This window comes from Alteribacter populi (assembly GCF_002352765.1).
Classification (GTDB): domain Bacteria; phylum Bacillota; class Bacilli; order Bacillales; family Salisediminibacteriaceae; genus Alteribacter; species Alteribacter populi.
The window spans coordinates 2,860,398-2,918,068 of sequence record NZ_KZ293963.1; the positions used below are offsets into that span (position 1 = coordinate 2,860,398).

The 57,671-nt window shown below is 38.4% G+C and carries 49 protein-coding genes and 1 pseudogene (2 of these 50 cut by a window edge); 14 read left to right on the plus strand and 36 right to left on the minus strand.

What is annotated here, in order from left to right:
• The 6 genes from leuB to CDZ94_RS13540 form a co-directional block, all read left to right on the plus strand.
• Positions 1 to 26: the 3' end of a 3-isopropylmalate dehydrogenase gene (gene leuB / locus CDZ94_RS13515; protein WP_096437894.1), read on the plus strand. Its footprint begins 1,081 nt before the window's first position; 26 of the gene's 1,107 nt are visible here — the last part of the coding sequence; its start codon lies off the left edge, out of view; its stop codon occupies positions 24 to 26.
• 24 nt (positions 27 to 50) lie between these two features.
• The gene (leuC, locus tag CDZ94_RS13520; RefSeq protein ID WP_096437896.1) at positions 51 to 1,472 is read left to right on the plus strand and encodes a 3-isopropylmalate dehydratase large subunit; all 1,422 of its coding nucleotides are present in this window, start codon (positions 51 to 53) and stop codon (positions 1,470 to 1,472) included.
• Between the two features lie 16 nt (positions 1,473 to 1,488).
• Entirely contained in the window at positions 1,489 to 2,070 is a 582-nt protein-coding gene (leuD, locus tag CDZ94_RS13525; RefSeq protein WP_096437898.1) for a 3-isopropylmalate dehydratase small subunit, read from the plus strand.
• A gap of 43 nt (positions 2,071 to 2,113) precedes the next feature.
• Positions 2,114 to 3,067 carry a threonine ammonia-lyase gene (gene ilvA, locus CDZ94_RS13530; protein ID WP_096440853.1) on the plus strand — a complete coding sequence of 318 codons (954 nt, stop codon included), beginning with the start codon at positions 2,114 to 2,116 and terminating at the stop codon, positions 3,065 to 3,067.
• 193 nt (positions 3,068 to 3,260) lie between these two features.
• The gene (locus CDZ94_RS13535; protein ID WP_096437900.1) at positions 3,261 to 3,773 is read left to right on the plus strand and encodes a hypothetical protein; all 513 of its coding nucleotides are present in this window, start codon (positions 3,261 to 3,263) and stop codon (positions 3,771 to 3,773) included.
• 222 nt (positions 3,774 to 3,995) lie between these two features.
• Positions 3,996 to 4,454, plus strand: a complete 459-nt coding sequence (locus CDZ94_RS13540; RefSeq protein WP_096437902.1) for a DinB family protein — start codon at positions 3,996 to 3,998, stop codon at positions 4,452 to 4,454.
• Positions 4,455 to 4,547: 93 nt separating this feature from the next.
• Here the strand turns inward: CDZ94_RS13540 and CDZ94_RS13545 are convergent, their stop codons facing one another.
• Positions 4,548 to 5,252 carry a DsbA family oxidoreductase gene (locus CDZ94_RS13545; RefSeq protein ID WP_096437904.1) on the minus strand — a complete coding sequence of 235 codons (705 nt, stop codon included), beginning with the start codon at positions 5,250 to 5,252 and terminating at the stop codon, positions 4,548 to 4,550.
• A gap of 166 nt (positions 5,253 to 5,418) precedes the next feature.
• On the opposite strand from CDZ94_RS13545, the gene CDZ94_RS13550 reads away from it, so the two are divergent.
• Positions 5,419 to 6,171, plus strand: a complete 753-nt coding sequence (locus tag CDZ94_RS13550) for an IucA/IucC family C-terminal-domain containing protein (protein WP_096437906.1) — start codon at positions 5,419 to 5,421, stop codon at positions 6,169 to 6,171.
• A 68-nt stretch (positions 6,172 to 6,239) separates the two neighbouring features.
• Here the strand turns inward: CDZ94_RS13550 and CDZ94_RS13555 are convergent, their stop codons facing one another.
• Together CDZ94_RS13555 and CDZ94_RS13560 are read right to left on the minus strand one after the other, a co-directional pair.
• On the minus strand, positions 6,240 to 7,850 hold the full coding sequence (locus tag CDZ94_RS13555) for a hypothetical protein (RefSeq protein WP_096437908.1): 1,611 nt from the start codon (positions 7,848 to 7,850) through the stop codon (positions 6,240 to 6,242).
• Between the two features lie 4 nt (positions 7,851 to 7,854).
• Complete coding sequence (locus CDZ94_RS13560; RefSeq protein WP_425352540.1) at positions 7,855 to 8,652, minus strand: ABC transporter ATP-binding protein; 798 nt, start codon at positions 8,650 to 8,652, stop codon at positions 7,855 to 7,857.
• Positions 8,653 to 8,966: 314 nt separating this feature from the next.
• On the opposite strand from CDZ94_RS13560, the gene CDZ94_RS13565 reads away from it, so the two are divergent.
• Complete coding sequence (locus tag CDZ94_RS13565) at positions 8,967 to 10,208, plus strand: dicarboxylate/amino acid:cation symporter (RefSeq protein ID WP_096437910.1); 1,242 nt, start codon at positions 8,967 to 8,969, stop codon at positions 10,206 to 10,208.
• 238 nt (positions 10,209 to 10,446) lie between these two features.
• On the opposite strand, the gene CDZ94_RS21405 is transcribed toward CDZ94_RS13565, so the two are convergent.
• The 21 genes and pseudogenes from CDZ94_RS21405 to CDZ94_RS13665 all read right to left on the minus strand — a co-directional run bounded on the left by CDZ94_RS21405 (position 10,447) and on the right by CDZ94_RS13665 (position 36,822).
• Positions 10,447 to 10,602 (minus strand): hypothetical protein, encoded by a 156-nt coding sequence (locus CDZ94_RS21405; protein ID WP_157812077.1) that lies wholly within the window; start codon positions 10,600 to 10,602, stop codon positions 10,447 to 10,449.
• A gap of 73 nt (positions 10,603 to 10,675) precedes the next feature.
• Positions 10,676 to 11,416 carry a LytR/AlgR family response regulator transcription factor gene (locus tag CDZ94_RS13570; RefSeq protein WP_096437912.1) on the minus strand — a complete coding sequence of 247 codons (741 nt, stop codon included), beginning with the start codon at positions 11,414 to 11,416 and terminating at the stop codon, positions 10,676 to 10,678.
• A 12-nt stretch (positions 11,417 to 11,428) separates the two neighbouring features.
• Positions 11,429 to 12,727: a sensor histidine kinase gene (locus tag CDZ94_RS13575; protein WP_096437914.1), complete on the minus strand. Its 1,299-nt coding sequence runs from the start codon at positions 12,725 to 12,727 to the stop codon at positions 11,429 to 11,431.
• 94 nt (positions 12,728 to 12,821) lie between these two features.
• On the minus strand, positions 12,822 to 12,980 hold the full coding sequence (locus CDZ94_RS13580) for a cyclic lactone autoinducer peptide (protein WP_198546721.1): 159 nt from the start codon (positions 12,978 to 12,980) through the stop codon (positions 12,822 to 12,824).
• On the minus strand, positions 12,980 to 13,579 hold the full coding sequence (locus tag CDZ94_RS13585; protein ID WP_096437918.1) for an accessory gene regulator B family protein: 600 nt from the start codon (positions 13,577 to 13,579) through the stop codon (positions 12,980 to 12,982). Before CDZ94_RS13585 ends, CDZ94_RS13580 begins: the two co-directional genes overlap by 1 nt.
• Before the next feature lie 128 nt (positions 13,580 to 13,707).
• On the minus strand, positions 13,708 to 14,583 hold the full coding sequence (locus tag CDZ94_RS13590) for a hypothetical protein (protein ID WP_096437920.1): 876 nt from the start codon (positions 14,581 to 14,583) through the stop codon (positions 13,708 to 13,710).
• A gap of 11 nt (positions 14,584 to 14,594) precedes the next feature.
• On the minus strand, positions 14,595 to 15,326 hold the full coding sequence (locus tag CDZ94_RS13595) for a nitroreductase family protein (RefSeq protein WP_096437922.1): 732 nt from the start codon (positions 15,324 to 15,326) through the stop codon (positions 14,595 to 14,597).
• Positions 15,327 to 15,329: 3 nt separating this feature from the next.
• Entirely contained in the window at positions 15,330 to 16,199 is an 870-nt protein-coding gene (locus CDZ94_RS13600) for a thiopeptide-type bacteriocin biosynthesis protein (protein WP_096437924.1), read from the minus strand.
• Between the two features lie 12 nt (positions 16,200 to 16,211).
• On the minus strand, positions 16,212 to 17,402 hold the full coding sequence (locus CDZ94_RS13605; protein WP_096437926.1) for a nitroreductase family protein: 1,191 nt from the start codon (positions 17,400 to 17,402) through the stop codon (positions 16,212 to 16,214).
• 9 nt (positions 17,403 to 17,411) lie between these two features.
• Positions 17,412 to 19,121, minus strand: coding sequence for a YcaO-like family protein (locus CDZ94_RS13610; protein WP_245415740.1), 1,710 nt, complete (start codon positions 19,119 to 19,121; stop codon positions 17,412 to 17,414).
• Positions 19,122 to 19,124: 3 nt separating this feature from the next.
• Positions 19,125 to 20,579, minus strand: coding sequence for a hypothetical protein (locus tag CDZ94_RS13615; protein ID WP_096437928.1), 1,455 nt, complete (start codon positions 20,577 to 20,579; stop codon positions 19,125 to 19,127).
• Position 20,580: 1 nt separating this feature from the next.
• Positions 20,581 to 21,324 (minus strand): ABC transporter permease, encoded by a 744-nt coding sequence (locus CDZ94_RS13620; protein WP_096437930.1) that lies wholly within the window; start codon positions 21,322 to 21,324, stop codon positions 20,581 to 20,583.
• 20 nt (positions 21,325 to 21,344) lie between these two features.
• The gene (locus tag CDZ94_RS13625) at positions 21,345 to 22,064 is read right to left on the minus strand and encodes an ABC transporter ATP-binding protein (RefSeq protein ID WP_096437932.1); all 720 of its coding nucleotides are present in this window, start codon (positions 22,062 to 22,064) and stop codon (positions 21,345 to 21,347) included.
• A 25-nt stretch (positions 22,065 to 22,089) separates the two neighbouring features.
• Positions 22,090 to 24,600 (minus strand): lanthionine biosynthesis protein, encoded by a 2,511-nt coding sequence (locus CDZ94_RS13630; RefSeq protein ID WP_157911761.1) that lies wholly within the window; start codon positions 24,598 to 24,600, stop codon positions 22,090 to 22,092.
• Positions 24,590 to 25,606: a hypothetical protein gene (locus tag CDZ94_RS13635; protein ID WP_096437936.1), complete on the minus strand. Its 1,017-nt coding sequence runs from the start codon at positions 25,604 to 25,606 to the stop codon at positions 24,590 to 24,592. Before CDZ94_RS13635 ends, CDZ94_RS13630 begins: the two co-directional genes overlap by 11 nt.
• 40 nt (positions 25,607 to 25,646) lie before the next feature.
• Complete coding sequence (locus tag CDZ94_RS13640) at positions 25,647 to 25,823, minus strand: thiazolylpeptide-type bacteriocin (RefSeq protein WP_096437938.1); 177 nt, start codon at positions 25,821 to 25,823, stop codon at positions 25,647 to 25,649.
• Between the two features lie 262 nt (positions 25,824 to 26,085).
• Positions 26,086 to 26,628 (minus strand): DUF7010 family protein, encoded by a 543-nt coding sequence (locus CDZ94_RS13645; protein WP_096437940.1) that lies wholly within the window; start codon positions 26,626 to 26,628, stop codon positions 26,086 to 26,088.
• A 542-nt stretch (positions 26,629 to 27,170) separates the two neighbouring features.
• Positions 27,171 to 28,658: a glutamate synthase subunit beta gene (locus CDZ94_RS13650; RefSeq protein ID WP_096437942.1), complete on the minus strand. Its 1,488-nt coding sequence runs from the start codon at positions 28,656 to 28,658 to the stop codon at positions 27,171 to 27,173.
• Positions 28,659 to 28,679: 21 nt separating this feature from the next.
• The gene (gene gltB / locus CDZ94_RS13655; RefSeq protein WP_096437944.1) at positions 28,680 to 33,272 is read right to left on the minus strand and encodes a glutamate synthase large subunit; all 4,593 of its coding nucleotides are present in this window, start codon (positions 33,270 to 33,272) and stop codon (positions 28,680 to 28,682) included.
• 908 nt (positions 33,273 to 34,180) lie between these two features.
• Positions 34,181 to 35,695: a methyl-accepting chemotaxis protein gene (locus tag CDZ94_RS13660; RefSeq protein ID WP_096437946.1), complete on the minus strand. Its 1,515-nt coding sequence runs from the start codon at positions 35,693 to 35,695 to the stop codon at positions 34,181 to 34,183.
• Positions 35,696 to 36,194: 499 nt separating this feature from the next.
• Positions 36,195 to 36,822: pseudogene (locus tag CDZ94_RS13665) on the minus strand (pentapeptide repeat-containing protein).
• 678 nt (positions 36,823 to 37,500) lie between these two features.
• Here CDZ94_RS13665 and CDZ94_RS13670 point away from each other — a divergent pair.
• From CDZ94_RS13670 to CDZ94_RS13685, 4 genes are all read left to right on the plus strand, one after another.
• On the plus strand, positions 37,501 to 38,286 hold the full coding sequence (locus tag CDZ94_RS13670; protein ID WP_096437948.1) for a nitrilase-related carbon-nitrogen hydrolase: 786 nt from the start codon (positions 37,501 to 37,503) through the stop codon (positions 38,284 to 38,286).
• Between the two features lie 365 nt (positions 38,287 to 38,651).
• Positions 38,652 to 39,383 (plus strand): transporter substrate-binding domain-containing protein, encoded by a 732-nt coding sequence (locus CDZ94_RS13675; protein WP_096440859.1) that lies wholly within the window; start codon positions 38,652 to 38,654, stop codon positions 39,381 to 39,383.
• Between the two features lie 388 nt (positions 39,384 to 39,771).
• Positions 39,772 to 40,431, plus strand: a complete 660-nt coding sequence (locus CDZ94_RS13680; protein ID WP_096437950.1) for an amino acid ABC transporter permease — start codon at positions 39,772 to 39,774, stop codon at positions 40,429 to 40,431.
• Positions 40,431 to 41,153 carry an amino acid ABC transporter ATP-binding protein gene (locus tag CDZ94_RS13685; RefSeq protein ID WP_096437952.1) on the plus strand — a complete coding sequence of 241 codons (723 nt, stop codon included), beginning with the start codon at positions 40,431 to 40,433 and terminating at the stop codon, positions 41,151 to 41,153. The genes CDZ94_RS13680 and CDZ94_RS13685 overlap by 1 nt, the downstream gene beginning before the upstream one ends.
• A gap of 132 nt (positions 41,154 to 41,285) precedes the next feature.
• Here the strand turns inward: CDZ94_RS13685 and CDZ94_RS13690 are convergent, their stop codons facing one another.
• From CDZ94_RS13690 to CDZ94_RS13700, 3 genes are all read right to left on the minus strand, one after another.
• Entirely contained in the window at positions 41,286 to 41,534 is a 249-nt protein-coding gene (locus tag CDZ94_RS13690) for a glutaredoxin family protein (RefSeq protein ID WP_096437954.1), read from the minus strand.
• Positions 41,535 to 42,057: 523 nt separating this feature from the next.
• Positions 42,058 to 43,617: a malate:quinone oxidoreductase gene (locus CDZ94_RS13695; RefSeq protein ID WP_280951886.1), complete on the minus strand. Its 1,560-nt coding sequence runs from the start codon at positions 43,615 to 43,617 to the stop codon at positions 42,058 to 42,060.
• A 308-nt stretch (positions 43,618 to 43,925) separates the two neighbouring features.
• Entirely contained in the window at positions 43,926 to 44,573 is a 648-nt protein-coding gene (locus CDZ94_RS13700) for a DNA alkylation repair protein (RefSeq protein WP_245415741.1), read from the minus strand.
• Positions 44,574 to 44,761: 188 nt separating this feature from the next.
• On the opposite strand from CDZ94_RS13700, the gene CDZ94_RS13705 reads away from it, so the two are divergent.
• Together CDZ94_RS13705 and CDZ94_RS13710 are read left to right on the plus strand one after the other, a co-directional pair.
• On the plus strand, positions 44,762 to 46,366 hold the full coding sequence (locus CDZ94_RS13705) for a cell division protein ZapB (protein ID WP_096437958.1): 1,605 nt from the start codon (positions 44,762 to 44,764) through the stop codon (positions 46,364 to 46,366).
• A 371-nt stretch (positions 46,367 to 46,737) separates the two neighbouring features.
• On the plus strand, positions 46,738 to 47,598 hold the full coding sequence (locus CDZ94_RS13710; RefSeq protein ID WP_096437960.1) for a hypothetical protein: 861 nt from the start codon (positions 46,738 to 46,740) through the stop codon (positions 47,596 to 47,598).
• Between the two features lie 216 nt (positions 47,599 to 47,814).
• Here the strand turns inward: CDZ94_RS13710 and rlmH are convergent, their stop codons facing one another.
• The 9 genes from rlmH to CDZ94_RS13755 all read right to left on the minus strand — a co-directional run.
• Positions 47,815 to 48,294, minus strand: coding sequence for a 23S rRNA (pseudouridine(1915)-N(3))-methyltransferase RlmH (gene rlmH, locus CDZ94_RS13715; RefSeq protein WP_096437962.1), 480 nt, complete (start codon positions 48,292 to 48,294; stop codon positions 47,815 to 47,817).
• A gap of 69 nt (positions 48,295 to 48,363) precedes the next feature.
• Complete coding sequence (locus tag CDZ94_RS13720) at positions 48,364 to 48,525, minus strand: CxxH/CxxC protein (protein WP_321196062.1); 162 nt, start codon at positions 48,523 to 48,525, stop codon at positions 48,364 to 48,366.
• Between the two features lie 405 nt (positions 48,526 to 48,930).
• Positions 48,931 to 50,151 carry a S1C family serine protease gene (locus CDZ94_RS13725; protein WP_096437966.1) on the minus strand — a complete coding sequence of 407 codons (1,221 nt, stop codon included), beginning with the start codon at positions 50,149 to 50,151 and terminating at the stop codon, positions 48,931 to 48,933.
• Positions 50,152 to 50,887: 736 nt separating this feature from the next.
• On the minus strand, positions 50,888 to 51,688 hold the full coding sequence (locus CDZ94_RS13730) for an MBL fold metallo-hydrolase (protein ID WP_096437968.1): 801 nt from the start codon (positions 51,686 to 51,688) through the stop codon (positions 50,888 to 50,890).
• Between the two features lie 27 nt (positions 51,689 to 51,715).
• Entirely contained in the window at positions 51,716 to 52,495 is a 780-nt protein-coding gene (locus CDZ94_RS13735) for a two-component system regulatory protein YycI (protein WP_096437970.1), read from the minus strand.
• On the minus strand, positions 52,476 to 53,861 hold the full coding sequence (locus CDZ94_RS13740) for a YycH family regulatory protein (protein WP_096437972.1): 1,386 nt from the start codon (positions 53,859 to 53,861) through the stop codon (positions 52,476 to 52,478). The genes CDZ94_RS13735 and CDZ94_RS13740 overlap by 20 nt, the downstream gene beginning before the upstream one ends.
• Positions 53,861 to 55,681 (minus strand): cell wall metabolism sensor histidine kinase WalK, encoded by a 1,821-nt coding sequence (gene walK, locus CDZ94_RS13745; RefSeq protein ID WP_096437974.1) that lies wholly within the window; start codon positions 55,679 to 55,681, stop codon positions 53,861 to 53,863. Before walK ends, CDZ94_RS13740 begins: the two co-directional genes overlap by 1 nt.
• Before the next feature lie 4 nt (positions 55,682 to 55,685).
• Complete coding sequence (gene yycF, locus CDZ94_RS13750; RefSeq protein ID WP_096437976.1) at positions 55,686 to 56,393, minus strand: response regulator YycF; 708 nt, start codon at positions 56,391 to 56,393, stop codon at positions 55,686 to 55,688.
• A gap of 377 nt (positions 56,394 to 56,770) precedes the next feature.
• Positions 56,771 to 57,671 carry the 3' portion of a peptidoglycan DD-metalloendopeptidase family protein gene (locus tag CDZ94_RS13755; protein WP_096437978.1) on the minus strand. 572 nt of this gene lie beyond the right edge of the window, so only the last 901 of its 1,473 coding nucleotides appear in the window; the start codon falls outside the window, past its right edge; it ends in the stop codon at positions 56,771 to 56,773.

Consider the following 57,671-nt stretch of genomic DNA (forward strand, 5'->3'; position numbering starts at 1 on the left):
AAAGTATTATGAGTTGCTACGCCTAATGCTCAAAAGTAAGGAGTGACACGATGAAAAAACCAAAAACGATTGTTGAAAAGATCTGGGAACAGCATATTGTACATCAGGAAGATGAAAAACCTGATCTGCTATATATTGACTTACACCTCATTCACGAGGTCACTTCTCCCCAGGCATTTGAAGGGTTGAGACTAAAAAAACGGAATGTTCGGCGGCCAGACCGCACCTATGCAACAATGGATCACAACGTCCCGACAAAAAACCAATTGGTCATTAACGATCCCGTCTCAAAAAAGCAAATGGAAACATTGCAGCAAAACTGTGAAGAGTTTGGCATTCCACTTGCTGACATTACCCATCCTGACCAAGGCATTGTCCACGTTATTGGCCCTGAACTTGGTCTTACACAGCCAGGTAAAACGATTGTATGTGGAGATAGCCATACTTCTACCCACGGAGCTTTTGGTGCGTTAGCGTTTGGTATCGGCACTAGTGAAGTAGAACACGTTTTAGCTACACAAACGCTGTGGCAAGCACCTCCAAAAACACTCAATGTGAAAGTAAACGGAAAGCTGGGTACTGGTGTAACTGCAAAAGATTTAATTTTGTCTATTATCGGAAAACACGGCGTCCGTTTCGGCACAGGTTATGTGATTGAATATACAGGCGATGCCATTCGCTCTTTATCTATGGAAGAGCGGATGACTGTATGTAACATGTCGATTGAAGCCGGTGCAAGGGCAGGGTTAATCACACCCGATGAAACGACCTTCGAATATTTAAGAGGGAAACGCCATGTCCCTCAAGGACTCGCTTTCGATGAAGCAGTGGAAAAATGGTCGTCTCTTTCTACAGATGAAGGAGCAACTTATGATGCCACTGTTGAAATTGATGCATCTAAAGTCGAACCACAAGTGACATGGGGAACGAATCCAGGAATGTGTATTCCAATCAACGAAGCGGTTCCTGATCCAACTAAGGCCGAAAACCCTTCAAAACAGGATGAAATCAGCCGTGCTCTCGAGTACATGGGGCTCCGTGCTGGTGAACCCATCGCTTCAGTAAAGGTAGACCACGTGTTTATCGGTTCATGCACAAACTCAAGGTTAAGTGACTTAAGAAAGGCAGCTGAAGTAGTACGAGGGCACAAAGTCAATCCTTCCGTGCAAGCATTAGTAGTCCCTGGATCAAAAAGCGTAAAAATAGCTGCAGAACAAGAAGGGTTGGACCACATTTTTAAAGAGGCCGGGTTTGAATGGCGGGAAGCTGGATGCAGCATGTGTCTTGCCATGAATGACGACATCATTCCTCCAGGTGAACGGTGTGCGTCCACTTCAAACCGTAACTTCGAAGGTCGTCAAGGAAATGGCGCTCGAACACACCTTGTAAGCCCGGAAATGGCAGCGGCGGCGGCAATTAATGGGCGCTTTGTAGACGTACGAACTTTCTCTGCACAACCACTTTCTTCTTAAAGGAGGCCTTTCCACAATGGAACCAATTCGCACCCATAAGGGGACCGTTTCTCCCTTGAACCGGTCTAACGTCGATACAGACCAGATCATTCCTAAGCAATTCTTAAAACGGATTGAACGTCAAGGGTTCGGTGAATTCCTGTTTTACCACTGGCGTTTTGATGACGAAGGCAATCCGCGTAACGATTTTTCATTAAACGAGGAAAAATACGAAGGCTCAAGCATCCTCGTTGCGGGTGAAAATTTCGGCTGCGGATCCTCACGAGAACATGCACCATGGGCTTTGGAGGATTATGGATTCAAAGTTATTATTGCTCCAAGCTTTGCTGATATTTTTTATAATAACTGTGTCAAAAACGGGATCCTCCCCATTCAGCTTTCAGTAGAAGAAACGCAAGCGATACTTACCAAGGCTGAAGCAGGTATCTATTCATTAACGGTTGATTTGGAAAAGCAATCCGTCATTGGTGAAGATGGACTAGAGGCACTTTTTTCCCTTCCCTCTTATCATAAAGAAATGCTTCTCAATGGATGGGATGAAATCGCCGTTACGTTAACCCATGAAAATAAAATCACACAATTTGAACAAGGAGCGTGAAGACATTGGGAATTGCTTAACAGGACAACAAGTAATCGATGCAATGGCATTTGTGGAAAAGACAGTCCACAGAACTCCTCTGATCTCCTCTACATCCGTAAATAAAATGACTGGAAAACAGGTTTATTTCAAGATGGAGAATCAGCAAAAAACAGGGGCATTCAAACTTCGGGGTGCAAGCTATAAAGTATCACAACTAACTAGTGAAGAATGCAAGAAAGGAGTTATTGCCGCCTCAGCCGGGAACCACGCACAGGGGGTCGCTTTAGCAGCAGCAAAAAGAGGAATCCAAGCTAAGGTGTTTATGCCTGAAAAAACACCAAAGGCAAAAACCCTCGCCACTCAAAGCTACGGAGCTAAAACCATACTTACTGGCGACACTTTTCAGGAAGCTTATGAAGCCGCCTGTAAGGAACAGTATCGGACAAATAGCACATTCGTCCACCCTTTTGATGACCCGGATGTGATGGCCGGTCAAGGAACCATTGCTATCGAGATGCTTGAACAGCAACCCCTTCTTGATACCCTTATCATCCCAATTGGAGGAGGCGGATTAATCAGCGGCATGGCTGTTGCTGCCAAACACCTCAACCCGAGCATTAGGATAATCGGCGTACAAGTAAAAGCAGCAAGTGCTGTCTATAATCAATTCTATCAATGCGGCCCTTCTTCCCTCTCAAACGTGTCTACGATTGCTGAAGGAATCGCTGTAAAAAAACCAGGCACCAGGACTCTTCCCCTCATTAGTAGCTTCGTCGACGAAATCGTTACCGTATCAGATAACGACATTGCGACAGCTATGATGTACTTACTTGAGAGGAAAAAAACACTTGTAGAAGGGGCCGGCGCTGCTGCTCTAGCCGCCCTGCTCGTTCACGGCTCAAGGCTGAAAATGAAAAACTGCGGCATTATCGTGAGCGGTGGTAACATGGATATTTCCAAAATGCCTAGCATAGAAGCATTAGCAAGAGACAATTTTTTGTCCTGTTTAGCTTAGTGCAATTGCTTCAAAATAGCTGATGAAGGGTTCACAAATGGGTTAGATCTTTGTGAACCCTTTTTGCATTTTATGAACGAAATGAAGAAGTTAATTTTCAGAAAAAAACAAAGCTAATTCTAACTTTCGAGAAGGGAATTCGGAAGTCGCATTGAATTTATTAAAAAATGAGTTATGTGTTGGAGGGAGAAAAATGAAGGATCGAATGCTCACCGTCCAAGAATGGCACCGAAAACAAGCGGTTCAGAACTTTAATGCCACCTGGGATTTGATCGAAAAAGTTGATCGGACGACAGAAGATGATTTGCAGATGATCCATACCGCTCATGCCTCTCGCTACCATTGGGGCGAAATAGGCACACCGGTAGAGTTTGTCCGTGGAGAATGGCAAATTTCCCGAGTTTATGCTTTAGTTGGTATGTCTGAAAGCGCACTTTACCACGCGAAACACTGCTTAGAGATTTGCACAGATAATCAAATCGGGGATTTTGACTTAGCATTTGCATATGAAGCGATTGCCAGGGCGTACCGAGTAACAAAAAATGATCGACTCATGAAAACGTACCTCGAAAAAGCAAACAAAGCTGCTAAGGATATTGAAAAACAGGAAGACAGAGATTATTTTATGTCAGAATTAATAACAATAATAAAGAGTAGACAGGACAATAAGCCTAACGTCTATTCAGGTTCAAGCACTTCTGTTTAATTGTACATTTCTTTCCTCAAGACTTTCCCCTTTATTTAATCAATGCATAACAACAAAACAAGAGCGAATCATCGTATCCTAGCTTCGCGACAAAGGAAAAGTACCCATCCAACGATTCACCTCCACCCCTAAAAGTCACTTCACTTGACTGACCACCTCATGAAGTCTACCTTTAAAGTGTAATCAAACAATAGATTACAATAGTTCACAGGAGGGATTCAGATGAGTAAAAGCCAACGTTTCATTAATCATTTTTTGTCTCACCGAAAAGTTACCGAAGAATTAGTAAGTAAAATTAGTAAAGATCACTACGAGTATAACCCTACACCCACTTCGATGAGCACGAAAGAACTCGTCATCCACATGCTTACATCCTTTTATCGATTTGCTGCTTTTGCTACTCAACAGACACCTAAACAGCTTCACGAGGAAGACGCTGAGATAAACATAACTGAACTAGCCGAGCGTTATACAAAAGAAACGGTGAGTCTGATTGAAACAATGAGCGATGAAGACTTCAAGACAGAAATTGATGTCACTCATATAATAGGGGTGAAACTCCCAGCAGGACAACTGCTTCAACTTGCACTCGATCACGAAATTAACCATAAAGGGAACTTGTTTGTTTATGTCCGGGAAATGGGACATACAGACTTACCGCTGTTTGTAAATATAGGTTAAAGACGAGCGGCGTGAAGATAGCTGTCCGCTTATCCTTTCTGATCTTTCGAGAAAAGGACTGTGGTTATCATCCCACAGTCCTTTTTTGCCTCTTTAACACGAATCATCGCTACAGCTTTGACCCACTGCATCGTCATTCAACACTTTCACAGGCGCTTCCTCCTGTTCTTCTTTCCTGACTTTCTCTAACACCTCCAAAAACGCGTCTGTTGGTTGAGCTCCTGACACAGCATATTTTTGATTAAACACGAAAAACGGAACGCCTTGAACTCCAATTTGCGTGCCTTCCTGCTGATCTTGTAGTACTTGATCACGGTATTTGCCTTCAGATAACACCGCCCTCGCTTCCTCTTTATCGAGACCTACTTCTTCAGCTAACTTCACTAGCGTGTCATGGTCGCTAACATCGAGACTTTCTGTAAAAAAAGCGTACATGACTCGCTCAATCATGTCATCCATCTTTCCTTGCTCGTTCGCATAATGGCTTAGGCGATGAGCATCTTCTGTATTTGTTGGGATCATTGTATCAAAATAATAGTCTAACCCTTCATCTTTCGCCTGATCGGTCATTTGATCGGTCATTGCTTTTGCTTGATCATAGGACATACCATACTTTGCTGCCAAGAGGTCATGCATACTTTTTCCTGACCCTTTCTCTGCAGAAGCGTCTAATTGAAAGCTCTTAAACGCTACCTCTACCTCATCCTTATGCTCAAAACGTTCCAATGCTCCTTCTAAGCGCCTTTTCCCAATATAGCAAAAAGGACAAACAATATCTGACCAAACGTCTATTTTCATTGCCCTTACCTCCCCATTGTCATTTGAATATACTATCATTATCTAAGAAGCTAGTAGAATGAGCAAATATCCCGATTGGAGGGGATTAACCAATTCCACTTTCTAATTGATAAGAAATCATGTATAATTGATAATAATTCTCAATCACAGACAAGGAGATGAAACCATGATCGACCAACAAGCCTCTTTGAACCTTAGTCAATACAAAGGACTAATGGTTGGCGATGCGTTTCTTCACAATATGGATTTTGTCGTTGAAGACTTAATTGCAAGCCCAAGCCATGTTGAAAATCTAATTTCGATACTATGTGAACAAATGGACACGAAAAATCGCGTCATTGCAGGTACGATTTTTGGGAAGAAGTACTCTGTTTTAGCGATGAACCTTTTTAAAGCAATAATTGAACAAGGAACGATTTTAGATGCTCACCCTTCACAAGTGGGACTGAAACCTGATAAAAAAGGAAGCATGCAGTTTATTTTTAAGGAATCTACTGTTCATTCGATCTCTAGCCTGTCAATAAGACAAGTACAAATGATGATTTATACCTTTATTGATACTCATTTACAGCCGCTTTTTGAGGCAATCGCAGCAAAATCAGGTAGTAAAGTCACTCATATGCTTTCATTAGTCGCCCACAACCTCTATCAAACGTCTAAAAAACTGAAGCTCGAACATCCGGAAAAAGTAGAGGAAATCGACACGTATTTTGCCCTTTTCATTAGTGATAAGCTATTTGTACACGGAAAACCAAACCCCCTCTCCTTTGAATTTGACCTTTATGATCCAGAAAATGGGGATGATTCCTATTACGTTCGTAAGCACTGCTGTTTATCTTATTTACGATATGATGGAGACAAAGCACGCTGCTGCGGGACGTGTCCATTTATTGACCGAACTAAAAAAAAGAACGGGTAATTTCAGCGACGAATTTACCCGTTCTTTTTTTGATTCATCGTTATATGTGCGTGTTTCATCTTCTAAATTTAATACAATCTTCGCCATATTATCGCATTGACCAAAAGCAGGATGACCAAATAAATATAAATGCCATAAGGAATCGAAAGGGCGATAAAATGAAGTGCTGCGAACCCAGCAACCGGTAAAAAGAACACGAAAATCTTCCAACCATCGCCTTGGTGAGCCATCTCAAAGGACTCCGTAAATGGAAGTTTCTTGTTGTGAAACCCTTTATAACAAATAACTGTATAGATACACGTAGTCACAAAAACTACGAAAAGATCAGGGAGAACCCGAAAGGAAGAAATGGCAATAAAGATCACCGACAACAGAATAAAAATTGGCAAATAAAGTTTTACGAGAAACGCCTTCATCGTCCCTTTCAAAACTGAGCCGTGACTTACAATTGGCATGGTGCTGTATACCCAAGCTCCTTTGTATTTACCAGAATAAATAAGCATGGAAATGACACTCGGGATCATAAGGGTAGTGAAATAGATAGTTAAATACATATTTGACACACCAATCTCTGCCCATGTACTGTCCCGTAAAAAGTTGAAGGATAATACAAACGGTATGACAATGGAAAACCCTAGTGATGGGTATACTTTCAACTTAAATTCCCGTTCGTTTTTCATCATCAATGTCGCAAACCTGTAAAAAGCACGTTCTTCTCTGTTTGTACACAAAAACTGTGAAACACACCTGCTTATCTTCCTCTCTGCCTTCTCTTTCCTTGTTCCGTGATTTGAAAGCTTTTCAAGATTTTCTTCAAACGTCGGAACAAGCTTAATATAAAGAATGATCGATAGAATTGGTCCTAGCAGAGCAAGAGCTGAAAAAATCAGCATCGTCGGGTCTGTGTTCCCGTTTAAAATGACTTCAAAAGGCGCTGCAAACCAAATAGGTGGAATAAAGTAATGCCACCACTCCGGCGAGAAAATAATATCCAAGTCCATGAATTCAAACGAGCGGACTACTATCTGATAGCCAATAAAAAGCCCAACAGAAAGACCAATTTGGACGTAGTTAATCATGTCTTTTAATCGCTCACCATCGAAAAATTTTAGTACGATTAAATAAAATAACGCTGTAAAAACAACAATTAATAAATTCACGAGAAAAAGTTCAACTAAGACTAATAACGTGAAACCAACGCCTCTATTAATAACTCCAAAAACGAGTGAGGCCGCAGCTAAAGCACCGGTTAGTAAAAACATATAAATCGAGATATGGAGGATTTTTGCTGCATTAACTGTTCGTTTATTTACAGGTTTGGTATTCAAGATCGGTTTATCTCGAATATCCAATAATACCGCGGAAAAATCAGAAATCATCGACGTCATAATAATAAACATAGCAATCCCAAAAAAGAGACTCATTTGGAAAATATACTCTTCACCAATAAGCACAAACGGAAGCAATACCAAACCTATTAACGCATACATCCATAAAGATTTGAGGAACTGGTTCCCTTCTTTTTCCTTGCTATGCCCTGCGATTACAGTTGGCACACGTCTTTGGTCCATCGTTAATTTTATATGTAAAATACTACGCATGACGGGGTAGTCAATCCCAAATTTTTCAAAAATACTTTGGAAGCGATCAAGAAACATTAATGTTCTAAAATTCTTCATAACACTAGCCCTCTTGCACGATGGATACGAAGTTTTCAGCAAGCTCCTTATGTTCATCAAAACCCGTGAGCTGATTAAAAATCTCTTCCAGCGTGCCTTCTGTGTTTTGTTCCTTCAATTCTTCAAAGCTCCCGTCAGCTACCACTTTTCCTTCAGCAAGAAGGATGATTCGGCTACTAATTTTCTCGACTACATCCATGATATGAGACGAATAAAAGATCGTTTTACCTTGGCGGGCGAGTTGAGCAAGAATTTCTTTTACTATCATCACACTGTTGGCATCCAGACCACTCAATGGCTCATCAAAGAACAGCAAATCGGGATCATGCATCAAACTAGAAATCAGCAGAACCTTCTGCCTCATTCCTTTCGAATACGTAGCAATTTTTGTATGAAACACATCCTCCAACCCAAAGATCTCCATCAGCTTTCTTGCTTTTTGTTCCGTATCTTCCGGTGCAATCCCGTATAACTCGCCAATGAACGTTAAATACTCTGAAGCAGTGAGGTTGTCGTAAATTTCAGCGTTTTCAGGTACATAACCGACCCGTCTCTTGTATTCTATTTTATCGCTTTGAATGTCACGTCCAAAGATTTTCACTTCACCAAAATAGTCTTCTACGAGTCCGAGCATGATCTTCACTGTCGTACTTTTTCCTGCTCCATTTGGACCGATATAGCCGATAATTTGTCCTTCGTAAACCGTAAGGTCAACCTTATCTAAAATAACCTTGCTGCCGTATTGCTTCGTCAATCCGTTAATTTCAATGATCGGTTTTTCATTATGTACGATAATCCTCACCTCTTTATTTGTCCGGCACGGCTGATTTTAACATAAATTCCCTATTCCATATACTAATAGAGCGAATTTTCCTGTAGGCTCTTTTTAAAAATATGCCTTTAATCAGTAAGAAGTCGCTACGTTCGGACGCTTTCCGCCGGCAACGCTCCAGCATTCATCAAAACTACTCCAGTTCATTAAACATATAAAATTCGTACAAATTATGCTGAAATAATTTATTTACATAATTTTAATATTCTCAAATCCGCTTTCAGAATGTAAAATAGAACGGACCCCCTATAAAAAACGAACCAAACGGTAAAAAGGAGGCCGCTATGAAATTAACTAGAAATATTCTTATTGCCTTATTTTTAGGACTCATCACCGGAATCGGTTTTAATTTATTTGCCCCCGGTGCTTTTGAAATTGTTGATCGAATTGTCTTCAATCCTATGGGGACATTATTTATAAATGCGATTACCATGCTGGTCGTTCCATTAGTCCTTTTCTCAATTATTCTAGGAACAGCCGGTGTAAGTGATCCGAAAAAGCTAGGACGTATTGGCGGAAAAACCGTCAGTTTCTATTTAGTAACGACCGCTATTGCACTTACCATCGGGTTATCCCTTGCATTTCTGATTCAACCGGGTGCCGGCGGTGGTTTTGAGACAGATGCGGCTAACTACGAAGCAAACGAAGCGCCGCCAATTATGGAAACGCTTATAAATATTATTCCTCAAAACCCAATTGAAGCCATGGCTGATGGAGAGATGCTTCAAATTATCGCGTTCGCCGTCTTAATCGGCTTTGCCTTAGCCCGATTGGGAGATAAAACAAAAGGGATATTAAGGTTAGTCGAACAAGGGAATGAAATTATGATGTACCTTGTTAAACTAGTTATGTATCTCGCGCCACTTGGTGCATTTGCTCTTATCGCTTCCGCCATTGGTGAGTTAGGTTTATCTGCCCTGCAAGCGATGCTTTTATATATGGGTGCGGTTATTTTAGCATTACTTGTTCACGCGGTCATTACGTATGGTAGCGTTCTCAAATTTATTGCTAAACGTAATCCAATTGAATTTGCTCGTAAGTTTGTGCCGGCTATGGTTGTCGCTTTTAGTACTTCCAGCAGTAGTGCCGCTTTGCCGGTATCTATGCGAGTTGCACAGCAGGACTTAAGAGTTTCAAAGCCTGTAAGCAGCTTCGTGCAACCATTAGGTTCGACGATTAATATGGATGGAACAGCGATCATGCAAGCTGTAGCCACAGTCTTTATTGCTCAAGTCTACGCAGTCAGCCTGTCGTTCGGAGATCTTCTAACTGTAATTTTGACAGCGACTCTAGCTAGTATCGGAACAGCTGGTGTTCCCGGTGTCGGTATGATCATGCTAGCAATGGTTCTTACATCTGTTGGCTTACCGGTTGAAGGAATCGCCTTAGTTCTTGGTGTTGACCGACTTCTTGATATGTTACGTACCGCTGTCAATATAACAGGAGATGCTACTTGTGCAGTGATGGTTTCTGAGTCTGAAGCAAATCATGAGGATGATGAAGAAAAAATGACAGAAGCTTCATGATGAAAATTAGTCGAAAGATCGGTTATTTTAGCTTTTTAACCACACCCTAGCAATACGTGAAGTTACTGGATGGTTTTGAGCTATTTTAATTGTTTTTTCATCGAAGTACGGAGAAAGTGCGAGTATTTTAACCCATCAAATAGAAATATTCACATCAAATGTTATTTATATCACTTTAAAGAAATGAGAGGTTGTTCAATACCTCTCATTTTTTATTACGTTTATGTTAGACAATTCCTCAAACAAACGCAAAAATAATACCATACAGCATCCCTAATACAGGTATGACCATCCATATTAAATGTTTGTTATTACTGTTCTTTAACCGTTCGTTTTCTAATTCTAATTTTTTTATGGTCAACTCAAGTTGTTTAATTTCGTGATCTCGATCCATTGAACAGTATTCCTCCTTTTATTTTAAAGTGATTCTTATAATTAATTCATTAAGTTCACGTTTTTATAATTTGTTACTCATTACTCGACCAGCTTTTACTTAAACCTTTCAAATAACGACTTGAGGCATAACAAACTTCGCCATTAACCATTGTGATTTCTCTCGTTTTCTTATTTATATCAACAATGTTTTCGATATTCACAACAAACGAGTTATGACAACGATAAAAACGACTATCTAGGCCCTCTATCTCCTTTAGCTTTCCGTAAAATTCAACTTGACGAGAATCGGTATGCATAATAATTTTATGAAGCTTTGATGACGTTTCAAAAAACAAGATATCTGCATACTCTTCACTTATAACGCGGTCACCACTTTCTATTTGAAACCTTTTGTTTGTTTCACTACCGTCAGATATGTACCGTTCGTTAGCAGTCACGATACAATCAATGACTCGCTTTTGTAAATCTGTAAAATCATCCTTTATAATGTAATCAAGAGCTTCTACTTTATATAAGAACGTCAAATAAGTTAATTCTGAATGAGATGTAACAAAGACGATAGAACCTCTGGAGTCATATTTTCTAATTTCTGCCCCTAAAACAATTCCACTTTTTTCATGTTTTAGATCCACATCTAAAAAGTAAAGGCCATTTACATTGTTTGTTTGTAGATAAGAAATGATTTCGTCCGGGTTATCTGTAGATAGCGTTACATTCATATCTAATTCTTCAATCATGATATAGTCTTGGATATATTGTGTTACCCGCTCTCTTTGTTGTGGGTCATCTTCACAAACAAAAATGTCTAACATTTGTACAGCCCCCTAATCAGAAATCTCAATCTCCTGAAAAAATAACCTACCTTCTATTTTTGTTTCAAGTGTTACGTTATCACATTGCGAAACTAGTTCTTTTAAATTGCTTAAACCAAGGCCTCTATTTTCACCTTTTGTGGAAAATCCTTTTTGAAAGACTTTAAATAGCTTTGGAATTTCTCCTCCAATTGTATTCACCACAACAATGAGTAGCGAGTGTTCTTTCTTAATAAATGCAATACTCATACTACTATTCTTATACTCCTCAGTCTCTTCAATAGCATTGTCTAAAACAATCCCTAGACAGCGGCATAACAGAATAGAGTCCATATTTGCTCTTTGCACAGGCTCAGTAGCTTCAACAGTGGTATTTATCCCTAGTTCCTGAGCTTTTACTAATTTAGAAACGAGGATCCCCTTTAATTCTCTTACTTTAATATTTTTTAATGCACCAAGCTTGTAGTTATTTAATTGAATTCCTTGACTGGTTGGCATCACTTTTTCGTTAAAATATTTCTCCAGGTTATCAAGTTCTCTCTTTCGAATGTAATCTGCCATAGAAGATAAGATGTTAATGTAATCATGTCTGAACTTCTGCAGTTCCCCATACAATTCTTCCAGATTTTCAGAATACATTCGCAGCTGTTTGTACTCTTCCTGTTTACTTTTTACTTTCATTTCTTTAATAACAGTGGCTACTAGAATACTGGCTATGATCATAAAAATGATAAAATAAACGAGGAAGAGGTAGCTATTTAATTGGATAACCTCTCTTGAAAAACCTACTCTGTTTGAGATAAGAATGTTGATATAAAAAAATATTATCGTAATCACGATTAGTACTAATATAAACAAAAAATAACGTCTCGTAAGGTATACTCTTTGCTTAATTTGCCTAATAACAACATCGGTTAGTAAACTTAATCCAGTTGCAAATAAGATGAAAAAGAATAAGTGAATACCCATAAAGTAAATATTATTATCCACTACATCAATTGTTAGATTAAACAAATAAAAGTCTAGGAGAAAGCTTAAATGATCACTTATAACGAGGACCATAAGAGCAAAGAGCGGTACAGTAATGCTCGTAACAATATTCCTCGAATAACTAAAATTGACTGCAATTAGAATAACAACTGGAATCATTACCCCTAAAATACCAATATATGTATATATAATTGCTGCACTACTAGCTAAGGCTATAGCTATAATCAAAGTTGGCTTTACATTATCCATTCTTTTAATTAGAAAAAAATTGATTAAGCAAAGTACAGCTACTTGAACAAAACCACCTATAAATGTAATCAAAGTAAAATGCTCCTCAAATCCCTTTTAGGAGCATTTTACCATGGACATAAATTTTTTGAAAATAATTACGACTCTTTATGAGCTTTGACTCATTTTACTTTTCTTTTTCTTGTAGTTCTTCTGGGATCTCCGGCTCATATGTAAACATAAAACAACTCCGTTCTAACGCTGCTTCTCCACAGGATACTCCAATTACTGAAATCACCTTTGGTATTACCTTCCTTAGTTTTGAATATTCAGATAATTTAATCATCATTTATTCCTCCTTTTAAATATATCTTTGGGTACCGTTAAAATACTTGCTAAAATGGCACCCATTGTTAGAAGAGTTTTTACTGTTTCATTTGGAATGACAAGTGTAATAATCATGATTACTAAACACATAACAATCGATTGGTTTCTTAACCTTAACCTTCTTTTTTTGTTTATAATCATGCATTTATTCGTGTTACTTGGTGCAAAAAAGTATAACAACATACAATTGAAAAGGTAGATTATTAATATGTTTCCATTTGGAATAGTAACTAAAGTAGCAAGGTACGGAATTCCTACAAAAAACAAGATACTTAACAAAGTACACACAATACTAGATTGAGCATGCAATCCGTACGCAGTTCTTCTAATTAAATAGTAGGACAGGTGGAAAATAATTGTTGCAAACAAAAGGTTAAGTAAAAAGGAAATTGTGTACACTACGAATAGTTTTGAAAAATTAATAAACAACGTTTCCAGACCCAACTTTAGCTTCAGGTACTTAAGGCGATCATCTCCTAATTCTCCATTAATCCAAGTAGCAAGTCTGTCAGCAGCAACTTCAGTCATACTTACTTTCTTTACCCCCACATCCTTCATCCAATCACCTCAAACCAATCATACCTCATAACTCCTTCTTTTTTACATTTTTAATATAAAACATGAAATTATCCACGTAATTGATCATAGATAATATTTCTTTATACGTAAATGAAGGAAAATAATACCTACTCGTCAGTATGATTCGCCCCGTATATGGCAGTATCTCTTGGATATAAGGTGACTAATTGACTATATCCTTGTAAATTCAAGCGACTTAAAATTAACCTATGCCGGACTGGCAGACAACAATCCTTATTAAGTTTGTCATTAAGCTTGAATGTATAGATAAAAAGAATCCTTTCAATAAAGAAATGTATCAATTGTTCTTCTTGTGGTAGTATACCTGATGCTGAGTTTTCTTCACTCGACAGGTCTGGAATTTCAAATTTCGAAGTGAAAACAAGAGGACCGATGGATAGTTTCTCAGTGTCCGAATTTAAAAATAAAATGCCTCTTGTTTGATCTTGCCAAACCTCATCTCTCTTAATTCCAAATGATTCAGTTATTATAAGATCATATGGAGGTTTTTCATGTAAGGATTTATCGTCATTTACGATAGTTGTATCAAAAACTGGGTTCTCTATTAATGCGTGCTGTAAGTATGAGTAACGCCCGTTTAAAGCTAACACAAGTCTCATTTTCCTGTTGGCTTTTATAAACGTCTCAATATCATCTATATATTCTTGATAATGGCTGTTTGATATAAAAGCTGAACGAAAAAAGTTTGTATATTCCCTTATGTATAGGAATAGACATTGTTGTTGTTTACTTTCACAAATAGTAAAACAGTCTTTATAATTTTGAATGATTTTTTGTGCTACTTGTTCTTCTTTATTTACAGATGCAAGAATAGGAGTACCAAAATACATTAAGCGTTTAAGTTTATTAAAATCAAAATCTTTAATTTTAAACGCTAATAGCCTTTCATTAGCGTGACTATCTTCTATAAAGAAAATATTTTTATACCTTTTAATTCTATACCGATGGTTCAAAAAGTACATTGTTTTCTCACCTACCCTAAGAGAAATGCGTACAAGACAGTTTGTTGTTCTTCAATAAGATTGCTCAACTCCAGGTCATAAAAACCTCCAAGCGGAACCGCTTGAATACCTAAATAAGTAGCAACCAATTGGATGTTTTGACCAATGTGGCCAGCTTCTTGTTGTACTAACTTATAAGAGATATCTGTATACTTTTTTGAAATACATTGTAAATTAACACTCAGGACGATCGCAAACTGAGCTGTACTCGCTAAATAACCTTGAATAAATGCTTCTTTTACCTTTGACCATGGAACTTTTTTTTTCATTAGTAATTGACTTGTGTCGGTATTTAATTCACTAATGTTACCATCAGACCATAATTCATTATTTACGTTGTCCTCATTAAATAAATAGTGGATATTTACATAATATTGTGCCCCGCCAGATGGATAAGTTCTTCTCTGCCTCTTTCCTCCTATAAATGATAATTGGGAGAATCGTGCTATAAAATCCTTGTTAATCATCCGTTCATTAGGGAACTGGTCTACCCATGTTCTCCTATTAAACAAAACTTTCTCAAAGCTGTCATTCAGGTTTAATGGATAAGAGAGATCAGCGGATTTATAACCATAGTTTTCTTTGACCTTTCGGGTGCGGTGTTCGTATACCTGAGTTGATGTGTATTCATGAGCATTAATTGAGGACATATGGTAATCAATAAATTTTTTATCAATATTTAATGAATAATCCCAGCTCCACATACATTACCCCTCTTCTTTTTGATATGCATGGAGTTTTTTGCCCCTATGATAGTCACATAGTATTTTTGAAAAGATGTACTCACGATCAGGTGATACTCCTAACCTATTGTTTAACATATGAATGTGTGAGATTAATATAAAGTACACGTCTTTCTTTTTATAAGCGGACTGATTTTGGACAATATTGGATATTTTCTCTTTCAACAATGTTAAATAAGGTTTGTATGGCTTAAGTGGTCCTTTTACTTCCATACTTTTTGCTCTTTGATATAAAAAGGAAGCTAATTCTTTATGTTCAGGTTGATTATGAAAATTTTTCCAAATTAAGTTGTATTCATAAAAAAAGTCGCTCCTATTATCGATTAAGCCCATCTCTTCAGCTAGCTTCCCACACTCAAACATAAGGTCATACCCTATTGCATATCTCTTATTCCTCGGAATATTTCGGATTATATTACTGGCGAATTTTGAAGATATTACGAAGATTTCTTCTGAAATATTCATTACGCTCTCTCCACCGTAACGTTCAAACTCAGGAAAATAATTAATAGATTGGATGCTAAAGTTAGGATAGGTAACCCCAGTTCCTTCTCCCTCCGTTTTTCTTACTCGCTCATCGTCCACTATAGATTTAAACACCCAATCTAGATGTCTCTCTTTAAATTGATCAAGTAATGAATGTAATTGACGTTCAAAATGAATGTTATCCTCATTGTTTTTATATCTTAAACGAACGTGAGGACCACCATCCCAGTAACGGATGAAGAAATATTCATTAGTTAATTCTTTCTCAGCTAAGGGTAACAGTATTTCCTTTAAGTAATCATCAATTAATTCATAATCATGGATAAATATATGCTTTGAAGTCCACATCTTTAACCCTCCTTAAAGATCCAAAAAAGACGAGTGGCTGCTTCCTGAACGAGGAAAAACCATTAGAGAATAGCCAATTAAATCTTCTTTTTTCAAATCCAGATACTCTTTTAAGTACTCGTCATTGTAATTTTTCATTCCTCTCGAAGCGATTCCCCATTTACCGGCATATAAAGAAATATATTGCCCGATATATCCCATGTCCACGAAAAATTGGCTGAACGACTTTACGTTCTCCTTTTTATTAAAATGAAAGAAAAACCACATATTTAAACCGGTAATGTTTGTGTAAGCCTTGTACTCTTCAAGAATCTTATTTGGCTCCATTTTGTTACAATTACCCGTTTTTTTAATGAGCTTGCCATTGTCGTATCGATAATATCCACTTTTATAGCCATAAACATCATTTATAAATAAGGAAACTTCAACTTTTGTTTTTCTAACCAAACCGTTTAATTGAAAAATAAGTTCATCCATTTTTTCCTTTTCAAGCGTTCGATTAAACAAGACATCTCCAGATAAAGATTGATTAGACACCCGAAGCTGAAACTGTTCAAAAGGATCTGCAATCAAAGCAGGAGCTGTATGAATATCACTTAATTGCCCCTCTTCTTTTCTAACTTCTAAAACAATCGGAATGGACATGTAATCGACTTCTTCTAATTTTAAGGAACATTCACCATTTACATGTTTATACCTAACACCTTGATTTGTTAAGATCGACTCTACGTTCATTAAAGCGTGTCCAATATTAAGCATAGAAAGCATTTTGTAGAATTCGCCATAGTCGATTTGCAATTTTCGACCATCACTTAGTAAAATTAGGTACATTTTATTTTCTTCCAACCCGCTAATAAAAGTATTTTTACTCACTTCGATTTTATCTAATAACGGATTTAACATATAAAGATGACCTTGATAGGACATGATTAGTTTTACACTTGGGATATTTTTTGCTGTCGGAGAAACGGAATGAAAATAATACTTACTATTAAAATCGACTCTGTAAATCCTCTCAACACTTGAAAAGATTTGAAATAGAAAGCTGTCCCATTCAGCCAACTGTTCATGCTGCTTTAAAAAATCCATATCTATATAAGCAATTGGTGTCATTGGCAACTTATAGCTACTTAGCTCTTGTCCATATTGAAACTCCTCGAACCTTCTCTCCCCAAATCTATCTAAATACTGCTTATCGATCATATATACCTCCTATGGAAAAGGATGAGGGGTATTTTCTATCCATTTATTATTTAAACAACCACGTTTTTTTTCGTTGATTGCTTTTTCTACTCGAGAATACACTACTCTTCTATTCTGATGACCAAATGTCATCGTTAACATTTCGGGTACAATATACTTAACGTTAACAAACCCTGTAACAGTTAGGTTAGGGTTTTTAATCGTAGCGCGATAAGCCTTTGGAGATATTTCAAGTATTTTTTCTTGCAATTTTTTAATAATTTTTGATGATTGTCCGCTATAATCAACATAGTATTCGGTCAGTTCTTTATCCGTCATTGAATGAGATGTATTTAACGCGAATGATAGAACTTCTTTCATTTCTTTGTTTGAATATAGAAGTAAATGGTCCTCTAATTCTGACACCATATGAGGATGCGTTAATAGATATCTTTTTCTTTCTAGAAAGTCAGATCTTTTAAACATATTATTGAAAACAGAAATTGCTGTCGTAGCCTCAATCAATGCTTTCTCAAGTGCATCCTCGAGATCAAACGAAGCTGCTGCTGCTGTGTAAAAAGCCATTTCATCTTCCTTAGGATTTTCTTTTTCTAAAAGAACCCAAATTGTTGGAATTTTTAACTCCACTGAAATTTCAAAAAGATGAACTTTAATCCTTTTTCTTTTTAATGCTTCAATGTAATAACTAACTTTCGTTGAGGTAATTTCATCCAGGTCTATTCGAACAGGTGGAATTCGCCCATACCAAGTGGCAAGAAATGCATCACGTTCAAATAGCTCTAGCATAGCATGTAAACTAGCTTCATCTACCGAAGAGCCTAACGCACTACCATTTGAGCTCTCATAAATGTAACGTTTCTCTCCACTTACTTGATGAGAGTTAAAGTAAATCAATTGTTCCGGGATCAATACTTCTGTTCCTTTATGCAATGCCTCTACTCCCTGGTAATAAATAGGATCGTTCTTAGTGTAATTTTGACTATTGTTATAGTTGCAAAGGTGCATGACTTCAGTAAGTGTTAAATCAATAAGAGAAGACTCCTCTTCTCTCAGTGGATTGTTATCTTTTGTTGAATAAGGGAACGCTGTCGCATACCTCTCCATCGACTCCAATATCGACGTATACTTGGATTTCCTATACGTGGATGTCCTTCCGTAAGAAAGCATGGAAATTCCTTTGTACAACACCTCCGATTGCACCATGGGAGTACCGTATGAGTCTCCGGCTCGGGTTAGGTGATTGATGAGTGACGTCTTATTAGAGAAAAGGAAGGTTTTAAATTTTTCTAACCTTCCTTCCACTGATGAAAAGGTTTCTTGACGCAAATAAGTTTTCGTGAATCCACCTTCTGCCTTTTTATGAGAGATATCGACACGATCATAGAAACATCCACCACAGTCCCCTCTTTTAAACGTGCTGTGGATCTCCACTTCATACGTTTCCCGATTAAATATATAAATGGAGGGTACCTCAATATCAGAAGCTAGCTTCTTTTTAAATTCATTAACAATATCTTGTTCACTACCATTTAGGTCGTCAGTAGTATCGTAGCCCATGTAATGCTTATCAAGCCCAACCTCTACCAACCGATCTTTAAAACATCGAAAACAAAAGTGGTTCTCATGACGCCTGGGTCCTATAAAAATAAACTTATTATTATGAGAGACTGGAATTATGTTACTCATAATGATCGGAGAAGCCGCCATTTGTATGCTCATTTTCTATCCCTCCATAATTTCATAGCCATAGCCCATCTCTCCTAAAATTTTAGTTATATTTAAATTTTTTAGCTTGTTGTTCTTTTTTTGTTCTCCTTTGGAAATTGATTCATAATTGATTGAATTCAAACGATCAGCTTTTATTTTTACTTTATGAAAGCAAGCATCTCTAAAATCAATGTTGTTTGTATAGGCACTTATCCAAGTGTAAATAACAAGTGGAATATATTCTTTATTCATAATCGTATAGTTAAACTTGAAGTAATCATCGCGAACTCTATCTTTAATATAAAGTTCGAGTTCATTATTTTCTGCTAAATTTAAAATGAATGATAATCGAAGCTTTTGCTTATTCAGAAGACTATTAATCATTGAAGAGTCCGGTAAGCTACCTGGCTCAATATACATCAATTCACTTTGTCTTACAGCCTCATTAACCTTTGTCTTATGAATCACATTTGAATTTTGTAAAAGGTACAGGTCCTTATCATGCTCTTTTCGTAAAGCTTCAACAAATATGACCTCTACAACAAACTTTGCTAATCTTTCATAATTAACGTCTGCTATATACACATTTTCTTCCTCACCTTTTTTTTGCTTACGTTGTACAGTGAAGACTTGAACCGGTAGCTGCAAGTAATCTTTATACTTCTTATTCATGTTAAAAGATGAAACCGTTGAATCATATTTTTTTAGGAAGTTCTCCAATGCATTTAACGAAGTAATTGTGTCATTGTTTTCAACGTACCTTTGTGCTGTTTTATTTTCAGTTTTCAACTCAAAGTATTCCTTTTTAATCACTTCGAGGTTTTCTTTAATAAAAAACATAGAATTGCTGCTACTTAATGAAGAAGTGAGTAATGCTTGGAAAATAAACTGTGCCAAGATCTTTCCTGATATCATGGTGTTCTCGACCATACTCCCATCAAGATCTAGGTGGGGAGAAACTACAATCTCATTGTAATCATTTATATAAGTATGATAGGAAGATAACAACTTTTCCCCCTCCAAGACCTGAAAGAGTTTTGTATTCCTACTCAGTTGATATTGCAGCTTGTAGTCCTCACATTTTTTTATTATTGTAGGGGTAGCTATGTGTTCTTCTGGTAATACAAGGTTAATGTTTGATAGCCTTAGTAAACTTTCCTCCATACTTAGCGTAATCCCCTCAAGCCAAGGGAAGTATTCGTAATTACAGTGCCTGCGAAGTATCTTGCTATTGATTTTATATACAACGTCTTTTTCTATCAAAAACGTAAGAAATGACAAGTAACGATTGTATTTTTCAGTTACAGCATCCTCCCTTATTCCTTCTCGCAATTCACTAATCATAGAGTGGATGTATAAGTAATCGTCTTCATTTGCCTTGATTTTAAATTTGTTCTTTTTTCCGAATAGATATAAAAACTCTCCTTCATGATAGTACCTGATTGTATTCCTCGCTTTTAGCTCCATCATGTTAAACCTGCTTTCTGTTGGAAAAACGGATCAATAACAGTGCGAATATGAACACGCCAAGAACAACACCTATTGAAATGAATGTGCTACTGTCAAATACGAGCCGCTGATTCCAAACATCAATAAATAAATGATTCATATGATAAATTGGATTCATTTTAGCAATGATTTGTACAAAATCAGGCATTTGACTCACAGGGATTGAGAAGTCACCTGTAAACATCACAAATTGAAACAAAAGAATTGAAAAGACTAACGCACTCTTCATTTCATTAAATAAAGAGTAGATAGCTGAAGAGATCACCAATAAAAATGCGTTAAGGATAATAAAGAACCCATAGGAACTCATGAATGTTAATACTTGAAACTGTAAGTCATAGATGAGGATTCCAATTACATTGATTAATAGAAACCCGAAACTTGTGATAATAATTGATTTAATAATACTTGAGAGAAGTAAAATCCTGGATGATACTGGTGAGATACTGATCCTCTTTTCAACACCTGTTGTACGATTCATCACTTGATCGAATCCGAAAGCAAAAAAAACAACAGAAAATGTAATTAATAGTATGAAAGAGGGGGTATACATTTGTGCATAACTTAATCCTCCGGCATACGTAGTATCCCCGAACAATTGTCCCATGAATACATAAGTAACTGGTGGCACAACAATTGAAAAGATTAGATAAAACATCTCCCTGGAAAACATAAGTAAGTCGTATCTTAACTGTGTGGCTAACATATATTGTCTCCTCCTAACATTTATACTGAAACTTTAGAAAGGTAAAAACTATTAATGGACTTGTATCCTAATGACAATATTTTGTCTGTTGTATCATAAATTTCATTTTCCCCATTATTAATAAGCATGACCTTATCGCAATACATCTCAACTTCATCCATGTAATGGGTTGTTAAAATAACTGTTCCTCCCACCCTTTGGTTATACTCAACAATATAAGACCACAATACATTTCGCATATGTGGATCTAGCCCTGTAGTCGGTTCGTCGAGAATAATCAGCTTAGGCTCAGATAAAAAAGCAATTGCTAAACTCACTTTTTGCTTCCAACCTCCAGATAACTTATCGAAATACGACTTTCTATGTGGTTCCAATTTAAAGTCAGCAATAATTTCGTCAATTTCCGTTTTGGACTGGTAGTAAGATTGAAATAAACGGAGTAACTCTTCTACTTTTAATGTTTTGTAAAATTGGGTGGGTTGTAATACAACAGAAATGTCTTTTCTCAAATTCTCCAAACGCTCCATAGTCAATCCCTGTAAATTCTCATTAAAAATTGTAATATCACCATAATCAAATTCTTTAATAGTCATCAATATTTCAAGAAACGTAGACTTACCAGCACCATTCTTTCCGATAACTCCAATGATTTCTCCTTCTTTTGCTTGAAAGTCTAAGCCCTTTAGCACTTGGTGATCACCATATGACTTTCTTAAACCTTTCACATCAATAATATTCATCCTTCACCCTCCATTTAAGTATGAACTAAACGTAAACATTACTAGGTGTTTTATCGACGGTATACTCGACCATATATTCTCTTAAAGGTGAACTTGGTCCAGGTAAAGCTTCTTCAATATACATTTTTGTATTTTGACTAACGCTGCTTTTACATTCATTTACAAACAGACGGAACAGTAATGGAATATCTAAATCTATAAAGATCGGCTTTTCCCTGGAAAACTGATCCTCATTTTTATAGAACTTCAAGAAAAATTGTCTTGGAAGGTTATTAAATTGAAAATAGTGTAGTAGCATTTTATAGCGTTCATTTTCATGAGCTGATCTTTCTATTAATTGAAGTAACTGGTCATGATTTAAATTCCACCTTCTTCGGTACATGACAATTTGATCAAAAGTTAATCGCGGCAACTGTTCGCGCATTAGCCCAATCCGATTAACGTCAAAGTTTAACCTTCCACTTTGAAATAGAAGCAACATTATAGAAAGGACACCAGGAAGAAAAATAGGGACGAGCGATGACTTATAAGCAATTTTTGCATTTTTAAACTGATGATCTAAGAGCTTAAGTTTGCGTGTATCACCATCATATTTCACGTAAAATTCATCTATGGATGGTAGGTCTGGACTTTTGAATTTTTGGTAGCCAATATTTAAATTTACTTTATTACGATATTCTCTTTCATGTATGCCACCATTAAATCCAAATAACTCATCCACCTCATAGTAATTTTTATTGGTATAATTTTTGTTTAAATACGCTATATAGTCCTCATTTTGTTCACTGACTTCAAAAAAGTCTTTAAATCGTGATAAGAACTTTTCCTGCCCATCGTAAACGTCATTAATAACTACTTTTTCATCTGTGTGTTGAGCAAATAAAGTCAAACTTGTTTCACTGTTACTTTTAAAATGATTTGGAATTTTATTTGCATATTTCATTATTAAGGGCTTAATATTTAGTTCTGACTCTGAAAATTGGTCCATCATCACCGTTAATTCTTTTATAAATCCGTCTCTTAAATCATCTAATATATGAATTTCTTTAGCTATTGCGTTATCGTAACGATACTCAATGCTTTGATAATAAGGGTAAAAAAAGTTAATATTGCGAAAGAAAATCTCATTCAACATTTTACTATTCGATAAGCCGACAATCTCATTTCCATATTGCAGCCTAAATAATTCGGCTAATTCATACTGCACGCGTATATTAACGTCAAACAAAAGAATAAAGTCAGATAAACAAGTAATAAATTCATCAGTTACTTTATGAGAAACTAGGTCTTTTTCATTTTTATTAAACACAACATCTTCAAATAAAAGCTCGTTTCCAAACTTCATCCCATGACATGCCCATTGATTACTAATAGCTTTCACCTCTGACCAAGCTGACCTTCTTTCCTCAATTCCGCCATTCTCAAAACGATTCATAGAAGCATGAATGGTATGTAAAGCATCAATAAACTTCGGATCTAACTTGTAACCCTTTAAAAAACCAATCATGCTTGTAAGGATATCTCTATTAGCACCCACATTTACCTTCTGTATCAAAACCTTTAATTCTACAAGTTTTTTAAATACTTTTATTTCTTGTCCTTGGTACAATTGAAGTGAGTTTAAATAGGATTTAAAGTGGGCATAAGTCAATTCTTTGCCTTTATATTTTTCAATAAAATCAATTACACTTGGTTCTAACTGGAACTCAACAAACTTATCACTGGTTTCATATACCTTTTTCGAGTTAGTCGTACTATGTTGCGAGACATAGTAAATCTTAGACGCTTTCCTACCAAAGTTAGCTACTTCTACTGGAATTTTTTTTATTGCATCCTCATTACTTCTTAAAAAACCATAAAACATATTGAATACCATTGCGTGATTGACTTCTACATTTGCAGAATGAATAGATGTAAAGCTCGGGGAAGATGATCCAATCTTTGTCAAATATGAAAAAGGACTTGTTTTCATAGAAGCCCTCATCATTAGTTTGACCAAAAAGTAATCTAGTTTTTTTAACTTTTTGTTATGGCTTTTTGTATCGGTGTTCATGTATTTCCCCACTTTTTCATAAATCATCTCATTAAAAAAAATGATTGTTTTTAATAATTCTTCATCATTAATGTTACATTGGAGAATTTCACGATTACGATCTAGGACATCCTTATATGCAGTTGTAAACTCAGTTTCTAGTTTCTCCTTTATATTTAACAACTGTAAAATGACGCTTAGGTCTATTTCCTTAAGCACTTGCAATGTTTCTTCATCATATCTTTTCATTTTTTTTAGTCTCAGGTTATGCACATCTCGTTTAACATTTAACACCAATTTGTTTTTATTTTTCGCAAAATGATCTGATAGCTGTGCTGTTAAAGCATCTTTTTCAAGTTCAATTTTTTTTGTTAAAACCTTTATGTCACTTATCAGCTTTGTCAATTGTCCGGAAGTCGATTTCATTTTAAAATACCATTCTTTACTAATGTCACTTCCTCTATACAGAACAAGCGGGTTTTTGGTTACATCATTATTTAACACCAATTTCTTCCCTCCAATTTACGTTATACGTATCCTCAGTGTATCGATAAGCCATGTATATATATTGTTGTTTCTTTAGAGCACTGACTCTTAAAAAGGGTAAAGACATATATAATAGGTTTATTAGGAAGCGATAAGCAGTTGCGGAATCATCATATACAAACCCTTCTTTCAATGCATATTTTGAGAAATGATGATGAAAATCATTGCTATAATTCGTTTGGAGAGAAGCAAACGTCTTTTTCATTGTCTCGATATACTCTGCATCTATGACACCATCCACTATTTTTTCTAATAGAAGAAAAAGTTCCCGCCATTTGTTAAACCATTTTTGAATAAACCAGGTATGTTCTTTTTCAAATTTTATTAGAAAGGGTTTTTGGGATTGGTAGTTTTCTTCAAATTGTGATTCATTGTAAGATAATTTTTGATTTACCGATAATTCAAAAAACCCATGTACATGTGAAATGAAAGAGAAATAACCTTTATTTACGTCATTTACTTTATAAGTCTCTGACACATAATGAAATAAGACTGGAAATACCTCTTTTGCTGCAATTGGATTATCTTCTAAATATAAGTACAACTCCATAACCAATTCTTGTAGATCAAATCTAATTTCATTAAATAAATCGGTTATTTCTCTATTATGAAAGAAAAATTGATTATCGATCACCTTTGTAGCTCCATGTTTTTCCATAACCGATACCTGACCCTTATCTTCTAACTTTGCCAAAACAGATGCATTTTTCTTATACTTTTCTGCAACTTGCTTTTCTTCTGATTCATCGATAAGAATATTTTTCATAGTAAGTTTCGTTAACTCGTGAATTTCTTGTATCTTAGTAGGGTCTGTATTTCTACCAAAGGTTACTCTTATATTTGGTCCACCCTCCCAAGAACGGGATAAGTAATAACAATCAACCGTTCTTAAAATCCACTTTAAATCTCTTACCAACAATGCATCCTGTTTTGAATTGTAGTTGAAAATAAGTAAGTCTTTCATAATTAACATCCTCATTTCACATGATTTTTGTCATCACAGTTTAGCAAGATCCACAGCAAGAGCTTGAACCACAAGTTGAAGACGCCGAGCAGCTTGACGTACCACTACTAGCTGTTGTCTCAGGAATTGCTCCAACCTCATCCAAGTCTAAAAAGTCCACTTCCAAATCAAAATCCTTTACCGCTACCTCTTTTTCAATTGCTACTGTTTTGCTCATGTGTTTACCTCCTAAATGGGTTTTTTATCTTACACCGTTAGTATACATACTCTAAATATATTAAATTGCAAATGATCACAAGAAGTTCCAATGTCCACTTTTATGCAAAAATTTTACACATTCAATTACACTTATGAATACATAAGTGTAGCTTGGCTTACTGATTAATTGTCTTTTCGATTACGCTAGATATCGAAACGCAGGTTTATTTTTTTAACTATGAAAAAGACTTGAGGGAACCCCCAAGCCTTTTAACCAACCATTATTTAACTTTTTTTATTTCTTTTACTTCTCTTTTTAATAGAAGGCCAATGATAAAAAACTCTAATGTTAGTGCCATTGATAGGATGAGGAGCCCATGAGGCAGGAAGAAGGATAGTAAAGCAATGGAAATAACGAGCAAAGAATGAACCACAAATAGTTTTGTTTTGTATACCCACATGTAAGGCAAAAAGTGAGCCCCTAGTAAAATAGCAAGGACAAACGGAATAATTTCTTGGTTAGTTGAAATAAGCAATAGAAGGACAGGAATGAAAAATAGTTGAACAGCCCCTATTAAACCAGCTATCGTGGATAATGGATTATCTTTAGCGAATAAATCTATATTTAATAGTTTTGAAACGAAAATACCTAGTGGAAAAACCATCCCTGCTCCATAAATATAAATCCAAAACCTTACATCTTCTGTAATGAAAAAATAAGATAATCCGGTTACCAACCAGAAAATGCTTCCTGCATATAACATAGGTGTTCCTTTTTCTGTTCGAATAGATAAGCTATCGTGAAACTTGTTAATATCAGCCAACAGACTTCCCTCCATTTCTGAATACCATTTCAACATTAACCTTCGATTCCCTCCGTATTAGGTTGGAAATGATCATATAATCACATATATATCTTATAAAAAATATTTTGATGCATATTTCTAGGATTTTTTAACTGGTAGTTATAGAAATAGATAAGTAGTAAAGCAAAAACGTTAGGAAGAATTGTTTATCTTCCAAGCAAAACAGATAAAAAAATCCATTTACCGGTGATAAACGCCACCAATTTTCTATAAGAAAAACAGCGTTAGCTTCCGCTGCATGTTTTAAAGTCTCAAGGATGCTTTTCCCTTGAGACGAGCGGGTGAAGGCAGCTATCCTCTTATAAATTATCTTATCATTTAAAAAATATGCTATTTGTTTTTTGAGTCTTAGGATAGCGGATGCTTGGCCTTGTCACGCAATTGCGTGACAGTTTTTTTGGATCAAAAAGCAACAAACCTTACAATAAAGTCCAAAAAAAGAAGAGGGCAAATAATCCCCTCTCCTTTCTTCGATTCTATAATCTACCTATTTAAGATCATTAAGGAAGCTCCGTCGTCCCCATTAAATAACGATCACATTCTCTAGCTGCTTCTCGTCCTTCATTGATCGCCCAAACGATCAAGCTTTGTCCACGTCGCATGTCGCCAGCTGAAAAGATGCCTTCAACATTCGTTGTATATTTTCCATACTCCGCTTTTACGTTCGAACGTTTATCCGTTTCTACTTCAAGCTGCTCAATGAGGCCTTGTTCAGGACCACTAAATCCGATTGCCAATAACACAAGGTCTGCCGGCCAAACTTTTTCCGTTCCTGGAATTTCTTTACGGAGTCGATTTCCATTTTCATCGGTTGTTAATTCCACGTTAACCGTATGCACTTCTTTGACGTGTCCGTTTTCATCGCCAACGAACTTTTTCGTCATGACTGCATAGGCACGAGGATCGTCACCAAACACAGCAGCTGCTTCCTTTTGACCGTATTCGATACGATGAATGATTGGATATTGTGGCCACGGATTGCCCACTTCATCACGGTTATCGACTTTTTTATCATAAATATCAAACTGCGTTAGGCTTCTACAGTTGTGTCTAACCGATGTCGCCAAACAGTCCGTCCCAGTATCTCCACCACCGATGACGATCACATCTTTATCTTCAGCAGAGATATAGTTCCCATCTTCTAAATTTGAGTCTAATAAACTCTTCGTATTTGCATGGAGAAAATCCATCGCATAGTGAACACCTTTTAATTCTCTGCCTTCAGCAGGAATGTCTCGGTGAATTGTCGCACCGCCGCATAAAATAATCGAATCAAAGTCGTTTTCTAAATCTGCCACCGGATAGTCTTTCCCCACTTCGGTATTGGTGACAAATTCGATCCCTTCTTCTACTAAGATATTCACGCGACGCTCAACAATCTCATAGGGGAGTTTCATCTCAGGAATCCCGTATGTTAACAAGCCTCCTATACGATCATGACGTTCAAAAACGGTGACAGAATGTCCTGCTTTATTAAGCTGGGCCGCAGCAGCAAGTCCGGCTGGACCAGAGCCTACGATAGCGACTTTTTTCCCAGTCCGCTTTGTTGGTGGTTCGGGTACTACCCAGCCCTCAGCAAAGCCTTTTTCAATAATCGAACGCTCAACGGTCCGAATCGCAACAGGCGGTTCATTTATCCCTAAAACGCAAGCCCCTTCACATGGTGCCGGACAAGCAAATCCGGTGAACTCTGGAAAGTTATTCATTTCATGCTCTCGTTTAAGTGCTTCTTTCCACTGGCCTTGATAGACGAGGTCGTTCCATTCAGGAATGAGATGATAGACGGGACATCCCGTAGTAACACCGTTGATCTCTGTCCCTGTGTGACAAGTAGGAACGCCGCAATCCATGCAACGCGCCCCTTGTTGTTTTATTTCCTCTTCTGTCATCGGTTTCGTATAATCTTCCCAATCCTTCGTTCGTGTTGAAGGTTCCCGTTCAAGCTGTGATTGCCGCTTATATTCCATAAATCCTGTTGCTTTTCCCATCGAATCACCCTCCCTGCTAAGTTATTTTAAAGCTAAAGCTTTTGCGTCGGTTTTACTTTCTTCAAAAGCTTGCATTTCTGCTTCGAATTTTTCCAGGCCAATGTCTTTCAAACTCTCAATTCGATCTTGCATTTCGAGATAATCCTTTGGAATAACACGGACAAACTTAGGTAAGAAAGTCTCCCAGTTTTCTAGCACACGTTTTCCAATGGTACTATCTGTGTAATAAACATGCTTTTCAATCATCTCATAGACCTCTACTCTTTCTTTTTCATCAGCTAAAGGCTGCAAGTGAACATTCGCTTGATTACATTTCGTTTCGAATGGTTCGAGCGATTCATCAAGAACATATGCGACACCACCTGACATCCCTGCCGCAAAGTTCCTTCCAGTAGAGCCTAATACAACAACTTTTCCACCTGTCATGTATTCACAACCGTGATCACCGACCCCTTCAACAACAGCTTGAACGCCACTATTTCGGACACAGAACCGTTCACCGGCAATACCGTTAATGTAAGCCTCTCCAGCTGATGCTCCGTACAGTGAGACGTTTCCGATAATCATATTCTCTTCGGCACAAAATGTAGCTCTAAGTGAAGGATGGGCAATGATCTTCCCTCCGGATAAACCTTTTCCTACGTAGTCATTGGCATCTCCTACGAGTTTTAGCGTCATCCCTTTTGGTATAAATGCACCAAAGCTTTGACCTGCAGAGCCTTTGAATGTTAAGCGAATCGTATCTTCTTTTAACCCGTCTGCCCCGTAACGTCTTGTAATTTCACTTCCAAGAATCGTTCCTGTAACCCGGTTAATATTTCGAATCGCGACGGTTGCTTCAATTGGCTCCCCGTTTTCAATAGCATTTTTACATAGTGGAATCAATTCTTGAGTATCCAATGCTTTATCTAATCCGTGGTTTTGCTCAATCGTTGCATAATTTCCTACGTGCTCAGGCACCTCTGGCTGATAAAGAAGGGCGGATAAGTCGACACCAGTCGCTTTCCAATGATCAACCGCTTCGTTTGTTTCCAATATGTCCGTTCTGCCGATCATCTCATTGAATGTTCTAAAGCCCAATTCTGCCATCAACTCTCTAGCTTCAGTAGCAACAAAGCGCATGAAATTCGCAACATGCTCCGCTTCACCAGTAAATTTCTCACGGAGCTCAGGATTTTGTGTCGCCACACCAACCGGACACGTATCCATGTGACACACTCGCATCATCACACACCCGAGGACAACAAGAGGTGCGGTTGAGAAACCAAACTCTTCGGCACCAAGAAGTGCTGCAACAATGACGTCTCTTCCGGTCATCATTTTACCGTCCGTTTCGACGACAATACGGTCTCTTAGTTGGTTTAATAACAATGTCTGGTGTGTTTCAGCTAAGCCAATTTCCCAGGGCAGACCTGTATGCTTAATACTTGATCGCGGTGCCGCTCCAGTTCCTCCGTCATATCCACTAATTAAAACGAGGTCTGCTCTTCCTTTTGCTACACCAGCTGCAATTGTACCTACACCCACAGCTGATACCAGCTTTACACTAATGCGCGCTCGTGGATTGGCATTCTTCAAGTTATGAATGAGTTCTGCAAGGTCCTCAATTGAGTAAATGTCATGGTGTGGTGGTGGAGAAATGAGTTCCACACCCGGCGTAGAACCTCGTACTTCAGCAACCCACGGATACACCTTTTTCCCAGGCAAATGTCCGCCTTCACCAGGCTTTGCGCCTTGAGCAATTTTAATTTGTATTTCATCGGCATTTACAAGGTAATGACTCGTGACACCAAATCTGCCAGATGCGACTTGTTTAATCGAACTGCGTCTCGAGTCACCATTGGCGTCAGGGGTGAAACGATCTGGAGCTTCTCCCCCTTCTCCGGAGTTACTGCTTCCACCAATACGGTTCATGGCGATTGCAAGTGCTTCATGGGCTTCCTGACTAATAGCACCGTAAGACATCGCACCTGTTTTAAACCTTTTACAAATCTCTTCTACCGACTCGACTTCATCAAGTGGGACAGGCTTTCTTGTCTTAAACGAAAGCAGCCCGCGGAGTGATTGCAAATTATTTTTTTCATCTGTAAGTAGTCCAGAATATTTCTTAAACAGCTCATAGTCGTTCGAACGACATGCGTGCTGCAGCGTATGAATGGTATGGGGATTATACTGATGATCTTCACCGTTTTCGCGATATTGGAACTCGTCTCCAGAATCCAATGCTTGGTTTTTTCCGCGATTATCTGCAAAGGCGCGCTCGTGCCTCATCAGTACTTCCTTTTCGATGATACTCAAGTCAATACCACCTAAACGAGAAGCAGTCCGTGTAAAATACTTCTCGATCACGTCTGGGTGAATACCGACAGCTTCGAAAATTTGTGCACCCCGGTAGCTTTGAATCGTAGAAATCCCCATTTTTGATAATACTTTGATGACGCCATCGGTCACCGCGTTGATATACTTCGTAACCGCTTCGTCATAAGAATCAACACGCAAGTCACCTTTGTTCTTTAATTCACGCAACGATTCAAACGCCAAATATGGATTAATTCCTTCTGCCCCGTACCCGAGCAATGTTGCAAAGTGATGAACTTCTCGTGGTTCACCTGATTCGAGAAGGATACTGATTTTCGTTCGAGTTCCTTTTCGAATAAGGTGATGGTGTAAGCCAGAGACAGCCAGAAGAGCTGGGATTGCCGCATGGTTTGCGTCTACACCACGATCAGATAAAGTAACGAGCGTTTTACCGTCTTCAATAGCTTGATCGGCTTTTGCAAAAAGCACCTCTAACGCTCGTTCCATTCCATTATCATCAGTGACATTAAATAAGATAGGTAACGTCTCCGTCCTAAAACCATCTCGTTTTTGAACGCGAAGCTTTTCTAACTGTTCGTTTGCAAGCACAGGCGTTTTTAACCGAATATGGCGACAACTCTCAGGTCCAGGATTAACGAGATTTCCTTCCGCCCCAACCGTCGTTTCAACCATTGTAACGATTTCTTCGCGAATCGCATCGATTGGTGGATTCGTCACTTGGGCAAATAATTGTTTAAAATAATTATAGAGTAGCTGCGGCTTTTTCGATAAAACAGCGAGAGGAGAGTCGTACCCCATCGAGCCAACGGGATCCTTGCCTTCAGATACTAACGGCTTTAGAATTTTGTTTAATTCCTCTGTTGTATATCCAAACGCAAGCTGCTGGTCGATTAGCTTATCAATAGGCTCTGCTTTTTTCGGAGACTCAGGTAAATCATCAAGATCGATTAAGTTATCGTTCAGCCACTCTCTATAAGGCTGCTCTGCTGCAATTTCAAGCTTAATTTCTTCATCTGGAATAATTCTTCCTTTTTCCAAATCAACAAGCAGCATTTTCCCAGGATGCAGCCGTTCTTTATACTCAATGTCATCAGCAAAGATATCTAATGCCCCAACTTCAGAACCGAGGACGACCATGCCATCCTTTGTGACATAGTATCGTGCCGGTCGCAGTCCGTTTCGGTCGAGACTCGCACCAATTTGTTTCCCATCTGTATAAACGAAAGCAGCAGGCCCATCCCACGGCTCCATTAACGTACTATGATATTCGTAAAAATCCCTCTTCGCTTCGTTTATTGTGTCATCGTTCGCCCACGGTTCAGGGACCATCATCATTGCCGTATGAGCTAATGATCTTCCTGAAAGGTGAAGGAATTCGAAGCAGTTATCAAACATGGACGAATCGCTTCCGTTTTTATCGATCACTGGCAACACTTTTTGCAAATCGTCATCATTAAAAAACTTAGAAGAACAGAGTGCCTGACGTGCCCTCATCCAATTCACATTTCCCCTGAGGGTATTAAACTCCCCATTATGAATTGTGTAACGGTTAGGGTGTGACCGTTTCCAACTCGGAAATGTGTTCGTGCTAAAGCGGGAATGCACTAAAGCCAATGCTGACTTAAATTCCGGGTGGTTCAGGTCAATATAGAAGGAGTCCAATTGTTCTGGAATAAGCATACCTTTATAAACAATCGTACTCGTTGATAAACTGCTAATATAAAACTCATCCTGTCCAGCAAGCTTTTTGGAAATCTCAATTTCCGTTCGTTTTCGAATGATATATAGTCTTCTCTCAAATTCATCCTGATCGGTAATCTGTTTTGAACGACCAACGAATACCTGGCGAATTGATGGTTTCGTTTTCTTCGCTTCCTCTCCAACAAACGAATCATTGACCGGAACTGTTCGCCAGCCGAGAAACGTCTGTCCCTCTTCACGAATAATCTCTTCAAAAATTCGTTTTGTTTTCAGTCGGGTATCCTGATCTTGTGGGAGAAAGACCATACCAATACCGTATTCTCCTTCATTAGGCAGTACGATATCTTCTCTGTCACACTGCTTCACAAAAAAACGATGAGGAATTTGCGTCAGAATACCTGCACCATCTCCGGTGCTCACATCAGCCGACTGCCCTCCCCGATGCTCTAAGTTACTCAAAATATTAATCGCATTCTGGACGATAGCATGAGACTTACGACCATTTATATTTGCGATCATCCCAATTCCACATGCTTCATGTTCATTTTCCGGATTATATAGACCCTGCTGTACAGGGTATCCATGCTTTCTCATAGCAACGCCCCTCCTTAATACTTTCAAAAAACCTATCGTTTTTCATAATTTCGGGTTAGTATATCACAAAATTTGATTAACATAAAATTCTGACTATATAGATTGGAATGAAAGTTTTTAAGTTAAGCGCTTACAATATTTATATAATGCGTTTCTTTAAATTCACGATTTTTTTTTTACTTGAATCATTTGTTTGTTTAAAAATGAATACTATTTTGTCGTAATTTTTGGGGAGTTGCTTGGTGTTAAAATAAGAGGGACTTTATGGAGCTCCGTTGGCCTCCATCTGCTTGCTTTCCGCGGACGAACCGCCAAGCCTCCTCGGGGAAACCACCCTGCGGGGGTCTCGGCTGGCCCGTTTTTCCGCAGGAGTCTCGCAGATTACGGCCTACTACGCAGAAGTTCTTTTTTTAATTACGAGACCTTTATAAACACTTCTATTCAACTTGGCTACGATCTCCAACTTGCTTGGTGTTAAATTAAAAGGGGCTTTATGGAGCTCCGTTGGCCTCCATCTGCTCGCTTTCCGCGGACGAACCGCCAAGCCTCCTCGGGAAATGCGCCCTGCGGGGTCTCGGCTGGCCCGTTTTTCCGCAGGAGTCTCGCAGATTACGGCCAACTGCGCAGAAGATGTTTTTTAATTACGAGACCTTATAAAAACTTCAAATCAACTAGGCTACCTCAAACTAGCCTATTACTAGCAAATGCAAATTCTTATAGAGAACGTTCTATACTGTCCCCTTTAGTTTCACGTGAAACATTACATCAAGCAAGAAAGATAAACTTTGGTGTCCCTTTCAAAAGATACGTGAACACCCTTCTTATAGTAAACAAAAAATGCCCTTAGTTAGCGGGCATCTTTTGTTAAATTACTTCTCTACTATCAACAGTTTTTTTCAATAATATCGTCACTTCAATTCTTCGGTCTTTTTGATTAACTCTTCCAATTCCAGGGTAACACCATTAAGAGTAGCGATTAGATCGGAAAGAAATTCTACAGAAGACAGTTGTTCCTCAGAAGCATTGGCTACATTTACAGCATGGTCAGTTGCTGTTTCTGCAAAAGAGGTCATCTCTTGAAATGACGCCGATGCTTGTTCTGATGCAGCTGTTACCTCTCTAGTTGAAAATGATATTTCCTTAATTTGATTAGCAACCCCATCAATAGACGTTTGAATTTTGCCAAAGATTTCTCCTGTTTCCTGGACGATATCTAATCCACCTCTGACCTCATTCATAATTTGATTCATAGAATCTACAGACGTATTTGTATCTTCTTGAATAGCGTTAACGAGTTCTGTAATTTTACTTGCAGATTCAGAAGATTGTTCAGCTAACTTTCTTACTTCATCCGCTACAACAGCAAACCCCTTTCCTTGCTCTCCCGCTCTTGCTGCTTCAATCGCTGCATTTAAAGCTAGTAGGTTCGTTTGTGAAGAGATATCTGTAATTAAACCAACGATTTCTCCAATTTCTTTGGAGCGATGATTCAACAACATCACTTTCTCAGAAGAAATGCTAACAGTATCATTAATTGAATTCATTTGTTGAACAGTTTTTTGGATCATAGCATTACCATCAGTAGCTTCTTGTACTGTCTTAAGCGATACTTCTGACACATTAGACGACGTTACCGCAATTTGTTCAATTCCTGATGCTATTTCCTGAATTGATTTGGAACTATCAATCGTCTGTGCCTTTTGAGTATTTGCTGCGCTCGAAATTTCTTGAATATGAGTTACGATGTCTTTGAGCGCTAACCGATTTGAATCATAATTCGTTTTAATTTGTGATGATGCCTGTATTAATTTCTCAGAAGTGAGAGATAACTTCTCAACAATACCATTTAAAATTTGTTGTTTTTCTTCCCTTTCGTCGAGGTCAGCAACTAACTTTCTCTTATTTATAATTTGCCAAATGATCGCACCTGACGTCCCGATCAAGAATACTGCATGAATAAGTACCATTGAAAAGGTATAATGATGTGTTCCAAAAACATATTCAGTTAAGACCACCGTTCCTGCCAAATGCTGAATAGCAAATAACCCAGTCATTATTAAAATTAAGTTTACTCTTTCATAATAGCCGACCATCGCGACTACCATGAAAATCGAAAAGTGATACTCAACCATCCCTTCCCCACCAGCGATCATTGACATACTACTAAACGTAATCGTAAGCGTATTTAAAAGCGGCAATAGCGGATGGTCCTTTTTCAATCGATAAAGAACAAAACAAATGATAAAGAGGACAATGGGTACAAAAAGAAAAATGTTAGTAATGTAGCTAATCTGATGAGAATGTACATGTCCAAAAAAATCAGATAAATTTAGAAACCGATGTAGGAAATGTACGACAACCGATACAAATAGGACGATAGTAGATAAAACAAGAATAATTCGATTCTTTACACTTAATAACAAATCATTTCCTCCTCAAAAACTTACTTCTTAATTGAATTGATTTAAAAGTTAATTCACATTAGGTGCCACCAGTCGCGAATGTAATTATTTTGATTGTCCTCAATTTTGGACACGCACCACTAATACTTTTAATACAAATTAAACTTTATCAGATTATAGTATTAATAATCTATAAACATTGAAAATTTTGCCTTTTATTACATTTAAGTAATAGTTCTATTTACCTATTTTACGCAACTTTTGGTTGATTGGTGTTAATTTAAGGGGGACTTTATGGAGCTCCGTTAGCCTGCACCTGCTCGCTTTCCGCGGACGAACCGCCAAGCCTTCTCCTCGGGAAATACGTCCGGTGTAAGGTGACAATAAAGTTATTTAATTTTCATACCAAAACACGCATAACCCCGTCCACATATTAGGGCGGGGTTAAAACAAAGTTGTTTAACTTTTGATCGAGTCTATTTCATTGCACTTAATATAACATTAAAGTCGTTCTTAAGATTTAACGTTGAATTTTTAGACCTAATAACGAAGCAAATTGTATCGCTTGAGACGTTGATACTTTACATCCTTTTAATTTCTCCATTGAAACAGTTAAAGAATGGATGAGCTTATATCAATTCCTTTTAATGATGTCTCTTCAAAGCTTGCGCCATTAAGATTACATGAAAGAAATTCTACTTTTTTGAGCTTACAGTCATAAAGGTCAGCGCTTTCTAACGCAGCATCATCAAAAGTCACCTTTTCAAGTTTTGAGTTACCGAACATAACCATTTTAAGAATGGATTCCCCAAACCTTGTATTACCGATATAAGACTCTGTTAGGTTGCTGCCTAGCAACTTACAATTAAGAAACTCAACTCGATTCATGGAGGCATTACTCAAATTAGCATTGGATAAATCACAATTTTCAAAGCGCACATCGGTAAGATCAATTCAGCTAAAGTCGGTATTAACAAAGTTGCAGTTTTTGATAACCGTTTGATAAAGCCGTAATCGCTCTATGGACTCGTTATCAAATTGAGAATCTGTAACGAGGCACACTTCAAATTCTGGATCTTTTCATAATAAATATCTGTAAATCTTCTCTCCGTTAGATTTTCAGGAATCTTGGGTTTCTCAATTTTCACTGTATACCTACCTACTCTCAAAGAACTTTAATTTGTTTATAAGGTCTCTAGATACAAATATAAAGGAACACATGTTCTTTTTCAAGACTTGAGCTTTATGCATTTTCTAAAATATAGGATTCATCTAAACGCATTTATTAACTGACGTTGTTTTGAGTTCTAAGAACCCCCCCCCCCCTTATTAAGTTAAATCCGATTGTTGAATAGAATGACTTGCGTTTTTTAACAACTTTATTATTCTTTAAACGCCTTTATTGTTAAACAACTTTTTGTCCATTAACACCTGCGGGGTTTCGGCTAGCCCGCTTTTACCGCAGGAGTCTCACAGATTCCCGCCAACTACGCAGAAGATCTTTTTATTAATTACGAGATCTTATAAACACATTTCAACTTGGCTACGGTTTCCAACTTGCTTGGTGTTAAATTAAGAGGGGCTTTATGGAGCTCCGTTAGCCTGCATCTGCTCGCTTTCCGCGGACGAACCGCCAAGCCTCCTCGGGAAAAGCGCCCTGCGGGGTCTCGGCTGGTCCGTTTTTCCGCAGGATTCTCGCAGATTACGGCCTACTACGCAGAAAATCTTTTTTATGAAGATTCCTGCATCCTCCCTAACCTCCATGAGTAAATTTTAATTGACTATGTTTCTAAAAAAATTCAACACTACTTTAAGGAGGTTTAGTAATGATAAAAATTGCAGCGATCCAAATGCGTTCAGAAAAAGCTTTGGTTGATGTAAATAGAAAAAAAGCAGTAGCCTTTGTTAAAGAAGCAGCTGCGAATGGAGCTAAACTTATTTGTTTGCCTGAATTATGGGTTTCCGGTTATGGATTAAAAACGTCAATGTTCCATCAATTGGCTGAACATGTTGAAGGAACAACAGTGACGATGTTTCAGCAATTAGCTAAAGCACTAAGAGTTGTCTTAATCGTTCCTTTTCCTGAACGAGAAGAACTTGATAAAAGCCTTTTTATCTCAGCTGCGATCATTAATGTTGATGGCAAAATTTGTGGCATTCAACGAAAATCCCTGATCTGGGGAACGGAAAACAAAACCTTTTTACCTGGAGAAAAAAAGTACCCTGTATATAAAACAGCAGCAGGAAATTTAGGTGTGCTTATTTGCTACGATATCGAATTCCCTGAACCCGCAAGACTGCTCGCTTTACAAAAAGCCGATTTGATTGTTGTCCCTTCTGTTTGGAGTATTAAAGCGCAACAAAGGTGGGATATTCAATTGCCTGCCAGAGCGCTAGATAATTCTGTTTATGTGTTAGGGGTTAATGCTGTCAGTGAAGGTGTTTGTGGAAAAAGTAAGTTTATTAGCCCTCGGGGAACGGTTTTGAAGGAAGGCTCTGCTACGAATGAAGGGATCATATATGGCAATATCGATATGAATACAATACAATCCGTCAGAAATGACATTCCTTATATGAAAGATTATCCCCCGGAATTTACACCCAGGGGCTAAGTCCTTAGTTGAAGAAATCTTGTCTTCTAATTAAAATTTACGAGCATAAGTATGAAAATGACTTAAAATATGAGTCAATATCATCATGCTCTTTTGGGTCGTTGTGCCTTAAAGGGGTTCGTTATATTCGGGTTATTTCTATTGCTTTCCTTGAGGATGTACACCTTTTTTATGCTTTAAGTCCTAATCGAGGAAACTTTATTGAAGGAAATTCGCAAATTATGTTGAATTTAACAGTAAAGGGTTTTCTGTTAATTAAAATTGTTTGGAATTTTTCCAATATTGGTTCTATTTCAAATCATTTAATTAAATTTAAGGGGGAAAAGAAATTGAAAAGTAAACTATTTTTATTGTTCACACTGATAATGGCTGCATCGATTATGGTAGCCTGCGGAAGTGATTCTGCTGCAGATGGGGACATGCCAGAGTACACTGTTGCTATTGACACTAACTACGTTCCATTTGAATTCTTAAACACTGAAACACAAGAGATGGAAGGCTTTGACGTCGATCTTATTTATGAAATTGCAGACAGAGTTGGCTTTACTATTGATTTAGAAACAGTAGAATTCGATGGGATCGTAACAGGAATGGGGACAGGTCGTTATGATATCGGTATTGCTGGCATGACGATTACAGAAGAAAGAGCCGAAAGCTTTGACTTCTCTGATCCCTATTATGATGCAGGATTAATTTTAGCTGTTAGAGAAGATGAAACTGAAATCGAATCTATTGATGATGTCGATGGCAGACCGGTAGCGACACGTGCTGCTACAACAAGTGAAACGTACTTGAAAGATAACACAGATGCTGAAATCCAGACCTTCCCAGATATCGTGAATGCCTATCAAGACCTCACTGCTGGTCGCGTAGATGCTGTCATTTATGACCTTCCAAATGTCATGTATTACATTGATACAGAAGCACTTGGTGAAATGAAAACTGTAGGTGACGTACTAACAGGTGAACAATACGGAATTGCCTTTCCATCCGATTCTGAATTAACTGAACAAGTGAATGAAGCGTTAGCAGAAATGAAGGAAGATGGCACATACGGTGATATTTATGAAGAATGGTTCGGTGAGCGTCCAGAATAATATGAAAAAGTGACGTCAATAAAGAAAAGCGCTAGCGCCTTGGCATCGTACGACATAGGAAACTTGACTTATCGCCAAAAAAGGCGAAAGTCATTCATCAAAAAATGGCTTATACAGAAAGTGCAAGCACTTTCGACTGACAGATTGAAGCCGCTTTTTGGATTCTTCTGACAGTCTAAAGTGACCTCGTAGCTGTCTTTTCCTCTGCTAGTCATGCTCCGGTGTGTGTCCGCCCGAGACAACCCGCAGCTTATTCACGAAGGGATGGTTGTCGCTGGAGCTATACACCGAAACGTAAATTTTTATCCTTTCTTAACTCTTTACATTAGGCGCGACAAGTGATTGACTTGTTGCGCCCTATATATTAAAACGGGAGGTCGTTAAAACAATGCTTGAAGGAATCATTAGCCCACACTTTACAGACACCCTCCCATTTCTCTATAGAGGGTTACAATTAACCATTTATATAACCTTTGCCGGTATCTTTTTTGGATTCATTTTAGGGACGATCTTTGGTTTAATGCGGCTGTCGAAGAGTAAAATCATTTATGGAATTGCGACAACCTATATCGAGTTAGTACGTGGTACGCCTATTTTAGTACAAGCCTTATTTCTTTACTTTGGGGTCTCTGACTTTTTTGGGATAAATTTCGATGCTGTGACTGCTGGGATCATCGCGATTGCGATCAATGCTGGTGCTTACATTGCTGAAATTGTCCGTGGCGGTGTCGAGTCGATTGATAAAGGCCAAATGGAGGCTGGACGTTCAATTGGTTTAAGTGCAACGCAAACGATGCGTTATATTATTTGGCCACAAGCATTTAAACGAATGATTCCACCATTAGGAAACCAGTTCATTATCAGCTTAAAGGACACGTCAATTTTTGCTGTTATTTCCGTAAATGAAGTAACGTATTTGATCAGACAATATATTAGTACGACCGGAAGTCCATTCGTCCCACTCGTTATGCTTTGCTTTGCTTATTTGATCATTACGATTCCTTCCATGTTAATTTTACGACGCATTGAACGGAGGTTAGATGTTTAATGATAAAAGTTACTGATCTACATAAAGCCTTTGGAGAATTGGAAGTCCTAAAGGGAATTAATGCAGAGGTTAAAGAAAAAGAAGTGGTCTGTGTCATTGGTCCATCCGGATCTGGAAAAAGTACGTTCTTACGATGTTTGAATCTATTAGAACAAGTAACCTCTGGCGAAGTCATGATTGACGGAGAAAACTTAACAGATCCTAAGATCAACATTAACAAGCTGCGTTCACAAGTGGGGATGGTGTTTCAACACTTCAACCTCTTTCCCCACAAGACTGTTTTGCAAAATGTAACGTTAGGTCCGTTAAAAGTAAAGGACATGTCCAAGGAAGAAGCAGATGATCTCGCCCACTCTTTATTAGATAAAGTCGGTTTGTCCGACAAAGCGGACGTCTATCCAGGAAGCTTATCAGGTGGACAAAAGCAGCGTGTTGCAATAGCAAGATCCCTTGCGATGAATCCTAAAGTTATGCTATTTGATGAACCTACTTCAGCACTAGACCCTGAATTAGTTGGCGGTGTACTTGAAGCAATGAAAGATCTTGCCAAAGAAGGAATGACGATGGTCGTAGTCACTCACGAAATGGGCTTCGCACGCGAAATGGGCGACCGCGTCATTTTTATGGATGATGGTAAAATCATGGAAGAAGGCAGTCCCCAGGACCTTTTCGATAACCCTCAACACCCGAGAACGCAGGATTTCTTGCGGATGGTATTGTAGTCTATTCATTAAGTATATTACTAGAGGGGAGGGCCTTCCCTCTCCCTTTTATGTAAAGGTATATGTGGAGGGAAAACCAAGAAAAAAGACTCAATCGAAAAAATTATAAAAGAGAAGAAGCCGCTGACAATGTCACGACTTCTCCTCTTTTAGCTTTTCAATTAACTCTTGCAGTTCTGGAGTCAACCCTTTTACAGCTTTTCCTTCTATTACGGTTACGGGGATACCCATAAACCCGAAAGCTTCCACTTCTTTTTGATACTTACGATCCGTCATAACATCTCTTACCTCAAATTCAACCTCTGCCTCAGTAAGCATTTGCTTCACCAACGTACACTCCACACAATCTTTTGTTGAATAAACAATCGCTGATTTTGTCATATAAAACACTCCTATTCCTTATAACTTCGTAAAACAATTCTACCATAATATCACATTCAATTTGACAGTACTTGTGCTATCTTATCTTAATTCATAAAGTCACACTCATAGCTGGGTGAGAGCGATAAATCAAACTTATTGAACCTACCCAAACAGCATCACCTAGTTGAAGGTGCGTTTCAAACAAAACTTCACCCTCGTCCTATGTACCATCGCCTTGAAGAACGGGTTCGTTCTCACGTGACGATCAGCTGGCTTGCCCTTTTACTCGTACGAATCATTGAGGTGAAAGCAAGAACGACGTAGCAGCAGCTTCAAAAAGAGATGAACCGATGTTGGAGTTGACCAAAGGGCTTGAAATAAGAAAAACCGCATAGCGGTCTTTTATTAAAAACAGCGTCAGCTCGCATGTTTTAAAGTCTCAAGGATGCTTTTCCCTTGAGACGAGCGGCGTGAAGGTAGCTGTCCTCTTATAAATTCTGATCTTAGAATAAAAGGAAGTATAAATTGCCTAAACGGCAATTTATACTTCCTGTAATATACGAGTATCACTTTTCTCATTTGCATGTTTTTTATCTTCTAGGCCAAGTATCTGTGCTGTTGAAGTATGAATATCATGCAGAAGCTCTGTGTTTTCCATTAGCGATTCATTATAAGAAGGAATCATTTCTTTGATTTTCGGTTCCCACTCTTCCATATGTTGCGGGAAGCACTTTTGGATGATATCAAGCATAACTTGAACAGCGGTAGAAGCACCGGGTGAAGCGCCTAATAATGCTGCAATCGAACCGTCTTCGGCCGTAATCACTTCCGTACCAAATTGAAGCGTTCCTTTACCACCAGCTTCAGTATCTTTGATTACTTGCACACGCTGGCCAGCTACGACTAAATCCCAATCCTCACTTTTGGCGTTCGGGATAAACTCACGTAACTCTTCCATACGCTTTTCTTTCGATAACATCACTTGCTGAATCAAGTATTTTGTCAATGACATCTCTTTTGCTCCTGCCGCCAACATCGTTAAGACATTATTCGGTTTTACAGAGGTTAACAAATCAAATATTGAACCGTATTTTAAAAACTTTGGTGAGAAGCCAGCAAATGGTCCAAATAGCAAAGATTTTTTGTCGTCGATATATCTTGTGTCAAGGTGGGGAACTGACATTGGAGGCGCACCAACTTTAGCTTTACCGTATACTTTTGCATGGTGCTGCTCTACAACAAACGGATTGTTACATGCCATAAATAGCCCGCTTACTGGGAATCCTCCAATATGTTTTCCTTCGGGTATACCGGATTTTTGCAGTAAATGTAAGCTTCCTCCCCCGCCCCCGATAAAGACAAATTTAGCAGTATGGCGTTCGACATTACCGCTATCGAGATTCCGTACTTTCAATTCCCACAAGCCATCGCTCGTACGTTTGACATCATGAACACTGTGTTTATAATTTATATCGACATTTTTACTCTTTAAATGGTCAAATAACGTGCGCGTTAAAGCACCAAAGTTAACATCCGTTCCAGAGTCGATCTTTGTTGCTGCAATCGGTTCATTCGAAGTACGGCCTTCCATAATAAGCGGAATCCATTCCTTCAGTTTTTCAGGGTCATCTGTATATTCCAACCCTTGAAACAACGGATTATATGAAAGCGCTTTAAAACGTTTGTTTAAAAAATCTACATTTTGTTCCCCATGTACAAAACTCATATGAGGTAATCGCATGATAAAGTCCTGCGGATTACGTATTAGATTACTGTTTACGAGGTAAGACCAAAACTGCATTGAAACCTGGAACTGTTCATTAATTTTTATAGCCTTGCTAATGTCTATGGATCCGTCCGGTTGTTCAACGGTGTAGTTAAGCTCACACAATGCCGCATGCCCTGTGCCCGCATTATTCCATTCATTGGAGCTTTCTTCTCCAGCGCTTTCTAGCTTTTCAAACACTGTAATTTCCCAATCCGGTACTAATTCTTTTAAGAGTGTCCCTAAAGTCGCACTCATGATTCCGGCTCCAATTAAAATTACATCTGTTTTAGTTTCACTGCTCATTTTTACCGTCCTTATACAAAAGATTTTCAGAAAGGATGCTGCTGCATACGCAATAAAGAAAGCCCTTGCAAAACTAGTCACACATCTTTTCTAATCAATTATAACCTAATACTAGTTTATCAGAATTTTTAATAGATTAATACACATATTTAACTATTAAAATCGTGGTTATACTACTTAAAAGCTAGAAGTTTGAGAGGTACGTCCACAAGGCTTTTAGAAGCATGCAGAAAACCAAAGCCTATGCATCATTTTCGTACGGTGAACCGTGGTTATTTAAAAGGCAAAAAAGAAACAAGAAGAAAATTCCTTCTTACTTCCCCAATACGAAGTGAATGTTAACATCTTACATATTTGCGTTTGAAACCAAGCTTCCCTTTATCCATTTCTTTTTGAATACTTTCGTAAGCATTTAGGAAACTGCTCTTTTTTTTGTCCCTTTTGACTTCTACTGTACCTACTGCCTTTGCGGTCTCGACTGCCTTTTCATTGAGCGGCAAATAGGAAATCCCCACTGAGTATAGAAAATTATTCATAGCCGATTTCGTTCGTTCTGGAGAATCGTGAATCGTATTTTCCACCATATCAAGCATATTGGAAATCTTGCTTTCGGAAAATTCATGGTCTTGGAGATTCCCTAGAAGCCAGCAATAGCAACTCCAGCCCCCTGACATTCTCAGCGCTTTACCACTTGAGATCCATTTATCAGCAACTTCTTGTGCAATATCTGCTTCCGCTAAAGTTACTGCGACCACATAATCGGATAACATATAAAAATATGCTGAATCCATCCAACGATCAAAATCCGACTCAGACATTGCTTTTGGCTCTGCAATAATGCCTACAAAATACATTGCATCATAGTTCCCTGTGGCATAAAGTTCTTCAGCTAAAGGTTGATTTAATTTTATTTTCTTGGCTATTGGTTTCATAGCACCTGTAGCTACGCCAAAAACCGGCTCTTTCGCACCATTGGATATGTACACTTTTTGTTTATACTCTTTTCATCAGACAACTGGTAAAAAGACTGTCATTCACTGGTAAATTTCAGTGACCGTAATCACTCTTTTTTATCTTCGTAAAACTATTCTACTATGTTATCATTTCCAGTCTAGGTTATCATAATTAGTATAATGAAATTTTTTAACACTGAAGAATAGTAGGTGAAGCGTCTATGGAATCGAATTTATTGAGTTTAGCCCAAAAATATCAACGAGAACATGAGTGGAGAAAAGCTATTGATTGCTATAAGCAATATATCAATGAAAAAACCGGGGTATGCGAGGATACGGTTTATGCTGCCTATGCCAGAAGCCTGCGGATCATTGGTCAAACGAGCTTAGCAAAAGCAACCCTTGTTGAGGCGAAAAAGCAACATCCTCATAGCGAGACCATTCTTCTTGAGTTCCATAATCTATACGATTTTTTGGGAGACTGGAATGCAGCAAAAACAGTTGCCAACAGCTTAATCAAAATGTCCCCTAAAAAGGCAGACTATCATCTTCGATTAGGGAGAACCTATTCATTTTTATCAGAATATAAGAAAGCCAAAAAAGCATATCGAACCGCTTTAGAACTTAAGCATCAATTACCTCTTGATTCTTTAATTGAAAATATTCAGAGGAGCTTTGCGGAAAACCCAAATGAAGTTAGCTCTAAGTATATTTTTATAGATGGGAAAAACAATCTAGGTGCCTTTGTTCATGACCACGGCGATAAAAAATATTTCACAAAGATCTCCTTGTATAAGAATAAAAGTACCGGAGCTGGTCGTGAGGAGACATTCTATAAAAATTTGTGTGCAGATTTTCCGCAGTTGAAGAGCTTAGTACCTCAATACGTTGATTCACAAATTATTGACCAAATCTCTTATTTAACGATCGAAATGATTGATTCTCTCCCAATAACCTCTGAACATTTGCAGAAGGTTATCGAGACATCTCAGCAGGTTTCTACTGTTAAATATCGAGAGGTTATTGACAGCTATCCAATTCCTAACTATGTCTTCCAATACAAAAAAGGAAGAGCCATTTCTGTTGTTCATTTTTTTACACATATCCATAAAGAAGCGTATAATCAAAAAATTTTTGAATCACTGCATTTAATCACCAAAAATCACAATTACCCTAAAGCTGTCATTCAAATCATTCATCGATTAGAAGCCGTCATTATGAATAATCAGCTATACAAGTATATGGTGCCTGATAAGCACTACTCATTACTGCATGGTGACTTCGCTTTTCAAAACCAAATGATCAATAAAGCAGATGAAACACCTCGTATTATCGATTGGACATCTTATACGGTTGGTCCGCACTTTATCGATATTGCAAGGTATATGACGAGTTTATTAATCCCTTATCCAAAGGTAAAGAATTGTTATCTCGATGATCATGACACAGGTGGAAAGCTAACAAATATTGAAGAGATCTTTTTTTTGTACGCATTAATTCTTTTTTACTTTCAAAAATTTGGTCGAAAGAGAATCGAAACCGAAGTATCCAACTTCCTCCTACCAGCCTTAGAGGATTTAGAAAAATTAGTGTTGAAAATGAATACGTCCATTGAAGGTGATCATTTGAGTGAGGAAAAGCAACGATTAACAGAGGAAATGAAAGAAAAAGAGCTTAAAATTAACCAACTGGAACAAAGACTCACGATCGTCAAAGAAGAAAAGGAGCATTTGAAAAAACGATTAAAAAACGTGTTATCCAGTAAATCATGGAAAATAACGAGACCCTTACGCATCTTTACTGAACGATTAAAGAAAAACGGATAAGAAAACGATTAGCTCACAGAACAAAAGAGGTCACTTGTTTTTGTGAGCTTTTGAGCTGCAATTAAACATTTTAGTTGCGTTGTTCCTTTATGAGAGCTCCTCTATAAGGATCTGCAATCTATGCTAAAAGGGCAAGCATGTGCTTGGCTAACGCTCAAAAAACAAATAGCTACAATCTTTTAGAAAAGAGTCTTAATAAAATACCGTTTTGTTATTACTTCGTTATTTTTCCGAAATTTCAAAAATATACTTCCAATTCTAGAATGATATGATAAAATAAGGATATACCTCCGATTTTATCCACCCCTAACAACCATCCTGTTTATTTTCCCTTTTTTAAAAAAATTTAATAGAAAGTAGATGATGTTAATATGCAGAATACAGCTTTTTGTACTTGTGGAAGTGGACTGGTCAAGGAAAATTGTTGCCAAGGGAAGCCTGAAGTAAGGGTAACTTTGCAGCCATTTTCTGACCCAGGCGAAAAACAGGTATTTTTAGAAAAACTCCAAATCAGTTCTCAATTTGATATGCGATACCGTGGTCTAGTAGATTTTTACGGAGACGATTTAATCGCATATAAGCAAGAAAGACGATCCATTGAACAAGTTAACGAATTTCTCCGTATCTTTGCCAAACATCTAACCGATAACCTGGAAGAAGATTGCCCAAACTCGTGGAAAGACTGCCCCCCTTCATTCTTAGAAGAATTAATATTCGGACATTACCCCCACCATATGAAAATTACCACCAAGCAAAACGATTCAGAAATATTTCTGTTACAGCTAAAAAGGTTTTTCCGATGGCTCGACCAGCGAGTAGGAACTTCCTGGTATGATTTAGTTGATAAGTATGCAGAAGAGGCCGCTCCCGAACTTAAAAGGTGTGAACAGCTATTAAACCACCTCTTTTTGTGTGAATTTCCACGCATCCACCACAACGACTGGAATGTTACAGAAGATATAGCCACACTAGAAATTAATCTCAATAAATGCAGTGAATCAGTTCATAGTGTGTTCCAAATTACAGAAGTATACGAGGAAATTATAACAGCTAACGATCTAGACTCTGGTCGAACTTATCAGATAACCGGAATACCATGTAATATGGTAACGCCAGGAATTCTTATCAACGGAATAATCGGCAAAAAAAGGGAAGATTTTTATTGGACATGGCTCAACACAGAAGGCGTCTATCCATCAAAAGCAATCGATTATTTTAAGTTTATTGGTTAAAATCAGAGTGTCGTAATCTTAAATCGAGTATAAGGGAATCCTATATAATTGAATTGTGTCCCTCCCCTTCTCAAAACCCCGCTTGCTTCTGACACCGCATGGTTCAATAACCAGGAGCTTCAATCAAAAAAATTCAAAGGTTTATTATTGCTTTCTAACCTATTATTTGTTCTAACATATCTTTCCCTATAATAACCTCCACTCCACACTTTGCCTTTACTTATGATACGGTTCACCCCGATTAATCTTAAACGCCCTGTACACCTGCTCCACTAAAATCAGCCTCATTAACTGATGGGGGAAGGTCATATCGGAGAAAGACAACTTTCCATTAGCCCGCTGCAAGACCTCGTCACTCAACCCAACTGATCCGCCGATTACAAACGCTATTTTGCTTTTTCCGTATGTTGCGAGGCTGTCGAGTTCTTTAGCGAGTCGTTCAGATGTCCATTTCTTGCCTTCAATGGCGAGAGCAATGACGTGGGTGTCTTGGTTGATTTTGGCGAGGATACGTTGGCCTTCTTTGTCTTTGACATTGAGGGTGTCGGCTTCGCTCATGTTTTCAGGTGCTTTTTCGTCGGGGACTTCGACGACTTGCATGTTGGCGTAGGCGGAGAGGCGCTTTGTGTATTCTTGGATGCCTTGCTTTAAGTATTTTTCTTTTAGTTTTCCGACGGTTATAATTGTGATATTCACAGGTGTATAACTCCTCTCAAAAAGTTTTTCCACAATAGTTATCCACATTTCCACAGTTTTTCTGTGGAGTTATTTGTCGACTTGATAAAAAGCATTGTTACTACAGTAATTACAGGTTGTGGACAACTGTTTTTCATCTGTGAGTTTGTCGATTTTTGGCGGAAGTGCATAATAATCGACAATATCCTCTATCGCCATATCTATGTGTTCTTCACAGCAGTAATACATCATCTAGACCTCCAGTATCCTTGAATTTCTACTCTTTATTTTCAGTTATCAACACTGCTGTGTGGATAACTATTTTCCCACAACCCTTACTCTCCGTTCTGTTTTCAGATTTATGGGAAATGATATCCATATAACTTATCCACAATTCCATGTCTTGTGGATTGCTCTAATTTCTATTGTATAGAAATGAACGCTTTCCGCCAAGTAAATGCCGAAATTCGTCAACTTTCCCTTAGTTGTACCTTGAACCTGTTCGTAAAAAGCTCGAAACGTTCCCCTTACCTTTTACTTGGCTTGCACTTGTAGTTTAAACTTTCTTAAAGTAGAACGAAAAAAATCAGAGGAACACGTCCTCTGATTTTTTATTCTATTTAAAGCAGTTTTCGTATAGTTTGCAAAAACCATTAATTAAAATATTTGCTGCTCAAGTGTCAAATCTGCCGTTTGGCGTTCACCGTTCCGGTAGTATGTTACTTCCATCGAGTCACCGATCGATTTTTCCGTATAGAGGAATTTTCGGAGATCATGAGCGTCTTTCATTTCTGTATCATCGAGCGCCACGATAACGTCACCTTCTTGAAGACCTGCGTTTGCAGCTGGTGAGTCCGGCTCGGCTCCTTCGACATAAACGCCACCTGAGACATCTTCAGGTAGTCCAAGGGTATCTCGCCAATGGAAGCTCGGAATTTCTTGAAGTGAGCGAATCATCACACCCATTTGTGGACGACGGACTTCCCCATGCTCTTCTAAGTCTTCAATGGTTGGCATAGCAATCGCAGATGGAATTGCAAAACCGATACCTTCTACTGCTTGTTGAGCAATTTTCATTGAGTTAATTCCAATGACTTGGCCTTGAAGATTGAGTAACGCACCTCCGCTGTTTCCAGGGTTAATCGCGGCGTCTGTTTGTAAGACTTCTGCGTTCCAGTCAGGCTGCCCATTTCCACTTAAATCAACGGGAACACTTCTTTCAATAGCACTAATGATCCCCAGTGTCACTGAGCCTTCAAAAGATAGCGGATTTCCGATCGCGATCGCAGGCTCACCTGCACGAAGCGTGTCAGAGCTGCCGAATTCAGCGACAGTGTCTATTTTATCGCCTTCTACTTCTAAAACAGCTAAATCGGTTAAGACATCTTCTCCAACTAATTCAGCGGGTATTCTCGAGCCGTCAGAAAGCGTGACGTCAATTTCTTGTGCATTGTTTATAACATGCTGGTTCGTTACAATAAATGCACGATCCTCTTCTTTTTTATAAATCACACCAGATCCTGTTCCTTCACCACTTCGCTCCCAAAAATTATGACCGGAAGACTGCTGTACATTTACGACACCCACGACTGCATCGTTTACTTTATCAACAGCATCAATTACTTCTGAGCTAATGGAGACATCGACGGATTGAAGCTCCGGTACCGTCTCGGTTTCTTCACCGACCATCGCTTCCATTGCATCTTCCCCTTTTGGAGCGACATTGTATGGTAAAAGACCGTTATTCGCTAAAACTGGGACCGAAAAAACGACGATGAGTGCACCTAGAATGGCACCTACAAACGATGAAATACCGACTTTTTTTGAAGAACCTTTTTCTTTTTGTCGACTTGGCTGATGACTATCATAGTACCCCATTGGTTGAACCTCCTTTAATCTGTCTTGTATAAGTACTTAATTTAAAGAAAACTCGGCTTGCCACGAAACCTTAATGATGGAAGCTCTAGTTGCACTTATACTTTTATCCTTTAGAGAAGTTAAACTTCCTTAAAGAGCATGTTCAAAAAGTCCGCTAAAAATAGCCGTCGGAGAATAGGGTCTTCTGCTAAATACCGCCACGTCCTGTGGCGAACGCAGAAGTCATCCCAGCCTGGGGAAGCTCGTTGGCTTATTTCTCTCCTCACGTATTAACACCAGATGTCTCTTTCTCTACTAGTTACGATACGAAGAATATCCGTCGAGACAGCTTGTAGTGATCGCTATGATGTCTTGTTCGTCGCTCTGGTGCTCGAAAACTTCGCCGCCTCGACCTACTCGGCTCTTTTTATGTTATGCTCCATTTTGAACACGCACTTAAAGTACAAAAAAGACCACGAAGCTTGAGTAACGTGTCAGGGCTTAGTGCTCCCAGACTTTTTGAACAGTTTCTTTTAAAGAAGAACCAGCTGTCTATTATAGCCTCGTTTTGACTCTCGTTCATGAGGAAAGTCTTGTGTGAAATTTCTTATGCTAGTGTTTATATTTTATAAAAAACAACAGCTACCGTCTATTCTTACGTACGGTTTTCGATAATTTTCCATACAACTATACGATTTCCCAATTTGATGCATTTTAGTCATCTATGAAACTAGAAAAAGGAATTTGGTTTACCGGTTTAGACCTCTGCCAACACTGTTGGCTGCATTGGGTCGGTGTCATAGAGCTTTAATGCTTTACCTACTTGATAGCCACGTTCTTCAAGGGTTTGTTCGACCGTCATGCGTGCCAAGTCCTTCATATTGTTATCTTTACTTAAATGAGCGAGATAGATATTTGTTGCCTTATCGTTTGTATCTAACAAATCGGCCATTGCGTGAGCTGCGTCCACGTTTGAAACGTGACCGACATCGCTTAAGATCCGCCGTTTTACACTCCACGGATAACGGCCCATTCTAAGCATATCCATGTCATGATTAGACTCAAATACGTAAGCATCAGCATCGCCGACAATCCCTTTCATCCGCTCGCTAACATACCCGGTGTCTGTAATCAAAGACAGCTTTCGACCTTCATGATGAAACGTGAAAAACATCGGTTCAGCTGCGTCATGAGAGACGCCGAACGATTGAATGTCAAGGTCTCCAAACGTCTTCGTATCTTCTAGTTCAAAATGAAACTTTTGCTCAGTTGAAAGCTTTCCGAGCATATGATCCATTGCATTCCAAGTCTTTGTATTCGCATAAATCGGCAAATGATAGCGCCGGGCAAATATCCCGGCGCCTTTAATATGGTCACTGTGCTCATGAGTGATTAAGAGAGCGTTCAATTCGGAAGGATCGAGCTGATTTTTTTCAAAACATTCCTCGAGCTTCTTGCCGCTTAATCCAGCATCAATGAGCACTTTTTGGTTGTTTGTTTCAACATAGATAGCATTTCCAGTACTGCCACTTGCAAGTACACTAAAACGTAAGCTCATAATGCTTGTCACTCCAATTGATTCAATCTATGGGATACTCCAGTCCAGCGCATTCACGAAACGGTCTTTTCCGTTCACATCTATACGCCACATTGGTGCGAAAAATTCTGGAGCATCAATGTCTGCCTGGTGAATATTATAGTAACCGATCTCAACATCATCAATGACCACGTCCGTACCGATTTGATTTTCATTAATCAGTAATTCGATGGCTTTTATAGGAGTAATGAGTTCTTGTTCTCGGTCGGTATGAGCTGTAACCTCCAGATATCGCTGGGAGTAGGATTCGATTTCCATATCCTCATTCACTAGCAATCGTGCGTGGGCATATTCACTTTCCAAATAGTTTAACGGTTGATCGTTGTACGTCTGGTACACCAAAATTTCGCCATCCTCTTCCACATACTCACCGAAAACATACTCATCACCAAACATCATATTATCTGACAAAAATGCGTCTACACTAGCAGAAAGATTTGCCGGCCTAAGAGGGTATGGTTCCTCTAGTGAAGAAAAAAGAATATGATTATCCAATCGAACGCTCACGTCTTGATTATTTATATTATTTTGCAGCTCTTCTTCATCAAAGTCTCTCGGTTTTCCAGTGATATGGTAACCCATTTTCGTCTGCTCAGGTTCTTCTATAGCAAGTCGAATGTTGTTTTCCTCTAAACGCTCCTGTAGAGTCACTTGAGCTTGAACATTAATATTACTCTCATTTCTTTTTTCAATGAGTTGAAAACCTAAAAAGACATTTAAACAAAGGAAGGTCACGATAAAGATTGTTTTAGCCCTGCTCCAATCCATCTTCCGAACCTCCTTCTGGTACTAAATCTTCTTCCAAATACTCTTCTTCTCGCTCGACCAACTCATCAAATGTTGACCATTGCCCGTTCATGTAAACAAACCAGCTCGGTGAAAAAATGACGAGCGAACCTGTATTGTCCATATAATAGCCGATTCGGATATTTGCAACGTCCTCTTCATCAAATAATTCAGATGAAGAGAGAAAATCCAATACGTCATCTAACGGTTCTAGTTGCACCATATCATCGTTACCTAATGGATCGGAGTCCAGCTTAAACAGAGGACGCTCAAATCTCTCAAATTGCGTACCTGTACGTGCGACTTCTTTCGTAAAATAGAGATCTTGATTTGCTGAGCCGTTTAAAACAGGAAATTGTTCCATAAGCAACCGGTATCGGATCGTTTCAGTGATATCAGTGTGCTGCCAGTTATCCATTGTATACGATTCTGTCCAACCACCATGGGCATTCACATAATCCAACGCTGTAGTTACAATATGATTTTCGTTTTCGTCGGCATTATCACGGACAACGGGATAGTTATATTCAAAGACATTCCCCAACGTACTCAGTGAAACATTTAAAAATCGAGTTCCATCCGTATACGATTGTTCTCTGCTCCCCCTCGAATAGGTTTGCACAAAATCAGGATCACTAAAGAAAATCCGAATAAATGATTGCTCACTTATCGGTGATGTATTAAACGTCAGCTTCTTCATGGACGGAGGATCTTCGGGGAGATAAGCATAGTTAAAAAGCCCCTCTTCAAAAGAAATCCCCTCTGCTAAATATAAATGGTTTTGTTCTCCCTCATAAAGTGCTGCCAAGTTACCCGCTGTTAAATTCGTATCAGCTTGAACAATACTTTCCTCTTCGAATGAAATAAAACGAGCAAGAATTTCACTTCGGGAGGATGTATTGCTTTGTGACAAGTAAATTCGGTCTACCGACTCTAAAGGAAAAAAATCATCCTCAAAGTTAAACATACTTTCCATAACTTCTTTTGGAATAGGAGCAGAAAACGTATAATCGACTGCTCTGTCCTCCTGATTTAGTAACGGGACGCGACTAATGGATATATCACGTGGCTTTTGAAATTCAATCTCTGTTAATGCATCCATTTGAGCCTGAAACCGGATCTCATCTGGCTCCAGCCAATAATGCAAATCGTCATCATGTACTACAATACTTGAAGGTGTGACTAAGTTTTCGATCCCTGCTTCTTCTCCAATTTCAGGACTTTCAATCGAATCTTGCGGTTCCAAGGGGCTAAATTCAGGCTGAAACGTCCAGATTGAATAAGTAAGTCCAACACTTGTGAGAATCAATACCCACAACAATGCAGTTTTGAAATGCTCTATGGCCATTACGCTTCTTTCGCCTCCTCTGGAACCGGAAGGCTAAAGGACATCTGGGTACCTTTCTCCCACTCACTGCTTACCCAAATATCTCCACCGTGGGCGTGAATAATTTCCTTTGCAATCGCTAGACCTAGGCCGGTTCCACCTAAGCTCCGGGTTCTTGCTTTATCCACTCGGTAAAAACGATCAAAGACGTGAGGGATACTGTCTTTCGGAATTCCTACGCCTTCGTCTTGAACGCTAATGATCACACGCCTTTTATCAACTTTCACCGTACAAGTAATCGTTCCGCCTTCCGGTGAGTATTTAATGGCGTTTGAAACGATATTATCTAATAGCTGTGTCAGCTTATCCCGATCTCCATATACAAATACCGGCTCACTCGGTATGTTACGTTTAAACGTAATTTCCTGATTTTTGGTCGACATTTCGAAACGATCAATCACTTGTTCGACAAATGACGTTAAATTCAAGGAATTCAACGTGAGATTATAGTCTTTACTATCCATTTTGGACAGCTGTAGAAGATCATTAACAAGACGGATCATTCGCTCTGTTTCATTTTGAGTCACATTAATAAAGCGTGGTGCCACGTCTGTATCAAGGGCACCGTCTGCCAATGCCTCAAGATAGCTTTTCATTGAAGTGAGTGGCGTACGTAGCTCATGTGAGACGTTTGCCACAAACTCACGACGTTCTTGTTCAATCTTTTCCTGTTCTGTCACGTCATGAAGAACAGCAATGAGGCCATTTTGCTCCCCATTCTCTTTTTCAATAACAGAAAAGTGTGCTTCTAAGAAGACTTCATCATCAGGAGAATCAAAGTCCAGGAGAAGAGAATCATTGTATTGATACAATTCATTTAATTTAATTAGGCTCTTTAAATTCAACACATCTGTCAGCTTTTCACCTAATGTCTCTTCTTGTTTCCGGTTCAGCATTTCTTCTGCTCGCCGATTCATCAGGATGATATTCCCGTTTTTGTCTGTAGCCACAACGCCATCTGTCATATGCGTTAAAACGGATGAAAGCTTTCTTCGCTCTCCTTCTGTCGTCGCATGCGCATCTTGAAGCTTGTTTGTCAGATCATTAAATGCCAACGCCAATTGACCGATTTCATCTTCACCATATACTGTTACGCTTCGTGAAAAATCACCTTTCCCCATGACTAAAGCTTGTCTTTTCATATCCACAATCGGTCTTGTGATCGTTTGTGCTAAAAGGACCCCTAAAATAACCGTAATCGATAATGCCATTATTGTTCCTGTCATTAAAATCTGATTAATTTGCTGCATTTGTGCGTAGATATCTTCCATTGAAGCTTCAATATAAATCGCACCAATGACTTCATTTTGCTCCTCATCCATTACCGGTTCGGCCATGACGCGCTTTCGCTCTCCAGTTTGAGAATCACGCATAATACTGGCATTATCAGCGCCGATCAAAGCTCTTTTGACCCTCGATTCCGTTGTCCGTTGTCCGATGGTATTCCTATCAGCTATGTTTGAGGTACTGATAATTACACGGTTTTGGTCAATTACCTGTGCGTCAGCATCCTGGACTTGGAAAAGCTCTCTTAAAACAGCGCTGATCTCAGTTTCTAATGTCGGATCATCTTCCCCACGTTCCTCTAACATTTCCTGCTGAACGTTATATACTAGTAGACTCGCTCGTTCATCAAGCATATCTTCAAAGTTTTCGACGAGTCTTTCTTCCACTTGTTTCGTAAAATAAACTCCGATGACCTGCATCGCAATTAAAATCAACAACACGTAAATAATCACAATCTTTACATGTATTGACTTATAAAAGCGGATTTTCTTCATGCAATCAACTCTCCTGGTCGGCGTTACGCAAGTAATAACCAACCCCACGTCTTGTAACGATCCACGTTGGATGACTTGGATTGTCCTCTACTTTTTCACGCAGACGTCGTACCGTCACATCAACCGTACGGACATCACCGAAATAATCATATCCCCAAACGGCTTGTAGTAAATGTTCGCGCGTCATAACTTGCCCTAAATGTTTCCCCAAATAATAGACAAGTTCAAATTCACGGTGAGTCAGCTCAATAGGCTGACCACGCTTTGTAACCAGGTAAGCATCTGGCTGGATCAGCAGAGGACCGACTTGAATGTCTTTATTATCTTGCTCTGGTTCCTGAACTTTTTGATTTCGTCGCAAATTGGCTTTCACACGAGCAACTAACTCCCGTGTACTAAAAGGTTTCGTGACGTAATCATCTGCTCCAAGCTCTAATCCCAGTACCTTATCAATCTCAGAATCTTTTGCTGTAAGCATAATAATTGGCATATCATAGGTTTTTCTTACTTCACGACACACTTCCATTCCATCACGATATGGAAGCATAATATCTAATAATATTAAATCTGGTACGTGTTCTTTTACTTTTTCAATCGCTTCGTTTCCATCATAAGCACAAACGACATCAAAACCATCTTTTTCAAGTCCGAATTTTAAAATATCTGCAATCGGTTGTTCATCATCAACCACTAAAATTAGTTGCTTGTCCATTATTTCACCAGCCTTCATTTTTATATGCATTTATAGTGAACGTGTCAATTCTATATATTGCGTGTTCAAAAAAGAAGTAAAGAGAAACAGTCAGAATAACCGAGTAGCATTCCTTTTAGAAGGACGTTGGTTTAAATCATCACAACGTCCAGTGCAAATGTCAGCTATTTTCCCAAAACCTTTTGAGTTTCCCTTTATATAGACTTATCCTCTTACATTCTATCACAGTTCCAATCAAGGAATAAACCTGCACCAAGTGGTAAAACAAGAAGGCTTGCGCAACTTTTACCAGTCTACAGAAAAACAGCTAGACCTTCTTAGCGTACAACAAAAAAACCCTCTTATCTTTAAGACTGATAAGAGGGTTAAGGACGTAGTTATCTATTTAAATAGTCCATCGGGTCTTCAAGACTTCCATTCTTGTATACTTCAAAGTGAAGATGAATACCTGTCGAATTTCCTGTCTGTCCCATCGTTCCAATTTGTTGACCGCGAGAAACACTCTGACCCGAACTTACACTCATGTCACTTAAATGAGCATAAACAGTCTCCAATCCGTTACTGTGACTGATTCTCACAGTGTTACCATATCCGTTTTCATAACTAGCAGATGTGACTGTTCCACCCTCAGCAGCGAGAATGTCACGGTTTGATGGTTGCGCAATGTCAATCCCTTTGTGGAATCTTCCCCACCGTGTACCCTGATAGCTGGAAATATAGCCACCTACCGCAGGCCATGCAAGCTGTCCACTACCTCGTGAAGTTGTTTGTTGAACTTCCTTTGTTCCTTTAACCACAATTCGGTCTTCCGGTTCAGATACTGTTTCTTCATCTATAACTTCACTTGAGGATGTTTGACCGTTTTTCATAATCGTTTTTGATTGAACGACCTTTTTTCCTTCTTTTCCTTCTTGTTTCACTTCTGTTTTACCTTTATCCATACTGTCGTCTTCTTCTGTCTTTGTTTGATAAGGGATTGACTCCTCGTCTTTTGACACTTTCTCAACAACGACATGTAATAATGGTTCCTGAACTGTCACTTGAATAGTATCACCAATTTGAATGAGTGTATCATCATCCATTCCCGGGTTTGCGTCTAATAATTCTTTTACTGAAAGGTCATGATCTGCAGCTATTGAACCGAGAACATCCCCTTCTTCAACTTCATATTCCGCTTCTTGAACCGCACCTGTTTCCATTACTTCAACTAAGTCTTCTTTAGACTGAATATCTTCAAGCGTAACAAGGACTTCTTCATATTCAAATTCTTCAGATACG

Coding starts and splice junctions, on each gene's coding strand:
- leuC (WP_096437896.1), top strand. CDS start 51: ATGAAAAAACCAAAAACGATTGTTGAAAAGATCTGGGAACAGCATATT.
- leuD (WP_096437898.1), top strand. CDS start 1,489: ATGGAACCAATTCGCACCCATAAGGGGACCGTTTCTCCCTTGAACCGG.
- ilvA (WP_096440853.1), top strand. CDS start 2,114: ATGGCATTTGTGGAAAAGACAGTCCACAGAACTCCTCTGATCTCCTCT.
- CDZ94_RS13535 (WP_096437900.1), top strand. CDS start 3,261: ATGAAGGATCGAATGCTCACCGTCCAAGAATGGCACCGAAAACAAGCG.
- CDZ94_RS13540 (WP_096437902.1), top strand. CDS start 3,996: ATGAGTAAAAGCCAACGTTTCATTAATCATTTTTTGTCTCACCGAAAA.
- CDZ94_RS13545 (WP_096437904.1), bottom strand. CDS start 5,252: ATGAAAATAGACGTTTGGTCAGATATTGTTTGTCCTTTTTGCTATATT.
- CDZ94_RS13550 (WP_096437906.1), top strand. CDS start 5,419: ATGATCGACCAACAAGCCTCTTTGAACCTTAGTCAATACAAAGGACTA.
- CDZ94_RS13555 (WP_096437908.1), bottom strand. CDS start 7,850: ATGAAGAATTTTAGAACATTAATGTTTCTTGATCGCTTCCAAAGTATT.
- CDZ94_RS13565 (WP_096437910.1), top strand. CDS start 8,967: ATGAAATTAACTAGAAATATTCTTATTGCCTTATTTTTAGGACTCATC.
- CDZ94_RS21405 (WP_157812077.1), bottom strand. CDS start 10,602: ATGGATCGAGATCACGAAATTAAACAACTTGAGTTGACCATAAAAAAA.
- CDZ94_RS13570 (WP_096437912.1), bottom strand. CDS start 11,416: ATGTTAGACATTTTTGTTTGTGAAGATGACCCACAACAAAGAGAGCGG.
- CDZ94_RS13580 (WP_198546721.1), bottom strand. CDS start 12,980: ATGATTAAATTATCTGAATATTCAAAACTAAGGAAGGTAATACCAAAG.
- CDZ94_RS13585 (WP_096437918.1), bottom strand. CDS start 13,579: ATGAAGGATGTGGGGGTAAAGAAAGTAAGTATGACTGAAGTTGCTGCT.
- CDZ94_RS13590 (WP_096437920.1), bottom strand. CDS start 14,583: ATGTACTTTTTGAACCATCGGTATAGAATTAAAAGGTATAAAAATATT.
- CDZ94_RS13595 (WP_096437922.1), bottom strand. CDS start 15,326: ATGTGGAGCTGGGATTATTCATTAAATATTGATAAAAAATTTATTGAT.
- CDZ94_RS13600 (WP_096437924.1), bottom strand. CDS start 16,199: ATGTGGACTTCAAAGCATATATTTATCCATGATTATGAATTAATTGAT.
- CDZ94_RS13605 (WP_096437926.1), bottom strand. CDS start 17,402: ATGATCGATAAGCAGTATTTAGATAGATTTGGGGAGAGAAGGTTCGAG.
- CDZ94_RS13610 (WP_245415740.1), bottom strand. CDS start 19,121: ATGAGCATACAAATGGCGGCTTCTCCGATCATTATGAGTAACATAATT.
- CDZ94_RS13615 (WP_096437928.1), bottom strand. CDS start 20,579: ATGATGGAGCTAAAAGCGAGGAATACAATCAGGTACTATCATGAAGGA.
- CDZ94_RS13620 (WP_096437930.1), bottom strand. CDS start 21,324: ATGTTAGCCACACAGTTAAGATACGACTTACTTATGTTTTCCAGGGAG.
- CDZ94_RS13625 (WP_096437932.1), bottom strand. CDS start 22,064: ATGAATATTATTGATGTGAAAGGTTTAAGAAAGTCATATGGTGATCAC.
- CDZ94_RS13635 (WP_096437936.1), bottom strand. CDS start 25,606: ATGAAAGACTTACTTATTTTCAACTACAATTCAAAACAGGATGCATTG.
- CDZ94_RS13640 (WP_096437938.1), bottom strand. CDS start 25,823: ATGAGCAAAACAGTAGCAATTGAAAAAGAGGTAGCGGTAAAGGATTTT.
- CDZ94_RS13650 (WP_096437942.1), bottom strand. CDS start 28,658: ATGGGAAAAGCAACAGGATTTATGGAATATAAGCGGCAATCACAGCTT.
- gltB (WP_096437944.1), bottom strand. CDS start 33,272: ATGAGAAAGCATGGATACCCTGTACAGCAGGGTCTATATAATCCGGAA.
- CDZ94_RS13670 (WP_096437948.1), top strand. CDS start 37,501: ATGATAAAAATTGCAGCGATCCAAATGCGTTCAGAAAAAGCTTTGGTT.
- CDZ94_RS13675 (WP_096440859.1), top strand. CDS start 38,652: ATGGCTGCATCGATTATGGTAGCCTGCGGAAGTGATTCTGCTGCAGAT.
- CDZ94_RS13680 (WP_096437950.1), top strand. CDS start 39,772: ATGCTTGAAGGAATCATTAGCCCACACTTTACAGACACCCTCCCATTT.
- CDZ94_RS13685 (WP_096437952.1), top strand. CDS start 40,431: ATGATAAAAGTTACTGATCTACATAAAGCCTTTGGAGAATTGGAAGTC.
- CDZ94_RS13690 (WP_096437954.1), bottom strand. CDS start 41,534: ATGACAAAATCAGCGATTGTTTATTCAACAAAAGATTGTGTGGAGTGT.
- CDZ94_RS13705 (WP_096437958.1), top strand. CDS start 44,762: ATGGAATCGAATTTATTGAGTTTAGCCCAAAAATATCAACGAGAACAT.
- CDZ94_RS13710 (WP_096437960.1), top strand. CDS start 46,738: ATGCAGAATACAGCTTTTTGTACTTGTGGAAGTGGACTGGTCAAGGAA.
- CDZ94_RS13720 (WP_321196062.1), bottom strand. CDS start 48,525: ATGATGTATTACTGCTGTGAAGAACACATAGATATGGCGATAGAGGAT.
- CDZ94_RS13725 (WP_096437966.1), bottom strand. CDS start 50,151: ATGGGGTACTATGATAGTCATCAGCCAAGTCGACAAAAAGAAAAAGGT.
- CDZ94_RS13730 (WP_096437968.1), bottom strand. CDS start 51,688: ATGAGCTTACGTTTTAGTGTACTTGCAAGTGGCAGTACTGGAAATGCT.
- CDZ94_RS13735 (WP_096437970.1), bottom strand. CDS start 52,495: ATGGATTGGAGCAGGGCTAAAACAATCTTTATCGTGACCTTCCTTTGT.
- CDZ94_RS13740 (WP_096437972.1), bottom strand. CDS start 53,861: ATGGCCATAGAGCATTTCAAAACTGCATTGTTGTGGGTATTGATTCTC.
- walK (WP_096437974.1), bottom strand. CDS start 55,681: ATGAAGAAAATCCGCTTTTATAAGTCAATACATGTAAAGATTGTGATT.
- yycF (WP_096437976.1), bottom strand. CDS start 56,393: ATGGACAAGCAACTAATTTTAGTGGTTGATGATGAACAACCGATTGCA.